Raw genomic sequence first — 41052 nt, forward strand, 5'->3', positions numbered from 1 at the left:
GACCCTGCGTGAGGCCGGCGCCAGCGCGATCTTCCCGCCCGGAACCGTCATCGCCGACGCCGCCGAAAAGCTCCTCGAAGAGCTCAACCAGAAACTCGGATACGCCCAGAAATCAGCCGCAGAGTGAAGACGAGAGCCAGCGCGGGTTCCACGCTGCGCCGGCTTTCGTCGCTAGCGCCAATCGCGTCCCTGATAGGGTCGGCCATAAAAGGCATCGTCGCGTCGCTCGTCGTTCCAGCGCTTCCAGCGGCGATAGCCCCAATAGCCGTGAAAGGCGGGCGGCGACGGGCGCCAGCCCGGCTCGCGCCGCTCATATTGCCGCTCGTACCGGTCATAGGCCTGCGCCGCGCCGCCTCCAACGAGGCCAAACAAGGCGAGCGCCGCGCCGGCCAGCGCCAGCGAGGCGAAACCGGCGACGACGAATTTGCGGGGCATGTCGAAAAGTCCTGTGCCATGGCGGGAGACCTCTCCCGCTCCGGCCATGACCTTCGCAGCCTCGCCCTGAACCGGCCTTGAGGCCGGCGTTCACCCGCCGTTTAACCCTTCTCTCCGGCGAGCGCCTCGCGCTTGAGCAATAGCGAGGCAGCTATCACCGCCACCGCGACCGCGCCGATCATGATCGTGCAGGCGGCGTTGATCTCGGGCGAGACGCCGAGGCGGATCGCCGAATAGAGCCGCATCGGCAGCGTCGTCGCGCCCGGGCCGCTGGTGAAGCTCGCGATCACGAGATCGTCGAGCGAGAGCGTGAAGGCGAGCATCCAGGCGGCGAGGACCGCCGGCCAGATCAGAGGCAGCGTCACGGTGAAGAAAGTCGTCACCGGCGTCGCCCCGAGATCCCGCGCCGCCTCCTCCAGCGACCGGTCGAAGCCGGCGAGCCGCGCCTGCACCACAATGCAGGCGAAGCCGAGGCTGAAGGTCGCGTGGGCGACGACCACGGTCCAGTAGCCGCGCCCGACATCGCCGGCGACGAAGAGCAGCAGCAGCGACAGGCCGGTGATCACCTCCGGCATGACAAGCGGCGCCAGCACCATGCCGGAGAACAGGGTGCGGCCGGCGAAGCTGCGATAGCGCGTCAGTGCCAGCGCCGCGAGCGTGCCGAGGCCGGCCGCCAGCGTCGCCGAGACCAAAGCGACGCGGATCGTCAGCCAGGCGGCATCGAGCAGCGGCTGGTTGTTGAACAGCGCGACATACCAATGCGTCGAGAAGCCGCCCCAGACCGTGACCAGCCGCGAGGCGTTGAAGGAATAGGCGATCAGCGCGACGATCGGCAGATAGAGGAAGGCGAAGCCGAGGACGAGCGCGGCGAGGTGGAAGCTGCCGAAGCGCCTCATCGCGCCGCCCTCCCCGCCCGCTGCAGCAGCACGAGCGGCAGCACCAGCACGATCAGCAGCACGATCGCCACCGCCGAGGCCAGCGGCCAGTCGCGGTTGGAGAAGAACTCGCTCCAGAGCACCTTGCCGACCATCAGCGTATCGGGGCCGCCGAGCAGATCGGGGATGACGAACTCGCCGATCGCCGGAATGAAGACCAGAGCCGAGCCGGCGAGGATGCCCGGCAGCGATAGCGGCAGGGTCACGGTGCGGAAAATGGTGAGCGGCGTCGCGCCGAGATCGGCGGCGGCCTCGACCAGCGTGGCGTCGAGCTTCTGCAAGGTGGTGTAGAGCGGCAGCACCATGAAGGGCAGGTAGGAATAGACCATGCCGATCAGCACGGCAGTGTCGGTGTTGAGCAGGCGCAGCGGCTCGCTGGTGAGCCCGAGCCAGCCCAGCGCCATGTCGAGCAGCCCCTCCGGCCGCAATATGCCGATCCAGGCGTAGACGCGGATCAGGAAGGAGGTCCAGAACGGCAGGATGACGAGCAGGAGCAGGATGCCCTGCCAGCGCATCGGCGCCATCGCCATCGCGTAGGCCAGCGGGTAGCCGAGCGCGAGGGCGATCAGCGTGGTCAGCCCGGCGATGCGCAGCGAGGAGAGATAGCTCTGCCAATAGAGCGCGTCCTCGCCGAGCAGGCGGAAATTCTCGAAATCGAGGCCGGCGAAGAATTCGCCAAGTGCGTCGAAGCCAAGAAAATGCGGCGCATAGGGCGGCTGGTCGGTCGCAGCGTCCGAGAGCGCAATCCGCAGCACGATGAGGAAGGGCGCCAGGAAGAAGGCGAGCAACCAGAGATAGGGGATCGCGGCGACGAGCAGCCCGCGCCCGCCGGCCGCTCGGGGAACCGGGCCGCTCACGATGCCAGCACCATGCCGGCTTCGACGTCCCAGGACAGCCAGACCCTGTCTTCCCAGGCGAAGGGGCGCTCGATGCGCCGAGTGCGGTTGGTCAGCGAGACCTTGAGCAATTTGCCCTCGTCGCCGCCGACCATCACCTGGATCATGGTCATGTCGCCGAGATAGCCGATATCCCAGATCTCGCCGGCGACCTTGTTCACCGCCTGCGGCGGTTCCTCATGGCTGAGCACGATCTTCTCGGGCCGCAGGCCAACGGCGAGCGCGTCGCCCGGCTTGTAGGCGGGCGCATCCTCGTCGAGCTCGATCGTGCCGGCATGCTCGTTCGCGAGCGTGACGAGATCTCCTTCGACCGCGGTCACCCTGCCCTCGATCAGGTTTATGTCGCCGACGAACTCGGCGACGAAACGATTGGCCGGCGCCTCGTAGATCAAATCGGGCGGCGCGATCTGGAGCAGCCGGCCATGATCCATCACGGCCATGCGGTCGGCCATGGTCATGGCTTCGTCCTGGTCGTGCGTGACCACCATGAAGGTCAGGCCGAGATCGGCCTGAAGGTCCATCAGCTCGTATTGCGTCGCCTCGCGCAGCTTCTTGTCGAGCGCCCCCAAGGGCTCGTCGAGCAGAAGCAGCTTGGGCTGCTTGACGAGGGCACGAGCGAGAGCGACGCGCTGGCGCTGACCGCCCGACAGCTGGTCAGGCCGCCTCCCCTCGAAACCGTTCAGCCGGACGCGCTTCAGCATCGCGTCCACCCGCTCGCGCAGCTGCGCCTTCGGCAGCCCTTCGCGCTTCAGCCCGTAGGCGATGTTGTCGCCGACCGAGAGATGCGGGAACAGCGCATAGGACTGGAACATCATGTTCACCGGCCGCTGATGGGGCGGCACGGTGGTGATGTCGACGCCGTCGAGCAGGATCTCGCCCTCGTCCGGCTGCTCGAAGCCGGCGAGCATGCGCATCAGCGTGGTCTTGCCACAGCCCGACGGCCCGAGCAGCGCGAAGAACTCGCGCGCATGGATCGAAAGCGAGAGCGCATCGACCGCGGTCACCTTGCCGAAGCGCTTGGTGACATTGCGGAACTCGACCAGCGGCTTCGCCGCCGGGTCGTTCCAGGGCTGGAAGTCGCGACGGACGCTGCCTGGCGAGGCGCGCCGCGTCGCGGCGCCGGATGGCGCGTTCACCGCCCGCTCTTGACGCGGGTCCAGAGGCGATTGACCACCCGCTGCGTCTTCTGGTCGTAAGGGGTGATCGTGTAGAGGCGCGCCATCACGGCATCCGGCGGGTAGATGCCGGGATTATCGCGCACAGCCGCCGAGAGCAGCGGCTTCGAGGCGATGTTGCCGTTGGCGTACTGGATGAAGTCCGAGTTCTTCGCCGCCATTTCCGGCCGGTTGACGAAGTCGATGAACTTCAGCGCCGCCTCCTGATTGGCCGCATCCTTCGGGATCACGAAGGAATCGAACCACATCAGCGCGCCCTCCTTCGGGATCGCATAGGCGATCTCGACCTTGTTCTTGGCTTCCTCGGCGCGCTTCTTGGCCTGCAGGATGTCGCCGGAATAGCCGACGGCCAGGCAGATATCGCCATTGGCGAGCGCGTTGATGTACTCGGAGGAGTGGAATTTCTGGATATGCGGGCGCATCTTGCGCAGCAATTCGCCGGCCTTGTTGAGGTCGGCCTCCTTCTTGGAGTCGGGATCGAGCCCGAGATAGCGCAGCGCCGCCGGGAACATCTCCTCGACCGCGTCGAGCACGTGCACGCCGCAATTGGAGAGCTTCTTCAGCTTCTCGGCGTCGAACAGGATGCTCCAGGAATCGATCACCGCATCGGGGCCGAGCCGTTCCTTGATCTTGGCGACGTTGTAGCCGATCCCGGTCGTGCCCCACATGTAGTTCACGGCGAACTTGTTGCCGGGGTCGTATTTGGAGAGCCGCTGCTGGATCTCAGGCCAGGCATTCTTGAGATTCGGCACCTTGGCGGTGTCGACCGGCGTGTAGAGGCCCAGCGGAATGTGCCGCGGCAGGAAAGAGGCCGTGACGACGACGAGATCATAGCCGGTCTTGCCGGCCAGAAGCTTGGTCTCGACCGTCTCCATCTGGTCGAAGGTGTCGTAGACGACCGTGATGCCGGTCTCTTTCTTGAAGGCGTCGAGCACCTCCGGATTGACGTAGTCGGACCAGTTGTAGATGCGCAGTTCCTTGTCCTGCGCCTGGGCCGGGGTTCCCGCGAGAAGGGCGAGCCCGAGGGCCGCACCGGTCGCGAAGCGTTTTAGAACCGACGTCAATTCACTCAATCTGCCCCTCCTCACGGACATGCTGTGGTAGCGCCGGCAAGCTATCAGCTTGTCTGAAACGCTCAACCTCGATTTCGTGATCTTGGCGCGGTGACCACAGCTTGCGAGGCGCAGGCTCGGCCCTATTTTCTACCGGCGCATGACACGACGTTTTCTCCTCCTCTTTTCCGTGCTTTTCCTGCTGCCGCTCGCCAGCCATGCGGCCTGGTGGCCCTGGCAGCCCCTGGCCGCCGATTGGCGCCGGGCCGACTGGTCGAGCGCCGCCCTCCTTCCGGCCGCCGCGATCGAGCCCGAGGCGACGGTGCATGTCTTCGCGGCGCGGGTCGGACGGTGGCGCGGCGTCTTCGCCCATCATTCCTGGGTGGTGGTGAAGGAGGCCGGCGCGCGCGCCTATACCCGCTTCGACGTGGTTGGCTGGGGAAATCCCGTGCGCGTCAACCATCGCGAGGCCGATGGGCGCTGGTTCGGCAATGCCCCGGAGCTCGTCGCCGAGGTGAAGGGCGAGGCCGCGGCAGCGCTGATCCCGCGCATCCGTGAAGCGGTGAAGAGCTACAGCTACAGCGAATACGGCACCTATGCCGCCTGGCCGGGACCGAACTCGAACAGCTTCGTCCAGCACGTGCTGGCGGAGGTTCCGGAGCTCGGCCACGCCCTGCCGCCGACCGCGATCGGCAAGGACTGGCGCGAAAGCGGCCTCTATGCCGGCTGGACGCCGAGCCGCACCGGGATACAGGCCTCGCTCTACGGGCTCGCCGGCATCTCGCTCGGCTGGGTCGAGGGCATCGAGATCAACCTGCTCGGCCTCGTCGCCGGCCTCGACCTGCGCCAGCCGGCGCTGAAGCTGCCCGGCTGGGGCCGGGTGGGATTCTAACAGCCCCCCGAAGGTCTCGCGCTCTGAATGCGGGTCGTCCCGGGCGACCGCAGGGAGGCCCGGAACCCATGCCGGAGCTTTGCCGAGGAAGGTTCAGGCATGGGTCCCGGCTCTGCGCCGCTATGCGGCTTCGGCCGGGACGACGCAGCCTTCAAACCCACGTCGCAAATTAGTTCCGCAGCACCAGGCAGGCGCCGCCCGCCTGCCGCAGGCGGTTGCAGGTCACGGTGGCCTCGCGCAGGCTCTGGGCCGGCAGCCTGACGCGGTAGTAGCGCGCCCTGCCCCGCCCCGGCACCGCCGAGCCCAGCACCATTGTGGGTTTGCCGGCAAGCAGCGAGGCGAAACGGGCGGCGACGCGCTGATAGGAGGCGATGGCGCGGGCCTTCGAAGGATTGCCGGAGAGCTGCACGCCGAAGGGGCCATAGGCGCCCTCGACGAGGACGGCCGGAGCCGTGGTCCGGATCGAGGCGACCGCCGTCAGGCAGTCGGTTTCCTGCGTGGTCGCCGGCGGAGGCGTTTCACCGGGGCCGAGGCGCCATTCTTCGACCGAACGGCCGGTGATGAAGCGGACATAGGCCTGCGTCTCGTAGGGCAGCGTGCCGCCACGGGCGACCCAGCGGGCGAGCCGGTTGGGGCCGCCATTATAGGCGGCGGCGGCGAGGCCGAGATTGCCGAACTGCGCCTTCAGCGCCGACAGGAAGGCGGCCGAATGCGGGATCGCCGCCTCCGGGTCGAAAGGGTCGGCAAGGCCGCGCTCGTTCGCAGTCCCCGGCATGAACTGGGCGATGCCCTGCGCTCCGGCCGGGCTCGTGACATGCGGCCGGAAGCTGCTTTCGCGCCAGATCAGCCGGGTGAAGAAGGCGACGGGCAGCTCGTGCTGCTTCGCCGCCCCCTCGATCAGGCGGCAGATGGTCTGCGCCACGCTCTCCTGCTGCGGTTCGGCGAGCGCCGGGCCGCAGGACAGCGCCGCGGCGAATGCCGCCGCGACGACAGCGCAACCGCCCACCCTTGTCAGAATCCGCCTGGCGATTCTCATGGCCCTCATCCTGATTAGCCATTCCGTAAGGAATGGTGTCTCGAAGGATGCTCCAAGAGGCTGGGGAACCTTCTGGAGCATCCTTCGAGACGCAAGCAAAGCTTGCTCCTCAGGATGAGGGCTGTGTTTCCAGGCAGTTCGTCACGCAGCTTCCAGCGCCTGCGCCAGATCGGAGATCAGGTCCTCGATATTCTCGATGCCGACCGAGATCCGGATCAGCGCATCGGTGAGGCCGATCTCCTCGCGCATTTCGCGGGCGACGCCGGAATGCGTCATCGCAGCGGGATGCGAGACCAGCGTCTCGGTACCGCCGAGGCTGACCGCGAGCTTCATGATCTGGAGATTGTCGAGAACCGCGAAGGCCTCCTTCTCGCCGCCCTTCACGTCGAAGGCGAAGGTCGAGCCGGGCTGGCTGCACTGCCGGTCGAACACGGCCTTGCGCGGATCGCCCTCCTTGAGATTGCCGAGATAGTGAACCTTGGCGATCTTGGGATGGTTCAGCAGGTACTCCGCGACCTTGCGGCCGTTCTCGTTGGCCCGGTGCATGCGGATGTCGAGGGTCTCCAGCGAGCGCATCAGCATCCAGCAGGAGTTCGGATCGAGCTGCGTGCCGAGCGAGCCGCGCCAGGCCTTGACCTGCCGCACCAGGGCTTCCGAACCGCTGATCGAGCCGCCGACGAGATCGCTGTGGCCGCCGACATACTTGGTCAGCGAGAGCAGCGAGAGGTCGGCGCCGTGCTTCAACGGCTTCTGGAAGATCGGCCCGAGCATGGTGTTGTCGACCACGACCGGCGGGCGATGACCCTGTGATTTCTCCAGCTCGTCAGCGATGGCCTTGCAAGCCGAGAGATCGACCAGACCGTTGGTCGGGTTGGCCGGGGTCTCGACCAGGATCATCGCGACTCGCCCCTTGGCCGCAGCGGCCTTGGCGACAGCCCGCATCTGGGTCACATCGACGCCGTCGGTGAAGCCGAAAGGCGTGACGCCGAAGGCTCCCATCTGGTTCTTCAGCAGGGTCTCCGTGCCGCCATAGAGCGGGCGGCTGTGGATGATCGTGTCGCCCGGTCGCAGGAAGGCGAAGCAGGTGGTGGCGATCGCCGCCATGCCGCTGGCGAAGACCGCGCATTTCTCGGCCTCGTCCCAGATCGCCAGGCGATCCTCGAGGATCTCCATGTTGGGATGGTTGAAGCGCGAGTAGACCAGACCCGATTTCTCGCCCGGCTTGAGCTGGCGGCGGCCGGCGGTCAGGTCGAAGAAGTCCTTGCCCTGCTGGGCGTTCTCGAAAACGAAGGTCGAGGTCAGGAAGACCGGCGGCTTGAGCGAACCCTCGGACATGGCCGGCGAATAGCCGAAGCCCATCATCAGGGTCTCGGGGTGGAGCTTTCGATTGGCGATCCGGTCCTTGTGATAGTCGTCCTGGCTCATGATCCGCCTCCATTGCCGGTGCACCGCACCGCTTTCGTGGCGTCAGCCTATGACGATCCGGGCGCCATTGCATGAACGATCATGGGCATCCTAAGGATCAGTTGAGCACGATTCCGCTCATCATCCTTCCACATGGAGCAGATCATGCTCGACAGCACCGACCGCCGCATGCTCGCCCTGCTGCAGGAGGACGGCCGCATCACCAATCACGATCTGTCTCAGAGGGTCGGGCTGTCGCCGACGCCCTGCCTGCGCCGGCTGAAGCGGCTGGAAGAGAGCGGCGTGATCAAGGGCTATTCGGCAATCGTCGACCCCAAGGCCTATGGCCTGCCCTTCAGCGTCTTCGTCTCGGTCCGGCTCAGCCAGCAGACCCAGGAGCACATCGCCGAGTTCGAGAAGGCGGTCGAAAGCTGGCCGGAAGTCGCCGAATGCTACCTGATGACCGGCTCGCAGGACTATCTGCTGCGCGTGCTGACCGACGGCATCGAGGGCTATGAGCGCTTCCTGAAGCTGAAGGTGACGCGGCTGAAATGCATCCAGTCGGTCGAGTCGAACTTCGCGCTGGCGACGATCAAGAAGCGGGTCGGCCTGCCGCCGCTCTGACGCTTACGAGCCGGCGCGGTCGATGGCGCGCCTGACCACCTGCGTGACCTCGCTGTCGGAGAGGAAGAGATCGTGGCGGAGCATGCTCCAGCCGCGGCCGGCCGTGTCGGCCACGCGCACACCGAGGCGGTCGAGCCGCTCCCGGTCGGCCGCGCCCGCTCGGGCGACACCGCCAGCGATACGCGATGAGACGGCGAGCGCCCTGTCGCCGGGGTCGATGATCACGGTCATCCGCCTGGCGATCGGCCCGAGCTTGGAGACGGTCTGCTCGAAGGCGTCGATATCGACATCCGGTGAAGCGAATACCACCGAACCGATCCGGTCGGAAAAGCCCGGCAGGTCACGCAGTTCGCGCAGGCCTTCCAGCGCCAGGAAGGTCCCCATCGAATGCGCGACGATGTGGACGCGGCCGGCGATCGGGTTGTCGACAAGCGCCTTCAGCGCCTGGACGAAGCCGTCGCGCGACCAGAGCGCACTCTCACGGTCATAGGCGTAGGCGAGCAGGCCTCCGCCCGACGGCCAGGTGAAGAGCGCGGTGCGACCATCGAAGGCGAGGCTGTGCGAGAGCTGGCCGGCGCTGCGGGCGGATGACTCGAAGGTCTCGTTGTAGCCGTGCACGTAGAGCAGCACGTCGCGGCCATTGGCGGCTTCCGCGAAGGCGCGCGCCGCATCGCCCGAATTGCGCCGCTGGACACCGAGCACCGCCCAGTCGCCGCTGACGACGGAGCTGACCTGCGCCGCGACGCCGCGCCCCGGCGCTGACAACCGCGCCTCCGCGAAGACCAGCCCGCTGCCGCGTTCCGAGCCGAAATAGGGCGGCCGATCGCCCGTCGGCTTGCGCGTCGTGGCAACGAGCAGTTGCGGCTCCTTGCCGAAGGTCGATGCATCGGCCGGGCCGGTGAACGGCGAAACCATGGCTTCGCTCTGGACGCAGGAGGCAAGCGCCGGCCCGAGCAGGGCAAGGGCGGCGAAGGAACGACGAGACAGGGCAGGCCGCGAGGCGGACATGGACGGTTCCGGAACTGGGGAGCGCGGGGCCTTTTGGGCCGGCTGGCCTTAAAGCCAAATCAACGCGGCCAGAATGCGGCGCGTCGACGGCCAGTCAGCGGCCGGCAATGGCCGACGGCGCCGTCACCACGAGCTCGACGGTCGATCCCAAGGCTCCGACCACGCCACCTGTGATGTCGCCCAGCCTGTCGCCGAAACCGGGACCGGCGACCGCTATGCCCTTGTCGGCCTGGAGTCGGCGGCCGATCAATTGCACGACCTTGGGCGAGGCCGCGAACTTGCCGTGGTTGAGCTGGTCGCTGGTCGAGATCTCCGAGAGATCGATGATGTGGGCGCCACGCTTTTCGAGATCGGCGACGATCTCGGTGTCCTTGGCCGAGATCGCGCCCAGCCGGGTCTTGTCGCCGGCGAAGCGCCGCGAGAAGGCGAGCGCACGGTCGTCGGCGGAGACGAAGACGGTGACGTCGCGCTTGATCTCGTCGATCTGCGTCTTGAACACGTCGAGATCGATATCGGGCGCGGCCAGCATGACATTGCGCAGCTTTCCGCCGAAACTGCCGTCGCCGCGGATCTTCGCCTGGCGCAACGCTTCCAGCGTCACCAGCGTACCCATGGAGTGGGCGAGGACATCGATCCGGCTCGCCCCGAGGTCGCGCGAGATGCCACGCAGGGCCGCCTCGAGGAAGTCGCGCGAATAGAAGGCACTCTCGCGATCATAGGGGTATTGCAGCAGCTCGCCGCGCGAAGGCCAGGTGAACAGCACCGCAACGCCCTTGAAGCCGGCATCGTGGACGATCTGGGCGAAGCGATAGGATGCGTCGGCGAAATTGGTGTTGTAGCCGTGGACGAAGACGAGCACGTCGCGGTCGACCGGCTTGCGCTTGGCAAGTTCGGCGCGAACCTGCGCAGTGATCGGGTCACGCTCCAGCGGCGTCACCTTGTTGACCGCGAAATGCAGCGACGGATCGGCCTTCGCGCCGACCGCGGGGAGTTCGAGCTCGCCGGGCTTGTGAGCCCGCGGCACCGTCATGTCCAGCCGTGCGAAGGAGAGCGTCGCGGCTCGCTCGCCGGTGAAATAGCTCGGCTTTTCGGCCGGGGCGCGCGTGGTCGCGACGAAGATCGGGAAGCTGGCGACGGTGTCGCCCTGCGCCGTGTCGGCGAGGACCAGGGTACGCGGCGTGGTGCCGCAGGCGCCGAGCGCGAGCGGGGCCAGCAAGGCCAGCACGATCAACCGAAACCGCGACACGAGGCAACGCTCCACCAATCGGCGACTCGTCCCACCGTGGCGCCGGCGGATCAAGTGCCGCCAGGACACAGGCTTCCGACAATCGCGCCCTTCCTCCGCGGCCGGGCTCTTGCTACCAGCAGGGCATGATCGACCTGGACGCGCTCGGCAATGCGATTCTGGCGGGCGAGCGCGCCGCGCTGGCGCGGGCCATCACGCTGGCGGAGAGCCGCCGCGCCGACCATCGCGAGTTGGCGCAGGCCCTGCTGCAAAGGCTCCTGCCGCATTCCGGCAAGGCCATCCGCGTCGGCATCACGGGCGTCCCCGGTGTCGGCAAATCGACGACGATCGACGCGCTCGGCTCCTATCTGACCGGGCTCGGCCACAAGGTCGCGGTGCTGGCCGTCGACCCGTCCTCGACCCGCACCGGCGGCTCGATTCTCGGCGACAAGACGCGCATGGCGCGGCTCGCGGTCGATCCCAACGCCTATATCCGGCCCTCGCCCTCCTCCGGGACGCTCGGCGGCGTCGCGGCGAAGACGCGCGAGACCATGCTGCTCTGCGAAGCCGCCGGCTTCGACGTGGTGCTGGTCGAGACCGTCGGCGTCGGCCAGTCGGAGACGGCTGTCGCCGACCTCACCGATTTCTTCCTGGTGCTGATGCTGCCCAATGCCGGCGACGAATTGCAGGGCATCAAGAAGGGCATCATCGAGCTCGCCGACATGATCGCGGTCAACAAGGCGGACGGTGCGGGAGCAACCGTGGCGCGTGCCGCTGCCGCCCAGTACAAGGCGGCGCTGCACATCCTGGCACCGGCCTCGGCGCTCTGGTCGACGCCGGTCGTGACCATTTCCGGGCTGACCGGCGACGGGCTCGACACGCTCTGGGCGAAGATCGAGGACCACCGTGCCCGCTTCGAAGCCAAGGGCCTGATCGTCGAGAAGCGCCGCCAGCAGGACGTCAAATGGATGTGGGCGATGGTCCAGGACCGGCTCCAGGCCAGGCTCAGGCACGATCCGGCGCTGAAGGCCCGCACGCCGAAGCTCGAAGCCGCCGTGGCGAGCGGCGAGACGACGCCGACGCTGGCCGCGGATGAGATCGCCCGGGCGCTCGGCCTGTAAAGGCAGCACCCAGCACGGACCTGCTCGCCAGCCCCGGACAGCCGGACGCGAGACGGCAGCGCAGCTGGAACGGCATGCCGCTTGAAACCCTCCGCTCCGATGGAGGGTTTCATGACGGTTTCGCGCCGAAATCTGCTGCGAACGGCCCTGTTTGGCACAGTCGCGGGCGCAGCCGCTCCCGCTTTGGCGCAGTCGGCGCCGCGCGCCGCCTCCCCCACGCCGCTCGGCTCGCTCGGCCTGGAGGCGTCGCAATACGGACTGCGCCCGGGCTCGACCGACGATCAGTCCCGCGCCCTGCAGAACGCGCTCGTCGAAGCGGTCAAGCGCGATGCGCCGCTGCTCGTCGCGCCCGGCCGCTACCGCATCGCCAATGTCGTGCTGCCGGAGGGCGCGCGGCTGGTCGGCGTACCGGGCGCGACCCAGTTCATCGCGGCTCAGGCTGCCCCGCTGCTCGTCGCGCGCCGGATCAAGCGGGCGGCGCTCGCCGGCGTCGGCCTCGACGGCCTCGATATCCGCGTCGGCCAGCGCAACGGGTTGATGGCGGTGGACGAGGTGCTCGATTTCGCCCTCGCCGATTGCGAGTTCACCAATGCCGGCTCGGTCGGGCTGACGCTCAATCGCACCGCCGGGCGCATCGAACGCAACCGCTTCCGCAGCATGCGCGATTCCGCCCTGTTCTCGCTGGATTCGCGCGGACTTTCGATCGAGGCCAACACGGTCGAGGATTGCGGCAACAACGGCATCCAGATCTGGCGCAGCCAGGCGGGCGACGAGCAAAGCCTTGTGCGCGGCAACCGGGTCAACCGCATCCGCAACGATGCCGGTGGCGACGGCCCGAACGGCAATGGCATCAGCCTCTACCGGGCCGGCGGCGTGATCATCGAGGGCAATACGCTGCGCGACTGCGCGCTGACCTTCATCCGCAACAATTCCGGCTCCGGCGTGCAGATGCTTGGCAATCAGGGCCGGCGCTGCGGCGAGGTCGCGCTCTATTCGGAGTTCGCCTTCGAGGGCGCGATCATCGCGGGCAACCTGGTCGAGGACTGCGCGCAGGGCGCCAACATTACCAATCTCGACCATGGCGGGCGCCTGTCCGTCTTCGCCAACAACATCGTCCGCAACGCCCAGAAGGGCCTGGCGCCGAAGGGCAAGGAGCTGATCGGCGGCATGGGCGTGCATGTCGAGGCCGAGGCCAGCGTCACCGGCAACGTCATCGAGAACGCCAGCGAGGTCGGCATTTCGCTCGGCTGGTCCTGGGGGATGCGCAACCTCGTCGCCACCGGCAACATGGTGCGCAAGACCGGCATCGGTATCTCGGTCTCGCTGGTACCGAAGGAGCGAAACGCCCTGATCGCCAACAACGTGATCAGCGACGCGAAGCTCGGCGCGGTCGTCGGCACCGAATACGGCAAGGCCGTCACCGGCGACCTGACCAAGGCCGAAGACCGGCGCGCCGCCGGCGTCAGGGTGGAGAGCAACGCGGTGGGCTGAGGCGTCTGGCTAGGCCTCTGCTCCGCACCAGCCGGGCAGGTGCTCGGCATCGCTCTTCTTGGCTTCGACCAGCGCCCGCTTCAGCGCCTTCCCGAAGGCGCCCTCCACGGTCGTGCGCTTGATCCGCCGGCGCAGGTGATCGGCCCAGAGAAATTCGGCGAAGGGCATCTCGGTCTTGGCGTAGCCGCCGGCGAGCCGCAGCGCCCCGGCAAGCGAGCGATAGGGATCGTCGACCAGATCGGAAATGCTGCGCGGAATATGGCCGTAGCCGCGTCGCAGCCCCTCGGCGTCGAATGGGTGCATCCAGCCGCGATTGTCGAGGAAGGTCCAGAAGGCCTGCTTGTCGAGCCGGCTCAGATCGGCGAGCTGCGTCGTCAGGACATGCCGCTCCCCTTCGAGGTGCAGGGCGAGCGCCAGATGATGGTGGTCGACCAGATAGGGCCGGTTCTTGGGGCCCAGGACGACTGGGACAGCGTGCCCGCCCAGGAACAGCGCGTTCCTGCCGGCGCTCTCCTCGCGCCAGCGTTTGCGCTTGGCCTCGACCTCGCGCATGCCGACGGTCAACTGGGTCGGGCGCAGATCCGTGATCGCCGTCGCGATCAGTTGCGGCTCGATCTCGAACTTCATCAGCTCCTCCCGCCGCTGTGCTGGTCGAGGGTCCGAAGCGCCTCCTCGACACTGTGGAACAGGTGGTCTTCGCCGATTTCGGCGATGACGCCGAAGCGGCGAAGCGCCTCGAGCGCGCGCACCGACTCGACGCGCGCAATGGCGACGGCGGTTCCGCCTTCCCGGCAGTCCCGTATCAGGGAGAGCAGCGCCTGTGCCGCAGTATAGTCGACCGCCGCGATACCGCCGGCCTCGAGCACGAACAGCGCCGGCCGCCGCTGCGCGATCAGCTCCATCATGCCGTGCCTGAAGCTCTCGGCATTGGCGAAGAGCAAGGGCGCCTGGAAGGCCGCGACCAGCACCCCAGCCTCGTTCTGCGTCGCATAGCCGTCTCCCGGCGGCCACCAGATCGTCGTCCCGGGCAGGCGCCCGAGCTCGAGCGGCCGGCTGCGCGTGGTCATCCAGACGCCGTGCAGCAGCGAGAGTGCGATGCCGATGGCGACGCCGGTCTCGATCGGCAGCCAGATGATCGCCACGGCGGTGAGCGCGATGAGTGCGAACTCCGCCGGCGACTGCCGCGCGATGGCGCGGATCTGCCGGAGGCGGAAAATGCGCTGGGCGATGAAGAGCAGCACCCCGGCCAGGGCCGCGACCGGCACCTGCGCCAGCAGCGAGCCGCCGGCAACCGCCAGCACCAGCACCATGGCGGCGGCCAGCAGCGCGGCGCGCTGCGAAGCGCCGCCGCTTTCGACGACCACTGCCGTGCGCGGCGGGCTGGCATTGACCGGAAAAGCGCCGGCGAGGCCGGAGAGGAGATTGCCCGCGCCGAGGCCGACGAAATCGCGATCGATCCGCGGTTCGGCGCCTTCGCCGTCGGGAAAGGAGCGGCTCACCGTCGCCGTCTGCATCATCACGACCAGCGCGAGCAAAAGAGCCAGCGGCACCAGGCCGCGCAAATCGGCCCAGTCGAAGCGCGGCCAGGCCAGTGCCGGCCATCCCGAGGGCAGGACGCCGAGAACCGCGACGCCGCGTGCCGCCAGTCCGAACAGCGCGACGGCGGCGGTGGCGGCCGCCAGTGCGATCAGCGCGCCGGGCAGGCGGGGCGCCAGGCGCTCGCACAGATTCATCGTCGCCAGGGTGAACAGGCCGATGGCGAGAGCGAACGGGTTGGCATCGCCGATCCGGCTCCATATCGCCTGGACCTGCCCGGCGATGTGGTGCCCACCGCCGGGAATGCCGAGCAGCCCGGGAAGCTGTGAGACCGCGATATGAACCGCGATGCCGGCGAGGAAGCCGGTCAGAACCGGCACCGAAAGCAGGTCGGCGATCCAGCCGAGCCTGAGACCGCCGGCGATCAGCAGCGCAATGCCGACGAGCAGCGCCAGAAGCGCGGCAGCCCCCGGCGGAATGGCGCCGCTCGCGGCAAGCGCCGCCAGGCCGCTGACGAAGATCGGCGTGATCGTCGAATCGGCGCCGGCCGTCAGCACGCGGCTGGCGCCGAAGGCCGCGAAGCCCAGCGTCGCCGCGACGAAGGCGAAGAAGCCGAGCTGCGGCGCGAAGCCTCCGAGCTGCGCTGTCGCCATCTGCTCGGGAATGGTGATCGCCGCCAGCGTCAGGCCGGCGAGCAGGTCGCGGCCGAGCGGCCCCGCGCCGGTGGCGACAGTGGAACGATCGGCTTTGTCGAGATCTTGCGGCATGGGACGGACCCGGCGGGGCGACCGAGCCTGCGCGCGGCCCGCTGCGGCCGTCAAGCGCCTCAGGCGAGGTTTGCCGCCGCCCGGATCCTGCCCACCTCGATGCCGTTCCAGTTCTTCAGCACGCTTTCGCGGAAGCCGGCGAAGGCGGCCTTGCCGTCCTCGTCCAGCGGCAGCAGGCGCTCGATCAGCGCCCCCATCGCGACCTCAGCGGCCCGGCCGGCGCCATCGTCGCATTTCAGCGCGATGCCGTAGCCCAGTTCCGGCAGCGCGCCGCAATAGACGCCCTCGGCGCCGGTCTTGATGAAGGCGCGCGCCCCGAACCTCTCCATGAAGCGGGTGTCGAAGCGGCCGGTGCCGGCGACCATGAAGGGATTGGCTGCCACCGCTTCGCGGATGCGCCGCGCCGCGTCGGCGCGTTGCGGACCGAAGCCATGGCCGGTGCCGAAGCGGGCGAAGCCTAGCGCCAGCGCCTTCAGAGGCACGGCATAGGTCGGGATCGAGCAGCCATCGGTGCCGGAAAGTTCGCTGGTGTGGGCGGCGCCGGTCGTCTCCTCCAGCGCCTCCCTCACCGCCCTCTGCACGGCATGGCCGGGCTTCACATAGCCGGTCGGGTCCTCGTCGAGGCCGCAGGAGAGGCAGACGAAGCCGGCGTGCTTGCCCGAGCAGTTGTTGTTGAGTGCGGTCGGCTCCCGGCCGGCTTTTGCGAGGGCGCGCGCCGCTACCTCGCCCATCGGCCAATGCGCACCACATTCGAGGCAGCCGGCCTCGCGCCCCGCCTTGCGCAGCATGCCGAGCGCCGCCTGCGCATGCGCCTCCTCGCCGGAATGCGAGGCGACGGCGAGTGCGATCTCGGCCGGCGTCAGCCCGTAGCGGTCCGCCGCGCCACTTTCGAGCAGCGGCAGCGCCTGCAGGGCCTTGACCGCCGAGCGCGGGAAGACCGGCCGCTCGACATCCCCGAGCGCCAGAACCACGGCACCGTCGGCATCCATGACGATCGCGGCGCCGCGATGGCGCGATTCGACGACGCCGCCACGCGTCACTTCGGCGAGAACGGGGTTGTCCATGGGTGCCTCCGGCGGAACTGTGCCGGGTTTGTCGCGTTTGTCGCTCGACCTGTCAAAGACCATGACGCAGAGTGGCGAACGCCTGCCACGGCAGGGATCTCCCATCAGCCGGAACGCCATGTCCCAGGACTACGAGACCGAGTACAACAACCGCGCCCGCGTGCCCGAGCATCCCGCGCTGATCGCCGGCTGGGCGGCCGATGCCGCCGCCTATCGCAGCGAAGCTGTCTCCGAACTCGGCGTCAGCTATGGCGAGAGCCCGCGGCAGTATTACGATCTGTTCAAGCCGGAGACGGTCAACAGCCGGGCGATCGTGCTGTTCGTCCATGGCGGCTATTGGCAGGCGCTCGACCCCAGCTATTTCTCGCATATGGCACGAGGCCTGAACCGGCTCGGCGTGCCGGTCGCGGTCGCGGGCTACGATCTTTGCCCGCAGGTCGAGGTCGGCCATATCGTCTGGGAGATGCAGCAGGCTGCGGCGGCGATCTGGCGGCGCTTCAATCTGCCCGTGGTGGCGGCCGGACATTCGGCCGGCGGCCAGCTTTCGGCCTGCCTGCTCGCGACCGACTGGAAGAATGTCGACCCCGAGCTGCCGGACCATCTGGTCCACGCGGCCTATGGCATTTCCGGGCTCTACAACCTGAAGCCGCTGACCGAGACCAGCATCAACAAGGCGCTCGGCCTGACGATGGCGGGAGCCGAGCTCGAAAGCCCGCTGTTCTGGCCGGCCCCTTCAGGGCTGATCATGGACGCCGTGGTCGGCGGGGCGGAGAGCGAGGAATATCTCAAGCAGAGCCGGCGCATCACAGATGTCTGGGGCCTCGGCGGCGTCCGGACGCGCTATGAGGAGATCGAGGGCGCCAATCACTTCACCGTGCTGGCGCCGCTTCCCGATCCGGACAGTGCGATGACCCGGCGCATCGCCGCACTCGCCGGCGCTTGATCTTCCGGCGCAAGCCTCTATCCAGAAGCGGTTCAAGGCACAGGGTTCCGGAGCGCGCGATGCAGACCTTCTTCGTCGAGATCAAGTGCAAGCTCGGCAAGACCTATGAGGTCGCGAGCGAACTCGCCGATCGCGAGATCGCCTCGGAGATTTACTCGACCGCCGGCAATTACGACATCCTCGCCAAGTTCCATGTCGCCGCCGATGTCGATATCGGCCATTTCGTCGCCGAGAAGGTGCAGTCGATCCCCGAGATCGCCGACACCCACACCATCATCACCTTCAAGGCGTTCTGAGGCCTCTGCCCGCTCCCCTCACCTGATCGGCGTGGTCAGCCCGTCCTCGGGCTGCCAAGCACGCAGAAGATCGGCGAAGCGGCGCGCCGCCGGGACGACCGGGCCGGTCGCGGGGAAGAGCAGCGAAGTGCGATAGACGATCCGCGGCGCAAAGCGCCGCGCCGCCAGCCCCTGCATGCCGCCGAGCGTCAGCGGGAAAGGGTTGAGCAGCGCGAGCCCGACGCGCTGGCGCACCAGCTCCGCCATGAAGGTCGCTGTCGCCCCTTCGGCAACCAGCCGGGGCGCGACGCCGGCATCGGCGAAAGCCCGGTCAGCCTCGAAGCGAACCGGAAAGCGCCGCGCCGCGGCGATCAGCGGCTCGTCTGCGAGGTCACGCGGCGCGATCACTGCGTGGGCGGCGAGCGGATGGTCATCCGGCATCACCACATGCGCCACGGCCTCGCGGAAAACCTCGTTGCGAACGCCGATATGCGGCACGGGCACGTCGACCAGCCCGATATCGGCGGCGCGGTCGGCAACCAGCGCGATCACGGAGGTGCTGGTGCCGATCTCGACATTGGCGACGACATCCGGCTCCTGAATCCGGAAGTGCGCCAAAACCGGCGGCAGCACGAACTGCGCCAGCGTCGTCGCAGCGGCGATGCGCAGAACGCTCGCCATCGCCGTCTGCCCGGGCCACCCCGCCAGGCGCTGCAGCGCATCGAAGACCGGCTGCGCCTCCGCCTCGAGGGCGAAGGCGTCGCCGGTGGGCACAAGCCGCCCACCCTCGCGCAGGAAGAGCGGCCGGCCGACATGTGCCTCGAGGGTTGCGAGCGCCCGCGACACGGCCGGCTGCGAGATGCCGAGCATCTGCGCCGCAGCCACGGTTTTCCGGGTCGCGATCATCGCCTGCAGGATCTCGAGCTCGCGCAGGCTGGGCGCCTGTCTTGCCCCCGCCTTGCCGGCCACCCGCTTTTCCATCGGAACCGCCCTCGATTCTGCGTTTACCCCAAGCCGCATTCGAATATGCGCGGACATTATACAGTCTACCAATGGCTATAATTTACAAGCATAGAAAACGGCTCTAGGGTTCGCGCCAAGGCGAGGGAGGGGAAGGTCCGGGCAACCGGCGACTCGCCAGTCATGGTTCAGTTGTTCAAGATGGTGGCTCAGGCCGTCGGGAGGGCAGAATGGAAAAGATCAGCAAGATCGGGCTGAAGGGCCTGAAGGCCGCGCTTCTCGCGGCACCCGTGATGGTCGCCGCCGGGGCGGCCTCGGCCCAGGAACTGCGCGTCGGCATCTCGGCCGAGCTCAGCGCGATGGACCCGCACTATCACAACGTCTCGCCCAACAACATGCTGGCACGGCACGTCTACGAGCCGCTGGTCGGGCAGGACGAGAAGCAGACGCTGAAGCCGCTGCTGGCCGAGAGCTGGAAGGCGATCGACGACACCACCTGGGAATTCAAGCTGCGCAAGAACGTCAAGTTCCATGACGGCTCGCCGTTCACGGCGGACGACGTGATCGCGACCATGCAGCGCGCGCCGAACGTGCCGAAAAGCCCGTCGAGCTTCTCCGCCTATGTGCGCGGCAAAGAGTTCAGCAAGGTCGACGACCACACCGTTCGCGTGAAGACCGCGACGCCGGCGCCGCTGGTGCCGACCGACCTCTCGACCTTCGGCATCATCTCGGCGAAGTGCAAGGACACGACCACCGAGGACTTCAACCTCGGCAAATGCGCGGCCGGCGGCACCGGCGCCTACAAGCAGGCCGAGTATGTCGCGGGCGACCGCGTCGTGCTGACGCCGAACGAGAATTACTGGGGCGGCAAGGAGCCCTGGTCGAAGGTCACCTTCAAGATGATCACCTCGGCCCCGACCCGCGTCGCGGCCCTGCTCGCGGGCGATGTCGACGTGATCGACAACGTCCCGACCTCCGACGTCGCGCGCCTCAAGGGCGACGCCAAGCTCAGCGTCGCCAGCACGGTCTCGAACCGGGTGATCTACTTCCACATGGATCACTTCCGCGAGGTCTCGCCCTTCATCAAGGGCAAGGACGGTTCGGAGATCAAGAACCCGCTGCAGAACCTCAAGGTCCGCCAGGCGCTGTCGATGGCGATCAACCGGCCGGCCATCGTCGACCGCATCATGGAGAAGGAGGCGATCCCCGCCGGCCAGCTCCTGCCCGACGGTTTCTTCGGCACCTCCAAGAAGCTGAAGCCCGTCGCCTATGATCTCAACGGCGCCAAGAAGCTGCTCGCCGAGGCCGGCTATCCGAACGGCTTCAAGATGAAGCTGCACGGGCCGACCAACCGCTACCTCAACGACACCAAGATCATCGAAGCGGTGGCGCAGATGTTCTCGCGCCTCGGCATCGAGACCGAGGTCGAGACGCTGCCTTCGGCGAACTTCTTCACCCGCGCCTCGCAGGGCGGCCAGGGCAACGTGCCGGAATTCTCCTTCATCCTCGTCGGCTGGGGCGCGGGCACGGGTGAGTCCTCCGACTCGCTCAAGGCGCTGCTCGCCACCTTCGACCCGGCCAAGGGCATGGGGGCCACCAATCGCGGCCGCTATTCCAACAAGGCCTTCGACGCCAAGCTGGAAGAGGCGCTGCGCACGGTCGACGACGCCAAGCGCGACCTCGCCCTCGCCGAGGCGATGGAGATCGGCATCAACGATGTCGGCCTGATCCCGACCCACTACCAGCTCAACACCTGGGCTTCGCGCAAGGGCGTCAAGGTCCAGGCCCGGACCGACGAGTACACCCTCGCCACCGGCATTCGTAAGGAATAAGCCGGACACATCGACGCCCGTCCGGACCCGCTTGAAGCCCGGTCCGGACGGCGCGACACTCTTTTCTTGTTGGAATGCGAGGGCGCCATCCGGCCGGATCACCGGTCGGTTGGCGTTTCGCATCCCGCTCCGGAAGGTCCCGGACCATGCTGGCATTCGTCCTGCGCCGCCTGGCGCAAGCGCTATTCGTCATCGCGGCGATGCTCGTGATCGTCTTCTTCGGCGTCAACGTCGTCGGCGATCCCATCTACATGCTGATCTCGCCCGAGATGGACCAGCAGCAGATCGCCGAAACGGCACGCGCGCTCGGTCTCGACCGGCCGATCTGGGAACAGTTCCTGATCTTCCTGAAGAACGCCGTGCAAGGCGATCTCGGCCGGTCCTTCGTGCATGGCGAGTCGGCGATCAAGCTGATCCTGCATCGCATGCCGGCGACGCTGGAGCTCGCTTTCGTCGCCCTCTTCATGGCGATCCTGATCGGCCTGCCGCTCGGCCTCTATGCCGGGCTGAAGCCGGAGAGCCGCATCTCCCGGCTGATCATGGCGATCTCGATCCTCGGCTTCTCTCTGCCGACCTTCTGGGTCGGGCTGATGCTGATCCTGACCTTCGCCGTCAGCCTCGGCTGGCTGCCCGCCACGGGGCGGGGGCCGACCGTCTCGATCCTCGGCATCGATACCTCGCTGCTCTCGCTCAAGGGCTGGCAGCATGTCGCCCTGCCCGCGCTCAACCTCGCTCTGCTCAAGATCTCGCTGGTGATCCGCCTCGCCCGGGCCGGTGCCCGGGAAGCCGCGCTGATGGACTATGTCAAGTTCGCGCGGGCCAAGGGCCTGTCGCAGAGCCGGATCATCGGCGTCCATATCCTCAAGAACATCATGATCCCGATCGTCACCGTGCTCGGGCTCGAATTCGGCTCGCTGGTCGCCTTCTCGGTGGTGACCGAGACGATCTTCGCCTGGCCGGGCATGGGCCGCCTGCTGCTCGAGGCGATCACCCGCCTCGATCGGCCGGTGATCGTCGCCTATGTGATGGTCGTCGTGGTGCTGTTCGTCACGATCAACCTCCTGGTCGACCTGATCTATTCCGCGCTCGATCCACGCGTGCGCCTGACGGAGGCCACCTCATGAGCGAGGCCACCCTGCCCACCGCCGCTGCCGCCCCGCCGGTCGAAGCGAAGGAGGAGACGCCGTTCCGGCGCTTCGCCCGCTCCTTCTTCGAGGACAGGCTCGCCACCTTCGGCCTCGGCCTGTTCGTCCTCATCGTTCTGCTCGCACTGGCTGCGCCGCTGATCGCGCCGCAGAACCCTTACGACCTCGCCAGCGTCGACGTGATGGATTCGCGCCTGCCGCCCGGCGATGTCGCCGGCGAGGGCTTCACCATGTGGCTCGGCTCCGACGGCGTCGGGCGCGACCTGCTCTCCGGCATTCTCTACGGCCTGCGCATCTCGCTGATGGTCGGCGCGTTCTCGGGCATCCTCGCCGCCGGCGTCGGCATGGCGATCGGCCTGATCGCCGCCTATTCCGGCGGGCGCACCGAGAACATTATCATGCGCATCGTCGACCTGCAGCTCTCGCTGCCTTCGGTCCTGGTTGCCCTGATCCTGGTCGCGGGGCTCGGCAAGGGCGTCGACAAGATCATCATCGCGCTGGTGATGGTGCAATGGGCCTATTACGCCCGCACCGTGCGCGGCTCGGCCCTGGTCGAGCGGCGCAAGGAGTATGTCGAGGCGGCCCAGTCGCTCGGCCTCTCCCATGCCCGCACCGTCTTCCGCCACATCCTGCCGAACTGCCTGGCGCCGGTGATCGTCATCGTCACCGTGCAGACGGCGCATGCGATCTCGCTCGAAGCCACGCTCTCCTTCCTCGGCGTCGGCCTGCCCCAGACCGAACCCTCGCTCGGCGTGCTGATCGCCAACGGCTTCCAGTACATGCTCTCGGGCAAGTACTGGATCTCGGTATTCCCCGGCATCGCGCTGCTTCTGACGATCGTCTCGATCAACCTGGTCGGCGACCGCCTGCGCGACGTGCTCAACCCGCGGCTGGAGAAGTGAGGATGGCGCCCGTTCTCGAAGTTTCCGGCCTGAAGACCCATTTCTTCACCCGTGCCGGCACGGTGAAATCGGTCGACGGCGTGTCCTTCCACGTCAACCGCGGCGAGGTGCTCGGCCTCGTCGGCGAGTCCGGCTCGGGCAAGTCGGTCACCGGCTTCTCGGTGATGGGGCTGATCGACCCGCCCGGAAAGATCGTCGAAGGCTCGATCAAGCTCAACGGCAAGGAACTGGTCGGGCTCGACGAGGAGGGATTCCGCAAGGTCCGCGGCCGCGAGGTCGCGATGATCTTCCAGGACCCGATGATGACGCTGAACCCGGTGCTGCGCGTCGACACGCAGATGATCGAGGCCGTCACCGCCCATGACAAGGTTTCGCACAAGGCGGCGCGGGAGCGCGCGCGCGACGCCCTCGCCAAGGTCGGCATCCCCTCTCCCGAGGAGCGGCTCAACGCCTATCCGCACCAGTTTTCCGGCGGCATGCGCCAGCGCGTCGCCATCGCGATCGCCCTGTTGCACCGCCCGCCGCTGATCATCTGCGACGAGCCGACCACGGCGCTCGACGTCACCATCCAGAGCCAGATCCTGGCCGAGATGCAGTCGCTTTGCGCCGAGACCGGCACGGCGCTGGTCTGGATCACCCATGATCTCGGCGTCGTCGCCGGTCTCGCCGACCGGATCGCGGTGATGTATGCCGGGCGCATCGTCGAGACCGGCGCGGTCGACCCCGTGCTCGACACCCCCCTCCATCCCTACACCAGCGGCCTTCTCGGCTCGCTGCCGGCCGAGGGCGAGCCCGGCGCGCCCTTGCGCCAGATCCGCGGCTCGACGCCGTCACTGGCCAGGCTGCCGCAGGGCTGCGCCTTCGCCCCGCGCTGCGATTACGCCCAGGCGGACTGCCTCGCGCAGGCGCCGGCGGTCACCGCTTTTCCGGGCGAGCGCGGCGTGCGCTGCCATCACCCGCTGAACCTCGCCGGAGTCGCGGCATGAGTGCGCCGATCCTGACCCTCGACGGCGTCTCCAAGCGCTTCACCAAGCCGCTCGATGCCGCCTCGAAATTCGCCAACTGGATGGGCGCCGGCTACACCGAGCAGGTGGTCCACGCGGTCGACGGGGTCGACCTCTCGGTGACCCAGGGCGAGGTCGTCGGGCTGGTCGGCGAATCCGGCTGCGGCAAGTCGACACTCGGACGTGTCGTCGCCGGCATCCACCCCCCGAGCGCGGGCCGGGTTTCCTGGCGCGGCCAGTTCACCGACGAGATGGATGCGCAGCAGCGCCGCGCCGCCACGCTGGCGATCCAGATGATCTTCCAGGACCCGATGTCCTCCCTCAACCCGCGCCTGCGGGTCACCGACATCGTCGGCGAGGCTCCGGTCGTGCACGGCCTCGTCGAGAAGGCCCAGCAGGACGCCTATGTCGTCGAGATGCTGGAGCGCGTCGGGCTCGACCCAAGCTACCGCCGGCGGTACCCGCACCAGTTCTCGGGTGGGCAGCGGGCGCGTATTGGCATCGCCCGGGCTCTCGCGGTGAAGCCGCAATTCCTGGTCTGCGACGAAAGCGTGGCCGCACTTGATGTATCGATTCAGGCCCAGGTCCTGAATCTTTTCATGAAGCTGCGCGACGAACTTAACCTGACTTATCTGTTCATCAGCCACGATCTCAGCGTGGTCCGGCACCTCTCCGACCGGGTGGTGATCATGTATCTCGGACGGGTCGTCGAGGCGGCGCCGGCGAGCGAATTGTTCAAGGGCCCGCAGCACCCTTACGCCCAGGCACTGCTCGCCAACGTGCCCTCGATCACGGCGCGCAAGAAGCGCTTCGCACCGCTGAAGGGCGAGATTCCCTCGCCGCTGCACCCGCCCCCGGGCTGCCATTTCCACCCGCGCTGTCCGATGGCCGGGCCGCGCTGCAAGGCGGAACGGCCGGTGCTGAAGCAGATCGCGCCCGGCCATGTCGCGGCTTGCCATCTCCATGACGGCGGGGTCGGAGCGCTGGCCGCCTAGAGCCCGCTCCGGCGCGGACGTTTTGAACAAGGATTATTGCTGGTTCGAAGCTTGACGCGGGGCGTCTTACGGGCGACCTCCGAGCAGCCCGGCGCCGGTTGCGCCGGGCGTACGCCTGGGGAATCGGAACCATGAAGAGCACCCTGTCGGCCGACCTTCGCGCTGGCGCCCTCGTCTATCATCGCCAGCCGCGGGCCGGAAAGCTCGAGATCCAGGCGACCAAGCCGCTCGGCAACCAGCGCGACCTCGCTCTCGCCTATTCGCCCGGCGTCGCCGCGGCCTGCGAGGCGATCGTCGACGATCCGAGCCAGGCCGCCGAGCTGACCTCGCGCCAGAATCTCGTCGCGGTCGTCACCGACGGCACCGCCGTGCTCGGCCTCGGCGATATCGGCCCGCTGGCCTCCAAGCCGGTGATGGAAGGCAAGGCCGTCCTGTTCAAGAAGTTCGCCGGCATCGACTGCTTCGACATCGAGGTCGACCAGCGCAATCTGGAGAAGTTCGTCGAGGTCGTCGCCGCGCTGGAACCGACCTTCGGCGGCATCAACCTGGAAGACATCAAGGGCCCCGAGTGCTTCGAGATCGAGGAGCAGCTCAAGGCCCGGATGAACATCCCGGTCTTCCATGACGACCAGCACGGCACGGCGATCATCGTCGGCGCCGCCGTCCTCAACGGGCTCGATCTCGCCGGCAAGAAGATCGCCGACGTCAAGATCGTCGTCTCTGGTGCCGGCGCGGCCGCGCTCGCCTGCCTCAACCTGCTGGTCTCGCTCGGCGCGCAGCGCAAGAACATCTGGGTCACCGACCTCGAAGGCGTGGTCCACAAGGGGCGCAACACCCTGATGGATCGCTGGAAGGAGGTCTATGCGCAGGAGACCGACGCCCGCACGCTCTCCGACGTCATCGGCGATGCCGACGTCTTCCTCGGGCTCTCGGCCGCGGGCGTGCTCAAGCCGGAGATGGCCAAGCGCATGGGGCCGAAGCCGCTGATCCTGGCGCTCGCCAACCCCAATCCGGAGATCACGCCGGAGGATGCGCTGGCCGCCCGGCCGGACGCGATGATCTGCACCGGCCGCTCGGACTATCCGAACCAGGTCAACAACGTCCTCTGCTTCCCCTACATCTTCCGCGGCGCGCTCGACGTGCAGGCGACGACGATCAACGAGGCGATGAAGCTCGCCGCGGTGCGCGCCATCGCCGCCCTCGCCCGCGAGGCCACCTCCGACATCGCGGCGCGGGCCTATGGCGGCGAGGCGCAGACCTTCGGCGCGACCTCGCTGATCCCGAACCCGTTCGATCCGCGCCTGATCCTGCGTATCGCGCCGGCTGTCGCCGAGGCGGCGATGATCACCGGCGTCGCCAAGAAGCCGCTGATCGACGTCGAGGCCTATCGCGAGGACCTGTCGCGCTTCGTCTTCCGCTCCGGCTTCCTGATGAAGCCGCTCTTCGCCAAGGCCAAGGCCGACCCGAAGCGGGTGGTCTATGCCGAGGGCGAGGATGAGCGCGTGCTGCGCGCGGCGCAGGTGGCGCTAGAGGAGGGGCTGGCTACGCCGATCCTGATCGGCCGCCCGAGCGTGGTCGAGGCCCGCATCGCGCGCTTCGGCCTGACGATCCGGCCCGGCGTCGACTTCGAGCTGATCAATCCGGAAGACGATCCGCGCTATCGCGACTACGTCCAGACCTATCTCGACATCGCCGGCCGCCGCGGCATCACCCCGGAAGCCGCCCGCTCGCTGGTGCGCACCAACAATACGGTGATCGCGGCGCTCGCCGTGGTGCGCGGCGAGGCCGATGCGATGATCACCGGCCTGGAAGGCCGCTTCCTGTCGCGGCTGCGCCATATCCGCGACATCATCGGACTCGAGCCCGGCGTCAGCGACATCGCGGCGATGACGCTGATCATCACCAGCAAGGGCGCCTTCTTCCTCACCGACACGCATGTGAAGCACGATCCGACGGCCGAGGAGATCGCCGACATGACCGTGCTCGCGGCCGGCCATGTCGAGCGCTTCGGCATCGAGCCGAAGATCGCCCTGCTCTCGCATTCCGACTTCGGCGCGGCCGACACCCCGTCCTCGCTGAAGATGCGCAAGGCGCTGGGGCTGATCCGCGAGCGCGCGCCGGATCTCGAATGCGACGGCGAGATGGAGGCCGACTCGGCGCTGGTGGCGGCGATCCGCGACCGTGTCCTGCCCTCCTCGCGTCTGAAGGGCGTCGCCAACGTGCTGGTCTTCCCGAATCTGGACTCGGCCAACATCGCCTATCAGTTCGCCAAGGTGCTGGCGGACGCATTGCCGGTCGGGCCGATCCTGATCGGCGCGGCGAAGCCCGTGCATATCCTGACCGGCTCGGTGACGGCGCGCGGCGTCGTCAACATGACCGCCGTTGCCGTCGTCGAGGCGCAGGGACGCACGCAGAAGGGCTGAGTGCCCTTTTCATGGACCGGGCGGGTATCCCGCCCGGTCTCCCCCGACTACGGCGACCCGCGGACGCTTCCAGGCTCCCCGCCTGCCCGCGGTCGGAGATCGGTTGAAGTCCCCGTTTTCCTCCTTGGCTCCGGCCTCAGGATCGGCCCATACTTCCCGCACGAGCGGGAAAGGGGCCCGTCCGGCTAAGCTTCGGAGAGAGCTCATGAAAAGCTTCAAGGCTGAGTCGCAGTTCCTGCGCCGTCTGCGGCCTCTCGCCCTTGCGGCCGGCCTCGCCCTGGGGCTCGGCCACGCCGCCCTGGCCCAGGTCGTCTTCCATCGCGGCAATGACGGCGACCCCGAGACGCTCGATGCCCACAAGACCTCGACGGTGGCCGAGGCGCACCTGCTGCGCGACCTCTCCGAGGGGCTGGTCATCCACCACATCAACGGCGAGGTCATACCCGGCGTCGCCGAAAGCTGGACGATGAGCGAGGACGGCAAGAGCTACACGTTCAAGCTCCGCGCCAACGCCAAATGGTCGAACGGCGACCCGGTCAAGGCGGGCGATTTCGTCTACTCGCTGAAGCGGATCATCAATCCCGCGACCGGCGCGAAATACGCCAACATCCTCTACCCCATCCTCAACGCCGAGAAGATCAACAAATCGGGCGAAGGCGCGGGCATCGACGAGCTCGGCGTCAAGGCGCCGGACGACACGACGCTGGAAATCAAGCTGGAACGGCCGACGCCCTATTTCCTGGAATTGCTGACGCACCAGACCGGCCTGCCGGTGCATCCGGCCTCCGTCGAGAAGTTCGGCAAGGATTTCGTCAAGCCGGAGAACTGGATCTCCAACGGCGCCTACACGCTGAAGGAGTTCGTGCCGAACTCCCACATCAAGATGGAGAAGAACAGGAACTTCCACGACGCGGCGAACGTGCAGATCGACACGATCCTGTACTATCCCGCCTCCGATCTCGCCGCCGCCGCGCGCCGTTTCCAGGCCGGCGAGCTGCATATGACGACCGACATTCCGGCCGACCAGATCCAGCAATTGCGCGAGAAGCTCGGCAATCAGGTCAAGGTCGCGCCGTATCTCGGCACCTATTTCCTCATCGTAAATACCGCAAAGAAGCCCTTCGACGATCTGCGCGTGCGCCGGGCGCTGTCGCTGGTGATCGACCGCGAGTTCATCGCCGAGGAGATCTGGGGCGGCACCATGCTGCCGGCCTATGGCGTGATCCCGCCGAATATCGGGAACTATGGCGAGCGCGCGGAGGCCGACTTCAAGGGCGTCTCGCCGCTCGACCGCGAGGAAGAGGCGAAGCGCCTGCTCGCCGCCGCCGGCTACGGCCCCGGCATGCCGCTGCGGGTGCAACTGCGCTACAACACCACCGACAACAATCGCCGCACGATGATCGCCATCGCCGAGCAGTGGAAGGTGCTCGGCGTCGAGACCAGCTTCATCAACACCGACGGCAAGACCCATTTCGCCCTGCTGCGCGACGGCGGCGACTTCGACATCGCCCGCTATGGCTGGATCGGAGACTATTCCGATCCCCAGAACTTCCTGTTCCTGTTCCTCAGCGACAATAAGGGCTTCAATTCCGGCAAGTACGCCAATCCGAAGTTCGACGCGCTGCTGCAGCAGGGCGCCGACGAACTCGATCTCGCCAAGCGCGCCGCGATCCTGCGCGAAGCCGACAGCATTCTCGCGGCCGACATGCCGTGGATCCCGCTGATGTACTATTCCTCGAAGAACCTGGTCTCGCCAAAGCTGGTCGGCTTCCAGCAGAATCTGCGCGGCGCGCTGCCGACGCGGTTCATGAGCCTGAAGCCGTGACCGAAGCACGTCATGGCCGGGTTTGACCGACCGGACAGGCGCGACCTTCCCCCTCTCCCCCTGCGGGAGAGGGTCGGGGTGAGGGGTCGGACGACGCTTCATCGTCATGGTCGGGCTTGTCCCGACCATCCACGTCTTCCGGTGACGAGTACGGTGTTCGAGACGTGGATGCTCGCCACAAGGGCGAGCATGACGGGTAGACCTGAGCGACCCCTCATCCGGCTCTTCGGGCCACCTTCTCCCGCAGGGGGAGAGGGGAAGAATGGCGGGCATCCCGGCGCAATCTGATGCTCACCTACATTCTGCGCCGCTTCGCCACCGCGATCCCGACCCTGCTCGTGATCGTGACGCTCTCGTTCTTCCTGATGCGCCTCGCGCCGGGTGGGCCGTTCGATCTCGAACAGCCGCTCGAGGCCAAGGTGATGGAGAATCTGCGACGGATCTATCAGCTCGACCAGCCGCTTCACGCCCAGTACCTGACCTATCTTGGCGCCCTGCTGCGCGGCGATTTCGGTCCCTCCTTCTATTTCCGCGATTTCTCGATCGCCGAGCTCTTCGCGCAAGGACTGCCGGTCTCGATGCGGCTCGGCGCCTCGGCGCTGCTGCTCGCGCTCGCCATAGGCGGCCCGCTCGGCGCGCTCGCCGCCTTCCGCCAGAATGGCGGGGCCGACCATGCGGTGATGGGTTTGGCCACCGCCGGTATCACCATCCCGAATTTCGTCGTTGCGCCGATCCTGCAGATCGTCTTCGGCCTGAGCTTGGCCTGGCTTCCGGTCGGCGGCTGGAATGGCGGCGCCTTCCGCAACACCATCCTGCCGATCGTGACGCTCGCCCTGCCGCAGATCGCCGTGATCGCCAGGATGACGCGGGCGGCGATGATCGAGACGCTGCGTGCCAATCATATCCGGACCCTGCGGGCGCAGGGGCTCTCGGGCGCGACGATCGCCCTGCATGCCGGGCGCGGGGCCGCCCTGCCGGTCATTTCGTATCTTGGCCCGGCCGCGGCGAGCCTGCTCACCGGTTCGGTGGTGGTCGAGACCATCTTCGGTATTCCCGGCATCGGGCGCTATTTCGTCGAGGGCGCGCTCAACCGCGACTACACGCTGGTGATGGGCACGGTGGTCGTCGTCGCCATCTTCGTCCTGGTCTTCAACCTCGTCGTCGACATCCTCTACGCGCTGCTCGACCCGCGCGTCAGGCTGGATTGAGCCGATGAGCGAGGTTGTGCCCCTTCCCGCCCCGCCCGCCGCCCGCTCGCTCTGGCAGGACGCCCGCCTCCGCCTGCTGCGCAACCGCGCCGCGGTCGCGAGCCTCGTCGTGCTGGCGTTGATGACGCTGGCCTGCATCTTCGGGCCCTGGTTCACCGGCCACCCTTACGACCGGGTCTATCAGGACTATGTCCGCGTGCCCGCCAGTCTCTCGGCCTATCCCAAGGCTGAGGCGCTGCCGGCCGCGATACAGCGCATCGCCTTGCGCATAAGGGCGACGCCGAGCGAGGTCGTCGTGGACGCCGCCGAGGTCCGACTGGTCCTGACCGCGCAAAGGCCGATCGACCAGCGCCTGCTGGTCTATTTCGACCGCTCCGACCAGTTCGGCACGCCGCGGATCACGGCCAGCGAGCAGGAGGGCCGCCGGCTCGCGCTCGCCGTCCCCATCAAGCGCCAGCATTTCCTGTTCGGCACCGACAGCAACGGGCGCGACCTCCTGACCCGGACCCTGGTCGCCGGTCGTGTCTCGCTCGCCATCGGCCTGCTCGCCACCGGCGTCGCGCTGGTGATCGGCGTCGCCTATGGCGCCACTGCCGGCTATCTCGGCGGGCGCATCGACATGGTGATGATGCGTATCGTCGACGTCCTCTATTCGCTGCCCTTCATCTTCTTCGTGATCCTGCTGGTCGTGTTCTTCGGCCGTAACTTCATCCTGATGTTCCTCGCCGTCGGCGCGATCGAATGGCTCGACATGGCGCGGATCGTCCGGGGCCAGACGCTCTCGATCAAGCGCCAGGAATATGTGCTGGCGGCCGAGGCGCTCGGCGTCTCGATCGGCGGCATCCTGACGCGCCATGTCATCCCGAACACGCTCGGCCCGGTGATCGTCTACGTCACCTTGCTGGTGCCGAAGGTCATCCTGCTCGAGAGCTTCCTCTCCTTCCTCGGCCTAGGCGTGCAGGAGCCGATGACGAGCTGGGGCGTGCTGATCTCGGACGGCGCGCGGGCGATCCAGGCGACGCCCTGGATGCTCGCCTTCCCCGCCGCTTTCCTGGTGACCACCCTGTTCGCGCTGAACTTCCTCGGCGACGGCCTGCGCGATGCGCTCGACCCGCGGGATCGCTGAAATGGCGAGCGAACCCGTCCTCGCCATCCGCGACCTCAAGGTCCGTTTCCGGACCAATGACGGCCCGTGCGAGGCGGTGCGCGGCATCGACCTCGACGTCGCGCCCGGCGAGTTCGTCGCCATTGTGGGCGAATCCGGTTCCGGCAAGAGCCAGAGCGTGATGGCGGCGATGGGGCTGCTCGCGAGCAATGGCGAGGCTTCGGGCTCGATCCGCTATCGCGGCACCGAGCTGCTCGGCCTCTCCCCGGCAAGGCTCAACGCCTATCGCGGCAGCAAGCTCGCGATGATCTTCCAGGAGCCGATGACCTCGCTCGATCCGCTGTTCCGGATCGGGGCGCAGATGGCCGCGCCGCTGCGCCGGCATAAGGGCCTGTCGCGCAAGGCTGCGCGGACGCGGGCGCTCGAACTGCTGAAGCTGGTGCGCATCCCGCAGCCGGAGCGGCGGCTCGATTCCTATCCGCACGAGCTCTCCGGCGGCCAGCGCCAGCGCGTGATGATCGCCATGGCGCTCGCCAATAATCCCGACATCCTGATCGCCGACGAGCCGACGACAGCGCTCGACGTCACCATCGAGGCCGAGATTCTGGCGCTAATCGCCGAGCTCAGGCAGCGCCTCGGCATGGCGGTGATCCTGATCAGCCACGATCTCGGCCTCGTCAGGAAATATGCCGAGCGCGTCTATGTGATGAAGGCGGGCAAGGTCGTCGAGAGCGGCGCGACTTCGGCGATCTTCGAGAGGCCGACGCATCCCTATACCTGTGCCCTACTCGCGGCCGAGCCGCATGGCCGCAAGGCCCCGCCTCCTCCCGACGCCCCAATCCTGCTCGAAGCCCGCGACCTGCGCGTCAGCTTCGATCTGAGCCGCGGCTTCCTCCGGCGTGAAAGGGCCGTGCTGCACGCCGTCGACGGCGTCGATCTCAGCCTGCGGCGCGGCCAGACCATCGGCATCGTCGGCGAATCCGGCTCGGGCAAGTCGACGCTCGGCCGGGCGATCCTGAAGCTTGTGCCGGCCAGCGGGCAGGTGCGCTTCGAGGACCGGGCGCTGACCGGGCTCGACCGGGCCGCGATGCGTCCGCTGCGCCGCAGCCTGCAGGCGGTGTTCCAGGACCCGTTCGGCTCGCTCTCGCCGCGGCTGACCGTCGGCGAGATCGTCACCGAAGGGCTGCTGGTCCACGAGCCCGGCCTGTCGCGCGGCGAGCGGGAGCGGCGCGCCGCCGAAGCACTGGCCGAAGTCGCGCTCGATCCAGCCCTGCGCAACCGCTATCCGCACGAATTCTCCGGCGGCCAGCGCCAGCGCATCGCAATCGCCCGCGCCATGATCCTGTGTCCGGCGCTGGTGGTGCTCGACGAGCCGACCTCGGCGCTCGACCGCACCGTCCAGGCCAGCATCGTCGCCCTGCTCAAGCAACTGCAGGCGCGGCACCGCCTGTCCTATCTCTTCATCAGCCACGACCTTTCCGTGGTCCGGGCGATGTCCGACGAGATCATGGTGATGAAGGATGGCCGGGTGGTCGAGCGTGGGCCGACCGAGGCGATCTTCGAGGCGCCGCAGCAGGCCTACACGCAGCGCCTGATCGCGGCGGCGCTGAAGTGCTGAGACGGAAGTCCCGTAAGGGCCGCGTCCTGCGCCGGGCGCTGAGCGGCAACACGGCCTGCCCTCTCGCATCGCGTCGTCCGCTCGGATAGGAAAGGTGCGCCTTTGTCCACCCAGCAAGAGACCCGAGCGATGAGCCGCACCGTCTACGTCAATGGCGCCTATCTTCCCGAGGAAGACGCCACGATCTCGATCTTCGACCGCGGCTTCATCTTCGGCGACGGCATCTATGAGGTCTCGGCGGTGCTCGGCGGCAAGCTCGTCGATTGCGATGCGCACCTCATCCGCCTGGAGCGCTCCTGCAACGAAATCGGCCTGAAGCTGGCCTGGAGCCGCGCCGAACTGATCGCCATCCATGAAGAGCTGATCGCCCGCAACAACCTCGACGAGGGCTCGATCTATCTGCAGGTCTCGCGCGGCGCCGCCGATCGCGACTTCGCTTTCCCCAAGGACATCAAGCCGTCGCTCGTCCTCTTCACCCAGGCGCGCAAATTCGCGGACACGCCGCTGGCGAAGACCGGCATCAAGGTGGTCAGCACGCCGGATCTGCGCTGGGCGCGCCGCGACATCAAGAGCGTCAACCTGCTCGGCCCGGTGCTGGCCAAGCAGTTCGCCGCCGAGAACGACGCGCAGGAAGCCTGGCTGATCGAGGACGGCGTCGTCACCGAGGGCGCCTCGTCGACCGCCTGGATCGTCAAGGGCAAGACGCTGATCTCGCGTCCGCTCTCCAACAAGGTGCTGCCCGGCATCACCCGCAAGGCGGTGCTCGCCTTCCTCGCCGAAAGCGGCTTCACCTTCGAGGAGCGTGAATTCACGCTCGCCGAGGCGATCGACGCCGAGGAGGCCTTCATCACCTCCGCGACCAGCCTGGTGATGCCGGTCACCACCATCGACGGCCACAGCATCCACAATGGCGCGCCGGGACCGGCGACGCTCAGGCTGCGCGAGATCTATCTCGAGCACGCCCGCAAGGGCGGCGTGCTCGGCTGATATCTCTCACCTGTCGTCCCGGGCAGAGCGAAGCGGAGACCCGGGACCCATTCCGGAACGGTTCAGGCATGGATCCCGGATCGGCGCCGCTATCGCGGCTTGTCCGGGATGACAAATGTCAGGCTTCTGGCAATTCCACCCGCTCGCCCATCACATAGGTCGCGACCACGTTGCGCTCGTCGCCGAGCGTGACCAGCACGAAGAGTTCCTCCGAAAGATCGCGCGCCGTCTCCAGCCGGTGCGCCATCGCGAGCGTCGCGGCGGGATCGAGCACCACGATATCCGCCTCGCGCCCCGCCTCGAACGAGCCGATCAGATGATCGAGACCGAGCGCGACCGCATTGCCGAGCGTGATCGCGTGCAGGGCCTCGAACGCCGAGAGCGATTGCCCCTGCAATTGCAGGATCTTGTAGGCCTCGGCCATGGTCCGCAGCATCGAATAGGAGGTGCCGCCGCCGATATCGGTGGCGAGCGCAACCTTGACGCCCTCGCGCCGGGCCCGCTCCCAGTCGAACAGGCCGGAGCCGAGGAAGAGGTTCGAAGTCGGGCAGAAGACCGCGACCGCACCAGCTTGAGCAAAGGCGCGCCATTCGCGCTTGGTCATGTGAATGCAGTGGCCGAGCAGGCTCTTCCGACCCAGCAGCCCGTAATCCTCGTAGATGCCGGCATAGTCGGCTGCATCGGGATAGAGTTCGCGCGCAAAGGCGATCTCGGCCCGGTTCTCGTTGATATGGGTCTGGACGAAGCAGTCGGGATGCTCCGCGACGAGGCGCTGCGAGGCCGCCATCTGCTCGGGCGACGAGGTCACGGCGAAGCGCGGCGTGATCGCGTAGAGCTGCCTGCCCTTGCCATGCCAGCGGCCGATCAGCGCCTTGCTCTCGGCATAGCCGCTTTCGGCCGTATCCGTCAGCGCCGCCGGTGCGTTGCGGTCCATCATCACCTTGCCCGCGATCATCCTTGTGTTGCGGCGATGCGATTCGGTGAAGAAGGCCTCCGCCGATTTTTCGTGCACGGAGCAATAGACTGCGGCAGTCGTGGTGCCGCTCGACAGGAGTTCGTCGAGCAGGAAGCGCGAAAGCTTTTCGGCATGGCCCTGCTGCGCCAGCTTCTGCTCCTCGACGAAGGTGTATTTGTTCAGCCACTCCATCAGTTGCGCGCCATAGGAGGCGATCACCTGGGTCTGCGGCATGTGGATATGGGCGTCGATGAAGCCCGGCATGATCAGATGCGGGCGATGGTCGATGATCTCGGTCGCGGCGGGCAGGGTCGGCAGCAGCGCCCGCGCCTCCCCGGCCGCCCGGATCAGCCCGCCCTCGACGACCAGCAGCCCGTCTTCGACATAGCGATGCGCGGCCTCGCCGATCTTATGCGGATCGCCGACGAACCAGAGAAGCCGCCCCCTTAGGGCTCGCACCGCATCCTGCCTGCTCAACCTGCATACTCCGGCGCCGATACCTATCTTATCTGCACCAAATCAAAGCTTCCGGCCAAGCGACGAACATGCCTAATCTCAGGGCATGTTCGCGATTTGCTCTCGATGGAGCTGCCATGCGTGAGACCGTCCGCTTCCTGCTCGGCGACGAGCTGGTCGAGATCGCAAGCTGCGATCCGACCCGGACGGTGCTGGACTGGCTCCGGCTCGACCGGCGCCGCACCGGCAGCAAGGAGGGCTGTGCCGAAGGCGATTGCGGCGCCTGCACCGTCGTCATCGGCCGGCTCGATGGCGGAGAGCTGCGCTACGAGGCGATCAATGCCTGCATCCGCTTCCTGCCGACGCTGGACGGCTGCCAGCTCCTGACGGTCGAGCACCTGAAGGGTGCCGACGGCGCGCTCCACCCGGTGCAGCAGGCGATGGTCGACTGCCATGGCTCGCAATGCGGCTTCTGCACGCCGGGCATCGTGATGTCGCTGTTCGCGCTCTGGCTGAACGAGGCGGCTCCTTCCATCGCGCGCATCGAGGATGCGCTCGCCGGCAATCTCTGCCGCTGCACCGGCTATGAGCCGATCATCGCAGCCGGACTGCGGGCAGCTGCCGCAGATCGCGCGCAGGACCGCTTTGCCCAAGCGCAAGGCGAGATCGCCAGCCGCCTCGCCGAACTGCGGGACATGCAAACCGTGGCGATAGGTGATGGCGAGCGGCGCCATTTCTCGCCTGCGACCACAGAAGCCCTCGCCGAGCTCATCGCCTCCCACCCCCAGGCGACGCTGGTCGCCGGCGCGACCGATGTCGGGCTCTGGGTGACCAAGGGCATGCGCCGGCTCGATCCCGTGATCCATCTCGGCCGGATCGAGGAACTGCGCGCCATAGCGGACGAAGGCGACGAGCTGCGCTTCGGCGCGATGGCGAACCATGTCGCCGTGCGCAGGGCGCTCGCAACCATCTCTCCCCAGCTCGACGAGATGATGCGCCGTTTCGGCGGCGAACAGGTCCGCAATGCCGGCACAATCGGCGGCAACATCGCCAATGGCTCTCCGATCGGCGATCTGCCACCGGCGCTGATCGCCTTGGGCGCCACGCTGGTGCTGCGCAAGGGCAGCGCGCACCGAGAACTCCCGCTCGAAGCCTTCTTCCTCGACTACCGCAAGCAGGACCGTCGCGAGGGCGAGTTCGTCGAAGCCGTGCTGGTACCGAAACTGCCGGCCGATGCGCTGTTCCACGTCTCGAAGATCTCGAAGCGCTTCGACGAGGACATTTCGGCCCTGTGCGGCGCCTTCTTCCTGCGCCGAGACCCCGATAACCGCATCGTCGAAGCCCGCCTCGCCTTCGGCGGCATGGCCGGCATCCCGAAACGGGCGAAAGCAGCGGAGGCGGCCCTGCTTGGCCGGTACTGGAACGAGGCCACCGTCGCCGCCGCCATCGCCGCGCTCGCGGGTGATTTCACGCCGCTTACCGACATGCGCGCCTCGGCGGCCTACCGGCTCAAGGTCGCGGGCAACCTGCTGCGGCGGTTCCTGCTCGAAACGACCGTTCCCGAAGCGGCGACCCGGGTCGCCGGCCTGCTGGCGGAGGCCGCCCATGGCTGACGCACGCAAACGGCTCGACGCCATGGAGACGCGGCCGATCGTCGGCTCGCCGCTGAAGCACGATTCCGCCGAGAAGCACGTCGCCGGCGAGGCCGTCTATGTCGACGACATCCTGGAGCCGGCCGGCACCGCCCATGCGTGCCTCGGCCTCTCCAGCATCGCCCATGGCCGGTTGCTGTCGCTCGACCTGTCGGCGGTCGAGGCCGCGCCGGGCGTGCTCGCGGTCCTGACCGCCGCCGACATCCCGGGCGAGAACGACATCTCCTCGACGCACAAGCATGACGAGCCGGTCTTCGCGACCGAGGCGATCCTGCATCATGGCCAGCCGCTCTTTGCGGTCATCGCCGAGACGCGCGAGCAGGCGCGGCATGCCGCGGCGCTGGCGAAGGCGGAATACGAGGAAGCTGCGCCCCTGCTCGACGTCGCTTCGGCGCGTGCCGCAGGCGGCGAGCTCGTCACCGAGCCGCTGAAGCTCGAACGCGGCGATGTCGCGGCCGGTCTCGCGGCGAGCCCGCGCCGGCTCAACGGCGCGATGGCGATCGGCGGGCAGGACCATTTCTATCTCGAAAGCCAGATCGCCCTCGCCGTCCCCGGCGAGGATGGCGACATGCTGGTGCACTCCTCGACCCAGCATCCGAGCGAGGTCCAGCACATGGTCGCGGCTGTGCTCGGCGTCGGCGCCCATGCGGTAACGATCGAGGTCAGGCGCATGGGCGGCGGCTTCGGCGGCAAGGAAACGCAGGCCAATCTCTTCGCCTGCGTCGCGGCGCTCGCCGCCCGCAAGCTCGGGCGGCCGGTGAAGCTGCGGCCCGACCGCGACGACGACATGGTGATCACCGGCAAGCGCCATGATTTCGTCGTCGACTACGAGATCGGTTTCGACGATGACGGGCGCATCCATGCGGTCGACGCCGTCTATGCGGCGCGCTGCGGCTGGAACGCCGACCTTTCCGGCCCGGTCACCGACCGTGCCCTGTTCCACATGGACAATTGCTATTTCTATCCGGCGGTGCGCGCGCGCTCCGAACCGCTGCGCACGCACACCGTCTCGAACACCGCCTTCCGCGGTTTCGGCGGACCGCAGGGCATGGTCGGGGCCGAGCGCTTCATCGAGGAGGTCGCCTACGCCACCGGGCTCGACCCGCTGGAGGTGAGACGGCGCAATCTCTATGGCGGCGAGGGCCGGCTGACGACGCCCTATCACCAGCAGGTCGAGGACATGATCGCCGGCGAGGTGATCGACGAGCTGGAACGCGACTGCCATTACCGCGAGCGGCAACGGGCGATCCGCGCCTTCAACCGGGAAAGCCCGGTCATCAAGCGCGGCATCGCGCTGACGCCGGTGAAATTCGGGATCTCCTTCACCGCGACCTGGTACAATCAAGCCGGCGCGCTGGTGCATGTCTACACCGACGGCACGGTCGCGCTGAATCATGGCGGCACCGAAATGGGCCAGGGGCTCTACCAGAAGGTGGCGCAGGTCGTGGCCCAGGCCTTCGGCATCGGCCTCGACAGGATCAGGATCACCGCGACGACGACCGGCAAGGTGCCGAACACCTCGGCTACCGCCGCCTCCTCCGGCTCCGACCTCAACGGCATGGCCGCGCTCGACGCCTGCGAGACGATCAAGCAGCGGCTCGTGGCTTTCGCCGCGGAGCGCTGGCAGGAGGCGCCGGAGGCAATCGCCTTCCTCCCGGGACGGGTTCGGATCGGGGCGCACGAGATCGCCTTCGTCGAGCTGGTCAAGGCGGCCTACATGGCCCGCGTCCAGCTCTCGGCGACGGGCTTCTACGCCACTCCGAAGATTCACTGGGACCGCAAGGCCGGACGCGGCCATCCCTTCTACTATTTCGCCTATGGCGCAGCGGCCTCCGAGGTCGCGATCGACACGCTGACCGGCGAGTACAAGGTCGAGCGCGTCGACATCCTGCATGATTGCGGCAACTCGCTGAACCCGGCGATCGACAAGGGCCAGATCGAGGGCGGCTTCGTCCAGGGCATGGGCTGGCTGACCACCGAGGAGCTGGTCTGGGACGAGAAGGGGCGCCTCAGGACCCACGCACCCTCGACCTACAAGATCCCGGTAGCCTCCGACCGGCCGCGCATCTTCAACGTCGCCCTGCTGGAGAACGCGCCCAATCGCGAACACACGATCCATCGCTCCAAGGCAGTCGGCGAGCCGCCGCTGATGCTGGCGATCAGTGTGCTGCAAGCGCTGTCGGATGCGGTCGCCAGCGTCGGCGACCATCGCTTCTGTCCGAAGCTCGACGCACCGGCGACGCCCGAACGCGTGCTCGATGCGGTCGAGCGAGTGCGGGCGCTGGCCGCCGCCACGGAGGGCGCGTCATGACGCTCTCCGATTTTCTCGAACGGCATCTCGACGAAGGCGCGATCGTCGTCCGCATCGAACGCGTGCAGGGTTCGACGCCGCGCGAGGCCGGCGCGACGATGATCGTCTCGCACCATGACAGCGCCGGCACGATCGGCGGTGGACAGCTCGAATTCCATTGCCTCGATCTCGCCCGCGATATGCTGGCGACCGGCGACCAGCAGCGCCGGGTCGACCTGCCGCTCGGCCCCCAAATGGGCCAGTGCTGCGGTGGGCGCGTCGAGGTCTCGCTGGCGCGCGCCACCCCCGCCGACCTCGCCGCCTTGCGCGCAAGCGAGGCGAAAGCGGCGGCCGGACGGCCGCAGGTGCTGATCTTCGGCGCCGGGCATACCGGCAAGGCCCTCGCCCGCTGCCTGTCCCTGCTGCCGCTCGCCGTGACGCTGGTCGACGACCGACCTGGCCAGTTCGCGGACCTGCCAGAGGCCATTTCCTGCCTCCATCTCGACAATCCCGAGCAGGTGCTCGCCACGGCGCATGCCGGCGCTGCCTTCATCGTCCTGACCCACAGCCACGCGCTCGACTACCGGCTGGCCGAGGCGGCGCTTCTGCGCGGCGATGCAGCCTATGTCGGGATGATCGGCTCGGCGACGAAGCGCGCCCGCTTCGAGGCGAGCTTCCGGCGCCGGCACCCCGGAAGCGCGGCCCTGACGCGTCTGACCTGCCCAATCGGTGGATCGGATGTGCATGACAAGCGTCCGGAGGTGATCGCGGCCTTGACGGCGGCCGAGCTGGTACGTTGGTTGCTTGGCGAGAAGGCGGCCTTCGCGGGGAAGGACGCCACCGCGCCAGAGAAAGGCCGAGCCGCCCATGACGCTGCCGCCTGACGAGACGGCCCCCTTACGTCTGGCGCTCGCCCATGTCTCGAAGAGCTTTCCGGGCGTGAAGGCCAATCAGGACATCAGCTTCGGCGTCCGGCCGGGCGAGATTCATGCGCTGCTCGGCGAGAACGGCGCCGGCAAGTCGACCCTGGTCAAGATCATCTACGGCGTGCAGCGCGCCGACGAGGGCGAGATCCGCTGGGACGGCCACCCCGTCGAGATCCCCTCGCCCAAGGCCGCCCGCAAGCTCGGCATCGGCATGGTGTTCCAGCATTTCTCTCTGTTCGACGGCATGACGGTGCTGGAGAACATCGCGCTGGGGCTCGACGAGAAGGTCCCGGCGGAAGAGCTGAAACGGCGGATCAAGGCGATCCTCGACAGCTATTCCCTGCCGCTCGACCCGAACCGCGAGGTGCACACGCTCTCGGTCGGCGAGCGCCAGCGCATCGAGATCGTGCGCTGCCTGCTGCAGAAGCCGAAGCTGCTGATCATGGACGAGCCGACCTCGGTGCTGACGCCGCAGGAGGTCGAGCGCCTGTTCGACACCTTGCGCCAGATCGCGGCCGAGGGCTGCTCGATCCTCTACATCAGCCACAAGCTGCACGAGATCAAAGCCTTGTGCGAGGCCGCGACCATCCTGCGGGCTGGCCGGGTCGTCGCGACCTGCGACCCCCGCGCCGAGACGACGCGGCGCATGGCCGAGCTGATGATCGGCTCCGAGCTCAAGAGCATCGAGCGCCCCGCCGCGGCCGGCGAGGCACGCCGCGCCCGCCTCGTCGTCAGCGGGCTCGACATGCCGGGCGAGCCGCCCTTCGGCACCCGGCTGAAGAATATCGGCTTCACCGCCCATGCCGGCGAGATCCTCGGCATCGCCGGCGTTGCCGGGAACGGCCAGGCCGAGCTGTTGCTGGCCCTTTCGGGCGAGCGCCGCGCCGCCT

Annotated in this window: 35 protein-coding genes; 21 read left to right on the plus strand and 14 right to left on the minus strand. The window is 67.6% G+C overall.

All coding sequences use genetic code 11. The features are described from left to right. Positions 1 to 171: 171 nt before the first annotated feature. From RKE40_RS22885 to RKE40_RS22905, 5 genes are all read right to left on the minus strand, one after another. Complete coding sequence (locus RKE40_RS22885; protein ID WP_316020517.1) at positions 172 to 435, minus strand: hypothetical protein; 264 nt, start codon at positions 433 to 435, stop codon at positions 172 to 174. Positions 436 to 536: 101 nt separating this feature from the next. Continuing rightward, positions 537 to 1331, minus strand: coding sequence for an ABC transporter permease (locus RKE40_RS22890; RefSeq protein WP_316020518.1), 795 nt, complete (start codon positions 1329 to 1331; stop codon positions 537 to 539). Further along, positions 1328 to 2227: an ABC transporter permease gene (locus RKE40_RS22895; protein ID WP_316020519.1), complete on the minus strand. Its 900-nt coding sequence runs from the start codon at positions 2225 to 2227 to the stop codon at positions 1328 to 1330. Before RKE40_RS22895 ends, RKE40_RS22890 begins: the two co-directional genes overlap by 4 nt. After that, on the minus strand, positions 2224 to 3402 hold the full coding sequence (locus RKE40_RS22900) for an ABC transporter ATP-binding protein (RefSeq protein WP_316020520.1): 1179 nt from the start codon (positions 3400 to 3402) through the stop codon (positions 2224 to 2226). The genes RKE40_RS22895 and RKE40_RS22900 overlap by 4 nt, the downstream gene beginning before the upstream one ends. After that, positions 3399 to 4505: a polyamine ABC transporter substrate-binding protein gene (locus tag RKE40_RS22905; RefSeq protein ID WP_316020548.1), complete on the minus strand. Its 1107-nt coding sequence runs from the start codon at positions 4503 to 4505 to the stop codon at positions 3399 to 3401. Before RKE40_RS22905 ends, RKE40_RS22900 begins: the two co-directional genes overlap by 4 nt. A gap of 148 nt (positions 4506 to 4653) precedes the next feature. Here RKE40_RS22905 and RKE40_RS22910 point away from each other — a divergent pair, with 148 nt between their 5' ends. After that, positions 4654 to 5385 (plus strand): DUF3750 domain-containing protein, encoded by a 732-nt coding sequence (locus tag RKE40_RS22910; RefSeq protein ID WP_316020521.1) that lies wholly within the window; start codon positions 4654 to 4656, stop codon positions 5383 to 5385. A gap of 169 nt (positions 5386 to 5554) precedes the next feature. Here RKE40_RS22910 and RKE40_RS22915 read toward each other — a convergent pair whose 3' ends face one another. Next, complete coding sequence (locus RKE40_RS22915; protein ID WP_316020522.1) at positions 5555 to 6421, minus strand: lytic transglycosylase domain-containing protein; 867 nt, start codon at positions 6419 to 6421, stop codon at positions 5555 to 5557. A 141-nt stretch (positions 6422 to 6562) separates the two neighbouring features. Continuing rightward, positions 6563 to 7846 carry a cystathionine gamma-synthase family protein gene (locus tag RKE40_RS22920; RefSeq protein ID WP_316020523.1) on the minus strand — a complete coding sequence of 428 codons (1284 nt, stop codon included), beginning with the start codon at positions 7844 to 7846 and terminating at the stop codon, positions 6563 to 6565. A 132-nt stretch (positions 7847 to 7978) separates the two neighbouring features. Between RKE40_RS22920 and RKE40_RS22925 the strand changes: the two genes are divergently transcribed. Continuing rightward, positions 7979 to 8449 (plus strand): Lrp/AsnC family transcriptional regulator, encoded by a 471-nt coding sequence (locus RKE40_RS22925; RefSeq protein ID WP_316020524.1) that lies wholly within the window; start codon positions 7979 to 7981, stop codon positions 8447 to 8449. A 3-nt stretch (positions 8450 to 8452) separates the two neighbouring features. Here RKE40_RS22925 and RKE40_RS22930 read toward each other — a convergent pair whose 3' ends face one another. Continuing rightward, positions 8453 to 9457 (minus strand): alpha/beta hydrolase, encoded by a 1005-nt coding sequence (locus RKE40_RS22930; protein WP_316020525.1) that lies wholly within the window; start codon positions 9455 to 9457, stop codon positions 8453 to 8455. A gap of 94 nt (positions 9458 to 9551) precedes the next feature. After that, positions 9552 to 10703 (minus strand): alpha/beta hydrolase, encoded by a 1152-nt coding sequence (locus tag RKE40_RS22935; RefSeq protein ID WP_316020526.1) that lies wholly within the window; start codon positions 10701 to 10703, stop codon positions 9552 to 9554. Between the two features lie 125 nt (positions 10704 to 10828). Here RKE40_RS22935 and meaB point away from each other — a divergent pair, with 125 nt between their 5' ends. Further along, complete coding sequence (meaB, locus tag RKE40_RS22940; protein ID WP_316020527.1) at positions 10829 to 11803, plus strand: methylmalonyl Co-A mutase-associated GTPase MeaB; 975 nt, start codon at positions 10829 to 10831, stop codon at positions 11801 to 11803. Between the two features lie 111 nt (positions 11804 to 11914). Next, on the plus strand, positions 11915 to 13294 hold the full coding sequence (locus RKE40_RS22945) for a TIGR03808 family TAT-translocated repetitive protein (RefSeq protein ID WP_316020528.1): 1380 nt from the start codon (positions 11915 to 11917) through the stop codon (positions 13292 to 13294). Between the two features lie 9 nt (positions 13295 to 13303). On the opposite strand, the gene RKE40_RS22950 is transcribed toward RKE40_RS22945, so the two are convergent. From RKE40_RS22950 to RKE40_RS22960, 3 genes are read right to left on the minus strand one after another with little or no spacing between them, the layout of a single operon-like run. Further along, positions 13304 to 13921 (minus strand): ParB-like protein, encoded by a 618-nt coding sequence (locus RKE40_RS22950; protein WP_316020529.1) that lies wholly within the window; start codon positions 13919 to 13921, stop codon positions 13304 to 13306. After that, positions 13921 to 15597: a SulP family inorganic anion transporter gene (locus tag RKE40_RS22955; protein ID WP_316020530.1), complete on the minus strand. Its 1677-nt coding sequence runs from the start codon at positions 15595 to 15597 to the stop codon at positions 13921 to 13923. The genes RKE40_RS22950 and RKE40_RS22955 overlap by 1 nt, the downstream gene beginning before the upstream one ends. A 59-nt stretch (positions 15598 to 15656) precedes the next feature. Continuing rightward, complete coding sequence (locus tag RKE40_RS22960; protein WP_316020531.1) at positions 15657 to 16661, minus strand: asparaginase; 1005 nt, start codon at positions 16659 to 16661, stop codon at positions 15657 to 15659. Positions 16662 to 16779: 118 nt separating this feature from the next. Between RKE40_RS22960 and RKE40_RS22965 the strand changes: the two genes are divergently transcribed. Together RKE40_RS22965 and RKE40_RS22970 are read left to right on the plus strand one after the other, a co-directional pair. Continuing rightward, positions 16780 to 17604, plus strand: coding sequence for an alpha/beta hydrolase (locus tag RKE40_RS22965; protein WP_316020532.1), 825 nt, complete (start codon positions 16780 to 16782; stop codon positions 17602 to 17604). 59 nt (positions 17605 to 17663) lie between these two features. Then, complete coding sequence (locus RKE40_RS22970; RefSeq protein WP_066468653.1) at positions 17664 to 17900, plus strand: Lrp/AsnC ligand binding domain-containing protein; 237 nt, start codon at positions 17664 to 17666, stop codon at positions 17898 to 17900. Positions 17901 to 17918: 18 nt separating this feature from the next. On the opposite strand, the gene RKE40_RS22975 is transcribed toward RKE40_RS22970, so the two are convergent. Continuing rightward, the gene (locus tag RKE40_RS22975) at positions 17919 to 18860 is read right to left on the minus strand and encodes a LysR substrate-binding domain-containing protein (RefSeq protein ID WP_316020533.1); all 942 of its coding nucleotides are present in this window, start codon (positions 18858 to 18860) and stop codon (positions 17919 to 17921) included. 209 nt (positions 18861 to 19069) lie between these two features. On the opposite strand from RKE40_RS22975, the gene RKE40_RS22980 reads away from it, so the two are divergent. The 11 genes from RKE40_RS22980 to RKE40_RS23030 all read left to right on the plus strand — a co-directional run bounded on the left by RKE40_RS22980 (position 19070) and on the right by RKE40_RS23030 (position 33883). Next, on the plus strand, positions 19070 to 20671 hold the full coding sequence (locus tag RKE40_RS22980; protein WP_316020534.1) for an ABC transporter substrate-binding protein: 1602 nt from the start codon (positions 19070 to 19072) through the stop codon (positions 20669 to 20671). A gap of 146 nt (positions 20672 to 20817) precedes the next feature. Beyond that, positions 20818 to 21795 carry an ABC transporter permease gene (locus tag RKE40_RS22985; RefSeq protein WP_066468646.1) on the plus strand — a complete coding sequence of 326 codons (978 nt, stop codon included), beginning with the start codon at positions 20818 to 20820 and terminating at the stop codon, positions 21793 to 21795. Further along, the gene (locus tag RKE40_RS22990) at positions 21792 to 22718 is read left to right on the plus strand and encodes an ABC transporter permease (protein ID WP_316020535.1); all 927 of its coding nucleotides are present in this window, start codon (positions 21792 to 21794) and stop codon (positions 22716 to 22718) included. Before RKE40_RS22985 ends, RKE40_RS22990 begins: the two co-directional genes overlap by 4 nt. 2 nt (positions 22719 to 22720) lie before the next feature. Then, positions 22721 to 23704 carry an ABC transporter ATP-binding protein gene (locus RKE40_RS22995; protein WP_316020536.1) on the plus strand — a complete coding sequence of 328 codons (984 nt, stop codon included), beginning with the start codon at positions 22721 to 22723 and terminating at the stop codon, positions 23702 to 23704. Next, the gene (locus tag RKE40_RS23000; protein WP_316020537.1) at positions 23701 to 24717 is read left to right on the plus strand and encodes an ABC transporter ATP-binding protein; all 1017 of its coding nucleotides are present in this window, start codon (positions 23701 to 23703) and stop codon (positions 24715 to 24717) included. Before RKE40_RS22995 ends, RKE40_RS23000 begins: the two co-directional genes overlap by 4 nt. Positions 24718 to 24848: 131 nt before the next feature. Beyond that, positions 24849 to 27140, plus strand: a complete 2292-nt coding sequence (locus tag RKE40_RS23005; RefSeq protein ID WP_316020538.1) for an NADP-dependent malic enzyme — start codon at positions 24849 to 24851, stop codon at positions 27138 to 27140. Between the two features lie 205 nt (positions 27141 to 27345). Next, the gene (locus RKE40_RS23010) at positions 27346 to 28965 is read left to right on the plus strand and encodes a peptide ABC transporter substrate-binding protein (RefSeq protein WP_316020539.1); all 1620 of its coding nucleotides are present in this window, start codon (positions 27346 to 27348) and stop codon (positions 28963 to 28965) included. A gap of 287 nt (positions 28966 to 29252) precedes the next feature. Then, positions 29253 to 30173: an ABC transporter permease subunit gene (locus RKE40_RS23015; protein ID WP_316020540.1), complete on the plus strand. Its 921-nt coding sequence runs from the start codon at positions 29253 to 29255 to the stop codon at positions 30171 to 30173. 4 nt (positions 30174 to 30177) lie between these two features. After that, a complete protein-coding gene (locus tag RKE40_RS23020) occupies positions 30178 to 31299 on the plus strand; it encodes an ABC transporter permease subunit (protein ID WP_316020541.1) in 1122 nt (373 codons plus the stop codon). 1 nt (position 31300) lies between these two features. Further along, on the plus strand, positions 31301 to 32896 hold the full coding sequence (locus RKE40_RS23025) for an ABC transporter ATP-binding protein (RefSeq protein ID WP_316020542.1): 1596 nt from the start codon (positions 31301 to 31303) through the stop codon (positions 32894 to 32896). Between the two features lie 129 nt (positions 32897 to 33025). Further along, complete coding sequence (locus tag RKE40_RS23030; protein ID WP_316020543.1) at positions 33026 to 33883, plus strand: D-amino-acid transaminase; 858 nt, start codon at positions 33026 to 33028, stop codon at positions 33881 to 33883. Positions 33884 to 34001: 118 nt separating this feature from the next. Here RKE40_RS23030 and guaD read toward each other — a convergent pair whose 3' ends face one another. Further along, a complete protein-coding gene (guaD, locus tag RKE40_RS23035; protein WP_316020544.1) occupies positions 34002 to 35315 on the minus strand; it encodes a guanine deaminase in 1314 nt (437 codons plus the stop codon). Positions 35316 to 35431: 116 nt separating this feature from the next. Here guaD and xdhA point away from each other — a divergent pair, with 116 nt between their 5' ends. From xdhA to RKE40_RS23055, 4 genes are all read left to right on the plus strand, one after another. Continuing rightward, positions 35432 to 36907 (plus strand): xanthine dehydrogenase small subunit, encoded by a 1476-nt coding sequence (xdhA, locus tag RKE40_RS23040; RefSeq protein WP_316020545.1) that lies wholly within the window; start codon positions 35432 to 35434, stop codon positions 36905 to 36907. A gap of 22 nt (positions 36908 to 36929) precedes the next feature. Next, a complete protein-coding gene (gene xdhB, locus RKE40_RS23045; protein ID WP_316020549.1) occupies positions 36930 to 39257 on the plus strand; it encodes a xanthine dehydrogenase molybdopterin binding subunit in 2328 nt (775 codons plus the stop codon). Further along, positions 39254 to 40120 (plus strand): xanthine dehydrogenase accessory protein XdhC, encoded by an 867-nt coding sequence (gene xdhC / locus RKE40_RS23050; RefSeq protein ID WP_316020546.1) that lies wholly within the window; start codon positions 39254 to 39256, stop codon positions 40118 to 40120. The genes xdhB and xdhC overlap by 4 nt, the downstream gene beginning before the upstream one ends. Further along, a partial coding sequence (locus tag RKE40_RS23055) for an ABC transporter ATP-binding protein (RefSeq protein ID WP_316020547.1) occupies positions 40104 to 41052 on the plus strand: 949 nt, incomplete at its 3' end. The genes xdhC and RKE40_RS23055, both read left to right, overlap by 17 nt.

The sequence above is a fragment of the Allobosea rubneri genome (assembly GCF_032464875.1).
GTDB classification, from domain to species: Bacteria; Pseudomonadota; Alphaproteobacteria; order Rhizobiales; family Beijerinckiaceae; genus Allobosea; species Allobosea rubneri.

Bases quoted from the DNA above. Each gene is read 5' to 3' on its own strand.
- RKE40_RS22885 (WP_316020517.1), bottom strand. From the start codon at position 435: ATGCCCCGCAAATTCGTCGTCGCCGGTTTCGCCTCGCTGGCGCTGGCC.
- RKE40_RS23005 (WP_316020538.1), top strand. From the start codon at position 24,849: ATGAAGAGCACCCTGTCGGCCGACCTTCGCGCTGGCGCCCTCGTCTAT.
- RKE40_RS22955 (WP_316020530.1), bottom strand. From the start codon at position 15,597: ATGCCGCAAGATCTCGACAAAGCCGATCGTTCCACTGTCGCCACCGGC.
- RKE40_RS22925 (WP_316020524.1), top strand. From the start codon at position 7,979: ATGGAGCAGATCATGCTCGACAGCACCGACCGCCGCATGCTCGCCCTG.
- RKE40_RS22970 (WP_066468653.1), top strand. From the start codon at position 17,664: ATGCAGACCTTCTTCGTCGAGATCAAGTGCAAGCTCGGCAAGACCTAT.
- RKE40_RS22950 (WP_316020529.1), bottom strand. From the start codon at position 13,921: ATGAAGTTCGAGATCGAGCCGCAACTGATCGCGACGGCGATCACGGAT.
- RKE40_RS22990 (WP_316020535.1), top strand. From the start codon at position 21,792: ATGAGCGAGGCCACCCTGCCCACCGCCGCTGCCGCCCCGCCGGTCGAA.
- RKE40_RS22975 (WP_316020533.1), bottom strand. From the start codon at position 18,860: ATGGAAAAGCGGGTGGCCGGCAAGGCGGGGGCAAGACAGGCGCCCAGC.
- xdhC (WP_316020546.1), top strand. From the start codon at position 39,254: ATGACGCTCTCCGATTTTCTCGAACGGCATCTCGACGAAGGCGCGATC.
- RKE40_RS22945 (WP_316020528.1), top strand. From the start codon at position 11,915: ATGACGGTTTCGCGCCGAAATCTGCTGCGAACGGCCCTGTTTGGCACA.
- RKE40_RS22960 (WP_316020531.1), bottom strand. From the start codon at position 16,661: ATGGACAACCCCGTTCTCGCCGAAGTGACGCGTGGCGGCGTCGTCGAA.
- xdhB (WP_316020549.1), top strand. From the start codon at position 36,930: ATGGAGACGCGGCCGATCGTCGGCTCGCCGCTGAAGCACGATTCCGCC.
- xdhA (WP_316020545.1), top strand. From the start codon at position 35,432: ATGCGTGAGACCGTCCGCTTCCTGCTCGGCGACGAGCTGGTCGAGATC.
- RKE40_RS23030 (WP_316020543.1), top strand. From the start codon at position 33,026: ATGAGCCGCACCGTCTACGTCAATGGCGCCTATCTTCCCGAGGAAGAC.
- RKE40_RS23010 (WP_316020539.1), top strand. From the start codon at position 27,346: ATGAAAAGCTTCAAGGCTGAGTCGCAGTTCCTGCGCCGTCTGCGGCCT.
- RKE40_RS22920 (WP_316020523.1), bottom strand. From the start codon at position 7,846: ATGAGCCAGGACGACTATCACAAGGACCGGATCGCCAATCGAAAGCTC.
- RKE40_RS22915 (WP_316020522.1), bottom strand. From the start codon at position 6,421: ATGAGAATCGCCAGGCGGATTCTGACAAGGGTGGGCGGTTGCGCTGTC.
- RKE40_RS22910 (WP_316020521.1), top strand. From the start codon at position 4,654: ATGACACGACGTTTTCTCCTCCTCTTTTCCGTGCTTTTCCTGCTGCCG.
- RKE40_RS22930 (WP_316020525.1), bottom strand. From the start codon at position 9,457: ATGTCCGCCTCGCGGCCTGCCCTGTCTCGTCGTTCCTTCGCCGCCCTT.
- RKE40_RS22995 (WP_316020536.1), top strand. From the start codon at position 22,721: ATGGCGCCCGTTCTCGAAGTTTCCGGCCTGAAGACCCATTTCTTCACC.
- RKE40_RS22965 (WP_316020532.1), top strand. From the start codon at position 16,780: ATGTCCCAGGACTACGAGACCGAGTACAACAACCGCGCCCGCGTGCCC.
- RKE40_RS23020 (WP_316020541.1), top strand. From the start codon at position 30,178: ATGAGCGAGGTTGTGCCCCTTCCCGCCCCGCCCGCCGCCCGCTCGCTC.
- RKE40_RS23000 (WP_316020537.1), top strand. From the start codon at position 23,701: ATGAGTGCGCCGATCCTGACCCTCGACGGCGTCTCCAAGCGCTTCACC.
- meaB (WP_316020527.1), top strand. From the start codon at position 10,829: ATGATCGACCTGGACGCGCTCGGCAATGCGATTCTGGCGGGCGAGCGC.
- RKE40_RS22980 (WP_316020534.1), top strand. From the start codon at position 19,070: ATGGAAAAGATCAGCAAGATCGGGCTGAAGGGCCTGAAGGCCGCGCTT.
- RKE40_RS23015 (WP_316020540.1), top strand. From the start codon at position 29,253: ATGCTCACCTACATTCTGCGCCGCTTCGCCACCGCGATCCCGACCCTG.
- RKE40_RS22985 (WP_066468646.1), top strand. From the start codon at position 20,818: ATGCTGGCATTCGTCCTGCGCCGCCTGGCGCAAGCGCTATTCGTCATC.
- RKE40_RS23025 (WP_316020542.1), top strand. From the start codon at position 31,301: ATGGCGAGCGAACCCGTCCTCGCCATCCGCGACCTCAAGGTCCGTTTC.
- RKE40_RS22890 (WP_316020518.1), bottom strand. From the start codon at position 1,331: ATGAGGCGCTTCGGCAGCTTCCACCTCGCCGCGCTCGTCCTCGGCTTC.